The organism is Corynebacterium sp. 122RC1, from assembly GCF_024580955.1.
GTDB lineage: Bacteria > Actinomycetota > Actinomycetes > Mycobacteriales > Mycobacteriaceae > Corynebacterium > Corynebacterium kozikiae.
The window spans coordinates 1-55,602 of record NZ_JANIKD010000013.1 but is presented as its reverse complement, the minus strand read 5'-3'; the positions used below and the strand labels follow the sequence as shown (position 1 = coordinate 55,602).

The 55,602-nt window shown below is 60.7% G+C and carries 64 protein-coding genes and 2 pseudogenes (1 of these 66 only partly in view); 45 read left to right on the top strand and 21 right to left on the bottom strand.

What is annotated here, in order from left to right:
* From NQ050_RS07670 to NQ050_RS07630, 9 genes and pseudogenes are all read right to left on the bottom strand, one after another.
* On the bottom strand, positions 1–982 hold the 5' portion of the coding sequence (locus NQ050_RS07670; protein ID WP_257038700.1) for an ISL3 family transposase. The gene continues 341 nt to the left of window position 1, outside the view; 982 of the gene's 1,323 nt are visible here — the first part of the coding sequence; it begins with the start codon at positions 980–982; its stop codon lies beyond the left edge, outside the window.
* Between the two features lie 109 nt (positions 983–1,091).
* Positions 1,092–1,235: pseudogene (locus NQ050_RS07665) on the bottom strand (class I SAM-dependent methyltransferase); the annotation flags it as partial.
* Positions 1,236–1,285: 50 nt separating this feature from the next.
* Positions 1,286–3,205, bottom strand: coding sequence for a tetracycline resistance ribosomal protection protein Tet(W) (gene tet(W), locus NQ050_RS07660; RefSeq protein ID WP_033523205.1), 1,920 nt, complete (start codon positions 3,203–3,205; stop codon positions 1,286–1,288).
* 360 nt (positions 3,206–3,565) lie between these two features.
* Positions 3,566–4,096 (bottom strand): type I restriction-modification system subunit M N-terminal domain-containing protein, encoded by a 531-nt coding sequence (locus tag NQ050_RS07655; protein WP_257038698.1) that lies wholly within the window; start codon positions 4,094–4,096, stop codon positions 3,566–3,568.
* Complete coding sequence (locus NQ050_RS07650; RefSeq protein WP_257038697.1) at positions 4,093–5,658, bottom strand: class I SAM-dependent DNA methyltransferase; 1,566 nt, start codon at positions 5,656–5,658, stop codon at positions 4,093–4,095. Before NQ050_RS07650 ends, NQ050_RS07655 begins: the two co-directional genes overlap by 4 nt.
* A gap of 28 nt (positions 5,659–5,686) precedes the next feature.
* On the bottom strand, positions 5,687–5,935 hold the full coding sequence (locus NQ050_RS07645; protein WP_257038695.1) for a helix-turn-helix transcriptional regulator: 249 nt from the start codon (positions 5,933–5,935) through the stop codon (positions 5,687–5,689).
* Positions 5,928–7,754, bottom strand: a complete 1,827-nt coding sequence (locus tag NQ050_RS07640) for an AAA family ATPase (RefSeq protein WP_257038694.1) — start codon at positions 7,752–7,754, stop codon at positions 5,928–5,930. Before NQ050_RS07640 ends, NQ050_RS07645 begins: the two co-directional genes overlap by 8 nt.
* Positions 7,751–8,173: an ABC-three component system middle component 2 gene (locus tag NQ050_RS07635; protein WP_306428554.1), complete on the bottom strand. Its 423-nt coding sequence runs from the start codon at positions 8,171–8,173 to the stop codon at positions 7,751–7,753. Before NQ050_RS07635 ends, NQ050_RS07640 begins: the two co-directional genes overlap by 4 nt.
* Positions 8,170–9,204 (bottom strand): ABC-three component system protein, encoded by a 1,035-nt coding sequence (locus NQ050_RS07630; protein ID WP_257038692.1) that lies wholly within the window; start codon positions 9,202–9,204, stop codon positions 8,170–8,172. The genes NQ050_RS07635 and NQ050_RS07630 overlap by 4 nt, the downstream gene beginning before the upstream one ends.
* Positions 9,205–9,390: 186 nt before the next feature.
* On the opposite strand from NQ050_RS07630, the gene NQ050_RS07625 reads away from it, so the two are divergent.
* The 7 genes from NQ050_RS07625 to NQ050_RS07595 all read left to right on the top strand — a co-directional run bounded on the left by NQ050_RS07625 (position 9,391) and on the right by NQ050_RS07595 (position 14,948).
* Positions 9,391–9,537: a hypothetical protein gene (locus NQ050_RS07625; protein WP_257038691.1), complete on the top strand. Its 147-nt coding sequence runs from the start codon at positions 9,391–9,393 to the stop codon at positions 9,535–9,537.
* Positions 9,538–9,809: 272 nt separating this feature from the next.
* A complete protein-coding gene (locus NQ050_RS07620; RefSeq protein WP_257038690.1) occupies positions 9,810–10,418 on the top strand; it encodes a sigma-70 family RNA polymerase sigma factor in 609 nt (202 codons plus the stop codon).
* A 209-nt stretch (positions 10,419–10,627) separates the two neighbouring features.
* Positions 10,628–10,801, top strand: a complete 174-nt coding sequence (locus NQ050_RS07615; RefSeq protein WP_257038689.1) for a hypothetical protein — start codon at positions 10,628–10,630, stop codon at positions 10,799–10,801.
* Entirely contained in the window at positions 10,798–11,208 is a 411-nt protein-coding gene (locus tag NQ050_RS07610) for a hypothetical protein (protein WP_257038688.1), read from the top strand. The genes NQ050_RS07615 and NQ050_RS07610 overlap by 4 nt, the downstream gene beginning before the upstream one ends.
* Complete coding sequence (locus tag NQ050_RS07605; protein WP_053793948.1) at positions 11,201–12,334, top strand: DUF2800 domain-containing protein; 1,134 nt, start codon at positions 11,201–11,203, stop codon at positions 12,332–12,334. The genes NQ050_RS07610 and NQ050_RS07605 overlap by 8 nt, the downstream gene beginning before the upstream one ends.
* A 17-nt stretch (positions 12,335–12,351) precedes the next feature.
* Positions 12,352–12,903, top strand: a complete 552-nt coding sequence (locus NQ050_RS07600) for a DUF2815 family protein (RefSeq protein WP_053793947.1) — start codon at positions 12,352–12,354, stop codon at positions 12,901–12,903.
* 749 nt (positions 12,904–13,652) lie between these two features.
* Positions 13,653–14,948, top strand: a complete 1,296-nt coding sequence (locus NQ050_RS07595) for a DNA polymerase (RefSeq protein WP_257038686.1) — start codon at positions 13,653–13,655, stop codon at positions 14,946–14,948.
* 12 nt (positions 14,949–14,960) lie between these two features.
* On the opposite strand, the gene NQ050_RS07590 is transcribed toward NQ050_RS07595, so the two are convergent.
* The gene (locus NQ050_RS07590) at positions 14,961–15,890 is read right to left on the bottom strand and encodes an Abi family protein (RefSeq protein WP_053793945.1); all 930 of its coding nucleotides are present in this window, start codon (positions 15,888–15,890) and stop codon (positions 14,961–14,963) included.
* A gap of 286 nt (positions 15,891–16,176) precedes the next feature.
* Between NQ050_RS07590 and NQ050_RS07585 the strand changes: the two genes are divergently transcribed.
* From NQ050_RS07585 to NQ050_RS07560, 6 genes are all read left to right on the top strand, one after another.
* Positions 16,177–16,974, top strand: coding sequence for a phage antirepressor KilAC domain-containing protein (locus tag NQ050_RS07585; RefSeq protein WP_053793944.1), 798 nt, complete (start codon positions 16,177–16,179; stop codon positions 16,972–16,974).
* Positions 16,971–17,402: a DUF4406 domain-containing protein gene (locus tag NQ050_RS07580; RefSeq protein ID WP_053793943.1), complete on the top strand. Its 432-nt coding sequence runs from the start codon at positions 16,971–16,973 to the stop codon at positions 17,400–17,402. Before NQ050_RS07585 ends, NQ050_RS07580 begins: the two co-directional genes overlap by 4 nt.
* A complete protein-coding gene (locus NQ050_RS07575) occupies positions 17,399–19,663 on the top strand; it encodes a phage/plasmid primase, P4 family (protein WP_257038685.1) in 2,265 nt (754 codons plus the stop codon). Before NQ050_RS07580 ends, NQ050_RS07575 begins: the two co-directional genes overlap by 4 nt.
* A gap of 139 nt (positions 19,664–19,802) precedes the next feature.
* The gene (locus NQ050_RS07570) at positions 19,803–20,081 is read left to right on the top strand and encodes a VRR-NUC domain-containing protein (protein ID WP_053794063.1); all 279 of its coding nucleotides are present in this window, start codon (positions 19,803–19,805) and stop codon (positions 20,079–20,081) included.
* Positions 20,062–21,420 carry a DEAD/DEAH box helicase gene (locus NQ050_RS07565; RefSeq protein ID WP_053793941.1) on the top strand — a complete coding sequence of 453 codons (1,359 nt, stop codon included), beginning with the start codon at positions 20,062–20,064 and terminating at the stop codon, positions 21,418–21,420. The genes NQ050_RS07570 and NQ050_RS07565 overlap by 20 nt, the downstream gene beginning before the upstream one ends.
* Before the next feature lie 2 nt (positions 21,421–21,422).
* Positions 21,423–21,881 (top strand): hypothetical protein, encoded by a 459-nt coding sequence (locus NQ050_RS07560; protein ID WP_053793940.1) that lies wholly within the window; start codon positions 21,423–21,425, stop codon positions 21,879–21,881.
* 145 nt (positions 21,882–22,026) lie between these two features.
* Here the strand turns inward: NQ050_RS07560 and NQ050_RS07555 are convergent, their stop codons facing one another.
* On the bottom strand, positions 22,027–22,242 hold the full coding sequence (locus tag NQ050_RS07555) for a hypothetical protein (RefSeq protein ID WP_053793939.1): 216 nt from the start codon (positions 22,240–22,242) through the stop codon (positions 22,027–22,029).
* A 118-nt stretch (positions 22,243–22,360) separates the two neighbouring features.
* Between NQ050_RS07555 and NQ050_RS07550 the strand changes: the two genes are divergently transcribed.
* From NQ050_RS07550 to NQ050_RS07510, 9 genes are all read left to right on the top strand, one after another.
* Positions 22,361–22,738: an HNH endonuclease gene (locus tag NQ050_RS07550; protein ID WP_080999286.1), complete on the top strand. Its 378-nt coding sequence runs from the start codon at positions 22,361–22,363 to the stop codon at positions 22,736–22,738.
* A 242-nt stretch (positions 22,739–22,980) separates the two neighbouring features.
* On the top strand, positions 22,981–23,556 hold the full coding sequence (locus NQ050_RS07545) for a P27 family phage terminase small subunit (protein ID WP_053793938.1): 576 nt from the start codon (positions 22,981–22,983) through the stop codon (positions 23,554–23,556).
* Positions 23,557–23,651: 95 nt separating this feature from the next.
* A complete protein-coding gene (gene metK, locus NQ050_RS07540) occupies positions 23,652–24,836 on the top strand; it encodes a methionine adenosyltransferase (protein ID WP_053793937.1) in 1,185 nt (394 codons plus the stop codon).
* Positions 24,814–26,043 carry a site-specific DNA-methyltransferase gene (locus NQ050_RS07535; protein WP_257038683.1) on the top strand — a complete coding sequence of 410 codons (1,230 nt, stop codon included), beginning with the start codon at positions 24,814–24,816 and terminating at the stop codon, positions 26,041–26,043. Before metK ends, NQ050_RS07535 begins: the two co-directional genes overlap by 23 nt.
* 802 nt (positions 26,044–26,845) lie before the next feature.
* Positions 26,846–26,959, top strand: a complete 114-nt coding sequence (locus tag NQ050_RS07530; protein WP_257038682.1) for a DUF4314 domain-containing protein — start codon at positions 26,846–26,848, stop codon at positions 26,957–26,959.
* 58 nt (positions 26,960–27,017) lie between these two features.
* A complete protein-coding gene (locus NQ050_RS07525) occupies positions 27,018–27,386 on the top strand; it encodes a hypothetical protein (protein WP_306428553.1) in 369 nt (122 codons plus the stop codon).
* A 204-nt stretch (positions 27,387–27,590) separates the two neighbouring features.
* Entirely contained in the window at positions 27,591–27,974 is a 384-nt protein-coding gene (locus NQ050_RS07520) for a hypothetical protein (RefSeq protein WP_053793933.1), read from the top strand.
* A 193-nt stretch (positions 27,975–28,167) separates the two neighbouring features.
* A complete protein-coding gene (locus NQ050_RS07515; protein WP_053793932.1) occupies positions 28,168–28,482 on the top strand; it encodes a hypothetical protein in 315 nt (104 codons plus the stop codon).
* 71 nt (positions 28,483–28,553) lie between these two features.
* On the top strand, positions 28,554–30,164 hold the full coding sequence (locus NQ050_RS07510) for a terminase large subunit (RefSeq protein WP_257038681.1): 1,611 nt from the start codon (positions 28,554–28,556) through the stop codon (positions 30,162–30,164).
* Here the strand turns inward: NQ050_RS07510 and NQ050_RS07505 are convergent.
* Positions 30,134–30,514 (bottom strand): hypothetical protein, encoded by a 381-nt coding sequence (locus NQ050_RS07505; protein ID WP_053793930.1) that lies wholly within the window; start codon positions 30,512–30,514, stop codon positions 30,134–30,136. The genes NQ050_RS07510 and NQ050_RS07505 overlap by 31 nt on opposite strands.
* Positions 30,515–30,559: 45 nt before the next feature.
* Between NQ050_RS07505 and NQ050_RS07500 the strand changes: the two genes are divergently transcribed.
* From NQ050_RS07500 to NQ050_RS07480, 5 genes are read left to right on the top strand one after another with little or no spacing between them, the layout of a single operon-like run.
* Positions 30,560–31,855 (top strand): phage portal protein, encoded by a 1,296-nt coding sequence (locus NQ050_RS07500; protein WP_053793929.1) that lies wholly within the window; start codon positions 30,560–30,562, stop codon positions 31,853–31,855.
* Positions 31,852–32,634, top strand: a complete 783-nt coding sequence (locus NQ050_RS07495; RefSeq protein WP_053793928.1) for a head maturation protease, ClpP-related — start codon at positions 31,852–31,854, stop codon at positions 32,632–32,634. Before NQ050_RS07500 ends, NQ050_RS07495 begins: the two co-directional genes overlap by 4 nt.
* Before the next feature lie 31 nt (positions 32,635–32,665).
* Positions 32,666–33,889, top strand: coding sequence for a phage major capsid protein (locus tag NQ050_RS07490; protein ID WP_196332753.1), 1,224 nt, complete (start codon positions 32,666–32,668; stop codon positions 33,887–33,889).
* 27 nt (positions 33,890–33,916) lie between these two features.
* The gene (locus NQ050_RS07485) at positions 33,917–34,234 is read left to right on the top strand and encodes a head-tail connector protein (RefSeq protein WP_053793927.1); all 318 of its coding nucleotides are present in this window, start codon (positions 33,917–33,919) and stop codon (positions 34,232–34,234) included.
* Positions 34,222–34,575 (top strand): head-tail adaptor protein, encoded by a 354-nt coding sequence (locus NQ050_RS07480; protein WP_053793926.1) that lies wholly within the window; start codon positions 34,222–34,224, stop codon positions 34,573–34,575. Before NQ050_RS07485 ends, NQ050_RS07480 begins: the two co-directional genes overlap by 13 nt.
* 19 nt (positions 34,576–34,594) lie before the next feature.
* Here NQ050_RS07480 and NQ050_RS07475 read toward each other — a convergent pair whose 3' ends face one another.
* Together NQ050_RS07475 and NQ050_RS07470 are read right to left on the bottom strand one after the other, a co-directional pair.
* Positions 34,595–35,155, bottom strand: coding sequence for a cation diffusion facilitator family transporter (locus NQ050_RS07475; protein WP_206168099.1), 561 nt, complete (start codon positions 35,153–35,155; stop codon positions 34,595–34,597).
* Between the two features lie 131 nt (positions 35,156–35,286).
* Positions 35,287–35,664, bottom strand: coding sequence for a helix-turn-helix transcriptional regulator (locus tag NQ050_RS07470; protein ID WP_053793925.1), 378 nt, complete (start codon positions 35,662–35,664; stop codon positions 35,287–35,289).
* Between the two features lie 124 nt (positions 35,665–35,788).
* Between NQ050_RS07470 and NQ050_RS07465 the strand changes: the two genes are divergently transcribed.
* The 14 genes and pseudogenes from NQ050_RS07465 (at position 35,789) to NQ050_RS07400 (ending at position 50,197) form a co-directional block, all read left to right on the top strand.
* Positions 35,789–36,211, top strand: coding sequence for a hypothetical protein (locus NQ050_RS07465; RefSeq protein ID WP_053793924.1), 423 nt, complete (start codon positions 35,789–35,791; stop codon positions 36,209–36,211).
* Complete coding sequence (locus NQ050_RS07460) at positions 36,208–36,558, top strand: hypothetical protein (protein ID WP_053793923.1); 351 nt, start codon at positions 36,208–36,210, stop codon at positions 36,556–36,558. The genes NQ050_RS07465 and NQ050_RS07460 overlap by 4 nt, the downstream gene beginning before the upstream one ends.
* Positions 36,559–36,576: 18 nt before the next feature.
* The gene (locus NQ050_RS07455; protein ID WP_053793922.1) at positions 36,577–37,185 is read left to right on the top strand and encodes a major tail protein; all 609 of its coding nucleotides are present in this window, start codon (positions 36,577–36,579) and stop codon (positions 37,183–37,185) included.
* An 11-nt stretch (positions 37,186–37,196) separates the two neighbouring features.
* Complete coding sequence (locus NQ050_RS07450) at positions 37,197–37,598, top strand: hypothetical protein (RefSeq protein ID WP_053793921.1); 402 nt, start codon at positions 37,197–37,199, stop codon at positions 37,596–37,598.
* Between the two features lie 277 nt (positions 37,599–37,875).
* Positions 37,876–40,524: a tape measure protein gene (locus tag NQ050_RS07445; protein ID WP_053793920.1), complete on the top strand. Its 2,649-nt coding sequence runs from the start codon at positions 37,876–37,878 to the stop codon at positions 40,522–40,524.
* A gap of 8 nt (positions 40,525–40,532) precedes the next feature.
* Complete coding sequence (locus tag NQ050_RS07440) at positions 40,533–41,225, top strand: hypothetical protein (protein ID WP_053793919.1); 693 nt, start codon at positions 40,533–40,535, stop codon at positions 41,223–41,225.
* Complete coding sequence (locus NQ050_RS07435) at positions 41,222–44,296, top strand: phage tail spike protein (RefSeq protein ID WP_257038678.1); 3,075 nt, start codon at positions 41,222–41,224, stop codon at positions 44,294–44,296. Before NQ050_RS07440 ends, NQ050_RS07435 begins: the two co-directional genes overlap by 4 nt.
* Before the next feature lie 37 nt (positions 44,297–44,333).
* The gene (locus NQ050_RS07430; RefSeq protein WP_053793917.1) at positions 44,334–44,786 is read left to right on the top strand and encodes a hypothetical protein; all 453 of its coding nucleotides are present in this window, start codon (positions 44,334–44,336) and stop codon (positions 44,784–44,786) included.
* Entirely contained in the window at positions 44,779–45,021 is a 243-nt protein-coding gene (locus tag NQ050_RS07425) for a hypothetical protein (RefSeq protein WP_053793916.1), read from the top strand. Before NQ050_RS07430 ends, NQ050_RS07425 begins: the two co-directional genes overlap by 8 nt.
* A 23-nt stretch (positions 45,022–45,044) precedes the next feature.
* Positions 45,045–45,419, top strand: a pseudogene (locus tag NQ050_RS07420) (holin family protein); the annotation flags it as partial.
* 182 nt (positions 45,420–45,601) lie between these two features.
* Complete coding sequence (locus NQ050_RS07415) at positions 45,602–46,540, top strand: N-acetylmuramoyl-L-alanine amidase (RefSeq protein ID WP_053793915.1); 939 nt, start codon at positions 45,602–45,604, stop codon at positions 46,538–46,540.
* Positions 46,541–47,138: 598 nt separating this feature from the next.
* Positions 47,139–47,321, top strand: a complete 183-nt coding sequence (locus NQ050_RS07410; RefSeq protein ID WP_053793914.1) for a hypothetical protein — start codon at positions 47,139–47,141, stop codon at positions 47,319–47,321.
* A gap of 79 nt (positions 47,322–47,400) precedes the next feature.
* On the top strand, positions 47,401–48,639 hold the full coding sequence (locus NQ050_RS07405; RefSeq protein WP_080999253.1) for a recombinase family protein: 1,239 nt from the start codon (positions 47,401–47,403) through the stop codon (positions 48,637–48,639).
* A 4-nt stretch (positions 48,640–48,643) separates the two neighbouring features.
* Positions 48,644–50,197: a recombinase family protein gene (locus tag NQ050_RS07400; RefSeq protein WP_053793913.1), complete on the top strand. Its 1,554-nt coding sequence runs from the start codon at positions 48,644–48,646 to the stop codon at positions 50,195–50,197.
* A 288-nt stretch (positions 50,198–50,485) separates the two neighbouring features.
* Here the strand turns inward: NQ050_RS07400 and NQ050_RS07395 are convergent, their stop codons facing one another.
* Both NQ050_RS07395 and NQ050_RS07390 read right to left on the bottom strand, forming a co-directional pair.
* Positions 50,486–50,698 carry a helix-turn-helix transcriptional regulator gene (locus NQ050_RS07395; protein ID WP_257038676.1) on the bottom strand — a complete coding sequence of 71 codons (213 nt, stop codon included), beginning with the start codon at positions 50,696–50,698 and terminating at the stop codon, positions 50,486–50,488.
* Positions 50,695–51,147 carry a hypothetical protein gene (locus tag NQ050_RS07390; RefSeq protein ID WP_257038675.1) on the bottom strand — a complete coding sequence of 151 codons (453 nt, stop codon included), beginning with the start codon at positions 51,145–51,147 and terminating at the stop codon, positions 50,695–50,697. Before NQ050_RS07390 ends, NQ050_RS07395 begins: the two co-directional genes overlap by 4 nt.
* Before the next feature lie 143 nt (positions 51,148–51,290).
* Here NQ050_RS07390 and NQ050_RS11255 point away from each other — a divergent pair, with 143 nt between their 5' ends.
* Both NQ050_RS11255 and NQ050_RS07385 read left to right on the top strand, forming a co-directional pair.
* The gene (locus NQ050_RS11255) at positions 51,291–51,728 is read left to right on the top strand and encodes a DUF2254 family protein (RefSeq protein WP_368734690.1); all 438 of its coding nucleotides are present in this window, start codon (positions 51,291–51,293) and stop codon (positions 51,726–51,728) included.
* The gene (locus NQ050_RS07385) at positions 51,679–52,017 is read left to right on the top strand and encodes a hypothetical protein (RefSeq protein WP_257038674.1); all 339 of its coding nucleotides are present in this window, start codon (positions 51,679–51,681) and stop codon (positions 52,015–52,017) included. Before NQ050_RS11255 ends, NQ050_RS07385 begins: the two co-directional genes overlap by 50 nt.
* Before the next feature lie 100 nt (positions 52,018–52,117).
* Here NQ050_RS07385 and NQ050_RS07380 read toward each other — a convergent pair whose 3' ends face one another.
* Complete coding sequence (locus NQ050_RS07380; protein ID WP_257038673.1) at positions 52,118–53,038, bottom strand: Abi family protein; 921 nt, start codon at positions 53,036–53,038, stop codon at positions 52,118–52,120.
* Positions 53,039–53,469: 431 nt separating this feature from the next.
* Between NQ050_RS07380 and NQ050_RS07375 the strand changes: the two genes are divergently transcribed.
* Together NQ050_RS07375 and NQ050_RS07370 are read left to right on the top strand one after the other, a co-directional pair.
* Positions 53,470–53,700: a hypothetical protein gene (locus NQ050_RS07375; RefSeq protein WP_257038672.1), complete on the top strand. Its 231-nt coding sequence runs from the start codon at positions 53,470–53,472 to the stop codon at positions 53,698–53,700.
* Positions 53,701–53,848: 148 nt separating this feature from the next.
* A complete protein-coding gene (locus NQ050_RS07370; RefSeq protein ID WP_257038671.1) occupies positions 53,849–54,283 on the top strand; it encodes a hypothetical protein in 435 nt (144 codons plus the stop codon).
* Between the two features lie 290 nt (positions 54,284–54,573).
* On the opposite strand, the gene NQ050_RS11250 is transcribed toward NQ050_RS07370, so the two are convergent.
* The 4 genes from NQ050_RS11250 to NQ050_RS07355 form a co-directional block, all read right to left on the bottom strand.
* Positions 54,574–54,672 (bottom strand): hypothetical protein, encoded by a 99-nt coding sequence (locus tag NQ050_RS11250; protein WP_368734691.1) that lies wholly within the window; start codon positions 54,670–54,672, stop codon positions 54,574–54,576.
* Between the two features lie 54 nt (positions 54,673–54,726).
* Positions 54,727–54,879, bottom strand: coding sequence for a type II toxin-antitoxin system YafQ family toxin (locus NQ050_RS07365; protein WP_257038669.1), 153 nt, complete (start codon positions 54,877–54,879; stop codon positions 54,727–54,729).
* Positions 54,876–55,064: a type II toxin-antitoxin system RelB/DinJ family antitoxin gene (locus NQ050_RS07360; RefSeq protein WP_257038719.1), complete on the bottom strand. Its 189-nt coding sequence runs from the start codon at positions 55,062–55,064 to the stop codon at positions 54,876–54,878. The genes NQ050_RS07365 and NQ050_RS07360 overlap by 4 nt, the downstream gene beginning before the upstream one ends.
* 185 nt (positions 55,065–55,249) lie before the next feature.
* Positions 55,250–55,396: a hypothetical protein gene (locus tag NQ050_RS07355; RefSeq protein WP_257038668.1), complete on the bottom strand. Its 147-nt coding sequence runs from the start codon at positions 55,394–55,396 to the stop codon at positions 55,250–55,252.
* Positions 55,397–55,602: the final 206 nt, after the last annotated feature.

The window sequence follows — 55,602 nt, the reverse complement described above, 5'->3', positions numbered from 1 at the left end:
CCTCGATGTGCTGGTCGGTAGCGAAAAGGGCTTCTAAGCGCTGTTGCTGGGTCTGGGTGAGCAGGGTCGCGCCGGTGAGCAAGGTACGACGTGCCCCGTACAAGGGGTCACCACTGCGCCCGCGCCGGTGGTGAAGTTGTTGCTGGACTCGCCGCCTGCACTCATCCACAGCGTCTGCGGCCAGGCGTACCACGTGGAAAGGATCCATGACGGGCCTGGCGTGGGGAAGTTCTTCACTGGCAGCGGTTTTGAACCCGCTAAACCCGTCCATCGCGACAATCTTGATTCCTTGACGCCACCGGTCGGGCTGGCTGGCAAGCCATTGTTTGAACGACTGCTTGGAACGGCCAGGGACCATGTCCAGCAATCGCGCCGTGCCAGTCTTATCGTGGATGGGGGTCAGGTCGATGATGACCGTGACGTACCTGTCCTCGCCCCGGGTATGGCGCCATACGTGCTCATCGACCCCGATCACCCGCACCCCGTCAAAACGACGCTCATCATCAAGCAAGAGCCTCCTGCCTTCAGCAAGAACAGCCGTGTTAGCCGTATGCCAGGCCACCCCCAGGCTACGAGCGATATGCGTGACACTCAAACGCCCGATCACGATCGCTTCCAGCGCCCATCGCAGCGCTTTGCGCGACAAACACGAACGAGGAGCAGCTGCTGATGTGAGGTCTTGACGCCACACATGCCCACAGCCAGTGCACCGGTAACGGCGCACCCGGACTTCTAACGTGGTAGGCCTCCAGCCCAAGGGTTCGTGAGCGAGACGACGTACAACAGACCCACGTACCAGCCCCTGGCAGCCACACCGCCGGCACCACCGGTCCTGCCCAAGCACTCGGCAGGCCAGCACTGCCCGGTCTGGTTTCAGACGCTGTCCTACTGCTTGAAGACCGAGCTCGTCCAGACCACAGAACCTACTCAGATCCGGAGACGAAAACGCGCCAGAGGAACAAACCAAGGTAGTGTGGGCCATGTCGAGGTCTTTCGATTGGGTTTTGTTAGCACCCCCATCATCGGAAGACCTCGACCTCTACCCCCAACCGACACGCCGCACCCCACCCACACCCTCAAATACGAAGAGCCTCATTAGATTCGTCACCCATTGCATTATCCCAAAATTGTGCGTTCTCCTCCCAGATTTTTTTACTTTCCTCTGTTCCCATGTTCTCTCCCACTCCCCAAATTTGCTTTTTTGCTTCCATTAAATCTTCCTTACTATATTCCATTGTTACCCTCCATAACTTCTGATTGTTGCCGTCTTGACGATTATGTATCTTTACATTACCTTCTGAAACATATGGCGCACCTTGTCCAGGCGGCTGTTTGGACGGCGGGGCTGGATGACCGGCTGACCGACAGCGGCCTGATATCCTTTCAGTTCTGTAAGGCATACGCTCTGCCCGTTGGTGTAAAAGGCCAGATCAGTACGGTATGCCTGTATACAGCGGGCGGGAATCTCGCCAGTAAAGACAACTTCATCCTTTTTTACCTGGACCGTTTCGATGGTGGCACAGTATTTCGGTGCATCATGATAAGCCCTGGAAAGATATTCCCGGGGCGCATAGAGGGTGAAGGAGAGATAAGGTTCCAGCAGTTGCGTCCCTGATTCCTTCAATGCCTGTTCCAATACAATCGGGGCCAATGAGCGGAAGTCCGCCGGCGTGCTGACCGGACTGTAATAAAGCCCGTATTCAAAGCAAATCTTACAGTCCGTTACGTTCCAGCCGAACAAGCCCTGCTCCAGCCCGTAACGGATACCATCCCTGACAGCGTTTTGAAAACTCTGGTTCAAGTATCCCAGCGAAACCCGGCTCTCGTATTGTACACCGGAGCCAAGCGGGAGTGGTGTAACAGACAGTCCGATGGATGCCCAAAACGGGTTGGGCGGCACCTCGATATGGATGGTGTGGCTGGCTGCTTTGAGCGGCCGCTCCATATAAATGACGGTGGGTTCCTTTACCACTGTTTCAAGCTTGTATTTTTCCGACAGCAAAGCGGAAACAACCTCCAACTGCACCCGGCCCAAAAAAGAAAGAATGATCTCATGGGTGATGGAATCCACCTCGCAGCGCAAAAGCGGGTCAGTATCCGCAAGTTGCGTAAGAGCGTCCAGCAGCCGTTCTCTTTGCGCTGCCGTTTTCGGCGCAATCGACGTCCGCAGCATGGGGAGGGGGTCCTCACGCCACCTTTTACGAGGGAGCCGGGTTGGGTCCCCTAATACATCGTTTAACCTCACGCTGTCGCTGGGAAGGATAACAATTTCACCCGGATAAGCGGTGTCTGTCCGAACAATTTCCCCTTTGGATGGAATACGCATCTCTGTGATTTTCAGCTTTTCTCTCCCGGCCAGGGCCACCGTATCCCGCAGGCGCAGCGTTCCGCTGTATAGCCGTAGATAGACACGCCGCTGGCCGCAATCTGTATACTCCACCTTGAAAACGCTGCCGCATAGGGCGGCGCTCCCCTGTTCCCCAATCGGTTGGAACAGCCCTGTCACCGCATCCATCAACGGTTGAATGCCAAGGCCCTTTTTGGCGCTGCCATAATAGACCGGGAACAGGGAGGCGTCTTGAACCCGCCGCTGTTCCTCCCGCACAAGTTTTTCCCGGCTGATTGGTTCTCCTGCGATATACTTTTCCAATAATTTATCGTTATTTTCGATGACCGCATCCCATGCTTCTATGTCGGTATTTTCCTCCAGGACTATTTCCGGGGACAGCGACACCGTCTGCTTGATGATAATATCGGCGGAGAGCTTATCCCGAACAGACTGAACCACGCTCTGCAAATCAACGCCAGCCTGGTCGATCTTGTTGATAAAGATAACGGTGGGAATGTTCATTTTCCGCAGGGCATGGAACAGAATACGGGTCTGGGCCTGCACGCCATCTTTAGCGGAGATCACCAAGATGGCCCCATCTAAAACAGCCAAAGAGCGGTACACCTCCGCCAAAAAATCCATGTGGCCGGGCGTATCCACAATGTTGACTTTACATCTGTGCCACTGGAAGGAAGTGACTGCCGCTTGAATGGTAATCCCACGCTGCCGCTCCAAAAACATGGTGTCCGTCCTCGTTGTCCCTTTTTCGACGCTCCCCGGTTCTGAAATGGCTCCGCTAGCATATAGCAGGCTCTCCGTCAAGGTCGTCTTTCCAGCGTCTACATGGGCAAGAATTCCAATATTGATTATTTTCATGTGATTGTCCTCCCTTTACAGCCCCAAAGGGCATAAAAATCCCCAGCAGTAAAATACTTTTACCACTGGGGATTATAAGTTGCGGACATACACATATACAGCATACACCTGTTTGTGATTGCTGTTTTTGGGGATATGTCAAAATTGATAAGGCAAAAGTATTCTTAAATTGGGTACAAAAAACTAAGCCCCTACAAAAGGAGCTATCATAATCCTTTGTTCCCACTATTTGATTATAGTTTTATTTAAGAATACCTTGCCGCATATTTTTTACTCCTTTTCTGGATTAAATCATTGTATCACATCAGTTTTAGGAAAGCAAGTACCTAAAAGAAATTTTTCTTCCCCTTATATGGCATTTTACCACATATAGAACTCCTGGGCGGTATGCCCCGAATCATCGGCGAACTTCTTAATCAGGAACTCGTAGCCCTGGCCGAGCTCGTCCTCGGGCAGGTTTGCAAGGCTCAGTGTGCGTTTGGAGAAGTGCTCGATGAGGTCTGCCAGGGTGGCATCCGGCAGCAGTTCTTTGTTGGACCAGTCGCCGTCTCCGAACACGCCAGTGAGGGTTGTGGGGTTGGCTGCTTCGATGGCGCGCATGATGGTGCGCGCGGTCTCGCCAATGTTGGTGGTGGTTTCGCGCAGGTTCTGCCAGTGGGCCCCCTCGGGGATGGCGAAGCGGTGGTTCTCTGGCAGGTCGGCTAGGTCCTCATCGCCGAACAGGGCGAGCGCCTGGGCGCGTTCTTCGTCGTAGACGTCGCTGATGCGCTTCAAAAACACCAGCGGGAAGATGTACTGCTTGTAGTCACCGGCATCGATCAGGCCGCGCAGAAGTTCAGCCGCGCCCCACAGGTAGGACTCAAGCTGTTCTTGGGTGATTCGCTTACTCATCTCGCCTCCTCCGCGACCTCATCCACTGCCGCTGCAGCATCAAACCCCAGGCCCCACTTCGCGAGTTCTTCCTCAAGGCGTGCACGTGAGGCTTGCACTTGCTGCCACGTTTCCGTCAGCTGTTCGATGGCGTCTTCCAGGCTGGTGCCGGTTTCACTCTGTGGTTTGGCGACGTAGCGGGCGACGGTGAGGTTGTATTCCTGGGCGCGCACCTCGTCCAGGCTGGCCACGTGCGCAAAATGCTCCTGCACGCTGAACTCCTGGTAAGCCTGCACGATGCGGACGGCGTGCTCACGCTCCAAGGTGTTCTGGTTACGCCCCTTAGTGAACAGCTCCGAGCCGTCCACAAAAAGGATCTTGCCTGCTCGCTCAGGCTGTTTGCTGGTACGCAGCACCACAATCGCGGGAGCCAGCCCCGTGCCGTAGAACAGGTTGGGGGCCATCTCGATCACTGCCTCGATGAGGTCACGCTCGAGGAACTCGCGGCGAATCGTTGCCTCGTTATCCCCAGACTTACTATTCACATCACCACGGAACAGTGCGCCTTGTGGCACGACCACGGCTACCTTGCCCGTGCCGGGTTTGGCGGATGCCACCATGTGTTCGATCCATGCCCAGTCCGCATAGCCCGCAGGTGGGGTACCTCCGAGCAGGTTTCGGCCCCACGGGTCCGTCTCCCACGCATCGCGCCCCCAGTTTTTCAGCGAAAACGGTGGATTCGCGATCACGTTGTCGAACTGTTGCAGGCGCTCACCGGCGTGGAAAGCGGGAGCTCGCAGGGTGTCCTCACGCACGATGTTGAATTCCGGAACCCCGTGCAGTAGCAGGTTCATGCGAGCAATCGAAGCCGTCGTGAGTGTCTTTTCCTGCCCATACAGTTTGCCCCAGAGCAGGCGCGGATCATGCCCCTGTTCCTTGGCATGGGCGATGACCTCGATGAGCATGCCAGCCGTGCCACAGGCAGGATCATAAGTGGTCTGGCCCGGCTGGGGATCCAGGATTTCCACCATCATGCGCACCACTGAGCGCGGGGTGTAATACTCGCCCGCTTTCTTGCGGGAGAGGTCTGCAAACCGCTTGATCAGGTACTCGTAGGCCTGCCCGAACACGTCCGGTGCCACATTCGCATTTGACAGAGTCTTAGTGGAGAAGTGCTCGAGCAGATCCAGCAGGCGCTCATCGGGCAGTTTGGCTTTGTTAGTCCAGGCAGCGCTGCCGAAAATCCCACCGAGTTGGTGAGGATTATTCGCTTCGATCAAGCGGAACGCGGTCACGAGAGCTTGCCCCACGTCCTTCGTTGTCGAGCGAACGTTCTCCCACGAAGCCTGCTCAGGGATGACAAAGGAGTAGTTCTCTGGCAGTGCAGCGAAATCTTCGTCGCCGCCTGACTGCGCGAGCGCCAGTTCGTATTCTTCCTGGTGCACGTCATTGAGACGCTTGAAGAACATCAGCGGAAAGATGTAGGCCTTAAAGTCGGCCTGGTCGATCCCGCCGCGCAGCAAATCGGCAGCAGCAGCGAGGTACTGCTCCAATTCACTGAGGGTTAGTTGATTGTTGGTCACTAAATGTTCCTTGGATTGTTTCTTAGTTCTATTGGCTAATGTTCTCTTGGCTTGGACGTCGTTCTATAACAGCCACGTCGCCTAGCCCGCATTCGAGTGCTTCGCATATGCGCACGAGTACTGCGGTTGTGACGTTCTCGTCCCGGCCGAGTTTGGCGATCGTGGATGCCGAGATTTTCGCCTTTTCGCGGAGGTCCTGTTTGCGCATTCCTTTGTCGATCAGTGTTTTCCACAGGGGTTTGTAGCTGATCTTGAGCTTGGTGGATTGGCTACTCATGTGGGTGTTCTCCCGGCTCGTAGACCCCGTCGAGGTAGCCGTAGCGGCCCTGGTACGGGTCTTTGCTGAATCGGATGGCTGTCGTGTTGGGAAGTGCGTCGAGGTCCACCCCACTGAGAAGATTGAGGTTCTCACACAGGATGACCTGACGGTTGGTGGTCGTGCGGGCGATGTAGCCGAGCAGCTTCTGTCGCATGGAGTCCGGTGCAGTGAGCTGGCTGTCGTCAAAGTTTTTCAGAGGAGAATCAATGATGAGGAAGTGCGGCGCGTGGGGCGAGCGTTGATCAAGGTACTCATGGAAGGCGACCATCACCACGGTGTTGAGCAAGGCAGCGAAGCCTTTACCCTCCTTGGTGTCCTTCCGGTACCCGTCAATCGTCACGTCGAGGGTGGCCTCGTCGAATACCGCCGCGTCAGCAGAGGGAAAGCCGATTTCATGGAGGATCCGACGAATTGTGGTGTTCATTGAGTAGATGAAGTCCGCGTTGAAGAATTCAGCAGGCTTGTATGGTTCCCGCTTCTCATCCGCTTGCGGTCCCAGATCAGTCAGGGCCAGGATTGTTTCCTGGAGCTGCTCGAGACGCGCTTGTATACCCGCTACCTCCTTGAGCGCGCGAACCTCACGCGTCAGCTGTTCCTGGCGCGGCGTGATCGTGTGAGCGATTCTATTTTGAAGTTCGGCATGCTTGAGCACCAGGTCAGCGCGTTGTTGGGTCAGTTCCGACATCGTGTAGTCCAACTCGGCCAGGTTGGAACGTGCACCCGCGAGTTGCTCTTCTAGGCAAGTGCGCTGGACGTCGATTTGTTCCTGACTGGGATGGTTCATGCTCGCGTCTACTGGTTGCTTGCAGTAACCGCACATGTTGATGTTCAACGTGTCGGGATCAACGCTTGCCTCGGCGAGGAACTCGAGCCGTTGGAGGTCAGCTTCCAGGTGGCTGATGAGTTCTTGCCGCTGGTATTTGTCTACGGCGAAGGCAGCGACGTTTTCATCGATCTCTTTGATCTTGATAGTGATCGTCCGCCCGGTGGCGTTGAGCTCGATCTGGTCTCGACGAAGCTGGTCGAACTCGGCGTTGAGGGCGGCGAGTTCCGCTTCTATATCACGGCCCCGGTACTGCTCCTCTACTTCCCTGAGCTCCGTCTCCTTCTTGCGAGCTGCCTCAACTTGCCTGGTGATGAACTGCTTGACTGATCTCTGGCGGATACGGCGATCTTTGTCGGATTCTTGAGCCTCAATGTCATCGAAGTTTTCGTCTTGCGCGAGCACAAGCAGTGTCGACAGTTCCGCAGTGCGAGTGACGTAATCGTTGGCTCCGCCCCTTCGCAGGATTGTTGAGTCGAGCCGATCGATGTAGCTCTCAGGCACGTACAGCAGGTGGAAAAGGCTGCGCCATGTCAGCGACTGGCTCTCCCAGCTGGAATTCTTGATGACCTTGCGGCTGGGCTTGAAATCGAGTAGCGACACCAGGAACGAGTTCAGATCCGTCTCAGGATCCTTCTCGTCTCGCTTCACGCTGTAGACCTTGCCTTCAGTGCCAGGATGAGGACTGACAACGTAGTCCACTCCGATACTGCGTCGTAGGGTGATGATTTCTCCCTCAGTAGTAACGAGGTCGATTTCTGCGGTGCAGTAGTCCGAGTCGTCAGTGAAAGGGACGAGGTCCCCGCCCATGACAAAGTCGATAGTGCGGGCGACGCGGGTTTTCCCAGTGTTTGATGGTCCGGCAATGACGTTCAAGCCCTGTGTGAGCGTGATCGTGGAAGGGGCGCCGTGGTTTGGGTATGCGCGAATCTCGCTAATCCAAAGTCCGCTCATGCTTCCTCCTTCGCACCGATCAGGTGCAGCTTGTCGTTGCGTAGGGCCGCCAATGCTGCTGCGACATAGCGTTGGTAGTGCTGGGCGTAGCTAGACGACACGTGGCTCACCAGGTGGGCACCAGACTCGGAGATGGTGAAGCGCGGCACGTCACCAGCATGGTCTGCATAGGCGTAACCGTGTGCCACGAGCGTTTGGATTGCCTCGTGAGCTTTGCTTCGGCGCTGCGTGTAAATCGCATTAACGAAGGCCGTGGACCCGTGCAGGTCGGTTCTGCCGAGACCGAAGTGTCTGGCGTAGGTTGCTGCGAAATCGGCGTCAGCAAGCTCGGTCGCTGTCACCGCGGTTTCAAGCTTGTCTAAGGCGACTAGTAAGCGCATGCAGTTTTCGAACTGGGAGTTAAAGATTGTGCTGCTCATGATGACCACTCGATTCGGTCCTCGTTGACCAGCATGTGCGTCATGCCTTGCTTGTGGTTCGCAGCAAACAGGTCAGGGATGCTCGTTAGAACAGATCCCCCTACCTGGTAATGGCTAGCCTGCCCAAGCGTCTTCAGCATTCGCTCGTAGCCGTCAGGGAAAGCATCGGACATCCACGTGGTTTCGAGGAAGTCGTCAAGATCGTCCTTGATTCGTTCAAACTGTTCATCCCCGTCATCTGGGCGAATCTCCTGCAGGTTACGGTGACGTCCGACAGCGGACCAGTAATGGGTGCGCTGACGGACCAAAAACTTCACGTATTTGCCCGGAAGACTCTTTAGATGCTCGAAGGAGACGGGCTCCTTCCCAAGTTTTTCGGCGATCGCGTCAAGAGCGCGTTGCACGTAGACCTCTTCAGGAGCTAACTCCTCGGGGACGGGCGGAGCTGGAGAAATTTCGATGCTCGAGGTCCCGATCTTGAGCGAATTGCCGGAAATGCGGCCGGTAGATAACGGGTAGGTCTGTACGCCGGGGATGACGATTTTCTCGTCGCCGCCTTGGTCCCGCAGAAGGTCATTTCCCTCAGCGTTGGATCTGACGACTTCTTTGATGAGCACATACACGGCCTTCGGAACATCAATCGGTTTGTTGATCTGTAGGCCGTCCTTACGAAGCTTGAGTGCAAGATCCCTGATCGCATCGCCGGTAGAGGTATCTCTCCACAGGGCGATGATTCTCTGCTCACTGATGGCGGGCAAGATGCGTCTTGCGGTGTCCTCCGGTAGGGGCCGTTTTCCATTCCAGATCTTGTTGAGGTCTCGTCGGTCGATACCTCTCAGCCATCCAGCAGGGATGGTGTTCTTGCTGCACTCGCTTTCAGGTAGCCGACCTGGGAGGAGCTTTTCGTCGCAGGCCCGGTCAAAGAAGTCAAGAACGAATCCACGGTCGCCTTTGACGTCGAGAGATAAGGAGGGCCGGATAGTCCGCAATAACAGACCAAGAGCAAACTCTGACTGAGGAAGGCGAGCCATCTTGCCTCCTTTCGCCTTCTTTCGCCTCCTGTCAAAACAGGGGGCTTTCTTAGTGTTGAAAACAAGCCATCCACCGGCGTGGGCGCATCGACCACTGTGGTCCATGTTACCAGCCGGTGTAGGCGAACCGAGAGAAAAACTCGGCAAAAAGGACGAATCGAGCTGACTGGAAGGAGGTGAACCGAGATGACGAGTCAACGTCGAACCAGCAAGGCTGCTGCTTCTGCCGCATCGAAGGTCATGCGTGACCAGCGGTATTCCAAGGTAGCTAAGACCGCCGCTGCTTCTGCTCTGTCCCAGCGGGCTCCCAAGCCCAAGGGCGGAAAGAAGTAACCGGTTGGGGGTGTCTGGCCTGGTACCGGCTGGGCACCCCCTTCGCCTCCTATCGGGGCTTTCAACAACTAGTGGGACAGCTGCCCACATCCACACATCCATACAAACCGCGCGGAGATCCGCCCTTCTGGACGTCCAGGGCAGGTCAGTCGCTCAGGCACGAATGCCTGGGTGCTTGGCCTGCCCTGTTTTCGTCCCCGGGTTGATCTTCGCGCTCCACCAACGTCCAGGTGGGGCCGGGCCTCCGTCGCAGCAAGCGACAGGAGCCAAACATGGCAGGCAACGCCTCCACCCTGCACAACTACATCACCGTCAAACTCGCGTTCGAGGTCACGGTCGCCGCTGACGCACGGCGAGCAACCCGCGATACCAGCTTCCGTATCAGCCAGTCCGAGGCTGAGGACTGGATCGAGGGCGACTATCAAAGCCGCCGGGCACAGGCCGAGGATCCCGGCACGGTCGAGCGGCGGTCCTTGAGTGAGATTCTCGAAGAGCTCAACGCCTCTGAGCGCAGCACGTCGCGCCGTTGGCGCACCCACACCGCCTTCCTCTCGGTCGATGACAACGACCCCAGTGACGACGACATCGAGTCCGGCCAGGTCGGCCTGCGCGCCGCATCCGGGTACCGCGACGGCATCTTCACCTCCACCACGCCAGACGATGCCACAGACGCATGGGCGACCAGCTTTGTCGTACGCCAAGCACTATCGGCGTTGTCCGAGCGCGAGCGGCAGGTAGTCCTCGCCTCCCGCATCTACGGCCTCTCCCAGCGGGACATCGCAGCCGTGCTGGGCGTGTCCCAGCCGATGGTGAAAAAGATCCGTGACCGCGCCGAGAAAAAACTCCGCGATCTGCTTTCCGGCCCTGGGGTTATCAACTAGGGCTCGTTGCCGCCTTGAGGGTGGAAGGAGCATCAAGCCAATCCGGGCACCACCTTCCTTCCACCAAGTTTCTAAGGAGGAAGCTGATGACACACAAGACGGTGACAGTGAGTCTGTCGCGAGAACCTGACCCGGGCAAGGCCATCAACATCGGCCGGGTGGGTTTGCGAGAGCGGCTCTTGACCTGGTTGTTCGGTCCTATGCGGGACGTGACCGTTCTGGTCCCCGGCCGGGAGGTACGGGACGTGACGCTGCGCAGGGTCGATGAGGCCTCGTGCTGCGGGGCGGAATGTTCGGATGAGGAGCTGATGGCTCTGGCTGACGCGGTCCAGCGTCACCCGGCAGGCAGCAAGCTCCACCGCGTTGGTGGTGATGTGGCATGAACCCGCAGCACCGCAACGCCCTGATCGCGGGCATTAACCGCACCATGGAGGGCCTCTCCCAGATTGCCCAGGCGCTTGAATCAGATGGATGGGAAGGCGTCGAAGACGAGTACGCACTGGCTGGCCCACGTCCGGTTGCCGCCGCCCGTCTGGAGGAGCCCGCTTTCCAGGCAGAGCTCGAAGAACGACTCGCAGCTGAGGCTCAGCATGGTTCTGAGTCGGCTACTGCAGTGCGTGAGTACACGCTCGAGGAGGTGCGCTCGTTCTTGGCGGAGCTCTCTCAGCAGGGCTATACCGCCCAGGTGCGCCAGCTGATCCTTGACGCGGGTGCGAAGGCTCTCTCAGAGGTGGACCCGGCGAAGTTTGGCCAGATCATGGCTGGGGCTGAGGAGATCGCCCATGCCTGATAGCCACGCACTCTTGAGCGCTTCGAGTGCTCACCGGTGGTTGCACTGCCCGCCCTCCGCGCTCGCCGTCGATGGCGTGGCAGATACGCCGTCGGACGCTGCCTTGCAGGGTACGGCTGCGCATTCGCTGGCTGAGTACAAGCTGCTGCGGTTTTTGAAGCGCCGCGCGAAGCGGCCTACCTCTGAGTGGATTGATGAGGAGATGGAGGGCCACACCGACGACTACGTGCAGTTCGTGGCCGAGCACATTCAGTCTGCTCGGGAGCACTGCCCTGACCCGCAGGTGTATGTCGAGCAACGCCTCGACTACTCCCACCTCGCACCGGGCGGCTTCGGCACCGGGGACTGCGTGATCGTTGCCGAACCCACCCTCCGGGTCATCGATCTCAAATACGGGATGGGTGTCGAAGTCAGCCCTGTGGAGAATCCCCAGCTCATGCTCTATGGGTTGGGAGCCTTGGCAGCGTTCGATGCGCTCTACGACATCGAGGAAGTCGCGTTGAGCATCTTCCAGCCTCGCCGGGCCAACGTCGAAACCTGGACGATCAGCACCCCGGACCTGATCGCCTGGGGCGAGAACACGGTCAAACCCATCGCTGAGCTGGCTGCCCGCGGCGAAGGCGAATACACCGCCGGCCCGTGGTGCCAGTTCTGCCGTATCGCCCCCACCTGCCGGGCCAGGGCCGAAGCGAACCTCGCACTCGCCAAGCACGAGTTCGCACCACCCGCAGAACTCACTGTGGCTGAGGTTGCTGAGGTGCTGGCGAAGATCCCTGAGCTCAAAGCCTGGGCGACGGACGTCGAAGCCTGGGCGTTGGCTCAGGCCCAGGCCGGCACTCAGATCCCCGGGTTCAAGGTCGTCGCCGGGCGCTCCATCCGCAAATACACCGACGAAGCGGCAGTGGCGGAGGCCGCCAAGAAGGCTGGCTACAGCGACATCTGGGACAAGCGCCTGATCGGCATCACCGCCATGGAACGCCTCATGGGTAAGAGGGCCTTCACCGAGACGCTCGGGGACCTGGTCATCAAGCCCGAAGGCAAACCCACTCTCGTGCCCGAATCCGACAAGAGACCGCCACTCGCACGCGTGAGTGCTGCCACCGATTTCAACAACAACACCAACTGACCAAGGAGGTCACCATTATGAACACTCAGAATCCGACTCGCGTTGTTACCGGCGAAGTCCGCCTGTCCTACGCACACCTTTTCGAGCCCCAGTCCATCCAGGGCTCCAAGCCCAAGTACTCCGTGTCCCTGATCATCCCGAAGAGCGATCGGGAGACGATCGGCAAGATCGAACGGGCCATCGACGCCGCCATCGAGGCAGGCATCGGAAAGTTCGGTGGAAAGCGCCCAAACAAGGCCGCCCTCAAGCTCCCGCTGCGTGACGGGGACACCGAGCGTGACGACGAGGCTTATGCCGGGTGCTTCTTCATCAACGCCAACTCCACCCTGCCGCCCGAGGTCGTCGACCAGGACCTCAACCCGGTGCTCTCACCCGCGGAGGTGTACTCCGGCTGCTACGCCCGCGTCTCACTGAACTTCTACGCCTTCAACACCAACGGCAACCGCGGCATCGCCTGCGGGCTCGGCAACGTGCAGAAGCTCCGCGATGGCGAGCCGCTGGGCGGTGGCCGCACCTCGGCTGCGGATGACTTCGCAGCGTTCAGTGCTGGGGATGACTTCCTGGCCTAACCCCGACTCCGGCTTCGTGGCGGGGCACCTTGTGGTCTGAGCATTGCTCGACTCGGGGTGTCCCGCCACAACCACATCTATAGATAGGACACCCAATGCGCACGCTTTCCCTGGACCTTGAGACCTTCAGCCCCACCAACCTCGCCACCGCTGGTGTGTACAGGTACGCCGAAGACGAGGCCTTCCGCATCCTCTTGTTTGGTTACAGCATCGACGGGGCACCCACCCAGGTCATCGACCTGGCCCGGGGTGAGCCCATCCCGACCATGATCCTTCAGGCGCTCACCGACCCGACTGTTACGAAGTCGGCGTTCAACGCGGCCTTCGAGCGTGTCTGCCTTTCGGCCTTTCTGCGCCGCCACCACCCAGACCTACTGTCTGAGGGGTTTCTGGATCCACGTGGGTGGCGGTGCACCATGGTCTGGGCAGCTTCCCTAGGACTACCCATGAACCTGGACGGCGCAGCCAAAGCACTACGGCTACCGCTCGAGAAAGACCCCGCCGGGCAGAGGCTTATCCGCCGGTTTTCTATCCCCGGCAAGGATGGAGGCCGCATCCTGCCCTCTGATGACCCGGTCGGCTGGGAGCAGTACATCTCCTACAACCGCCGCGATGTCGACGTTGAAGTCCAACTTGCCGCGAGACTGGCCCGTAACCCGATGCCCGATGCGGAGTGGGAGACGTACTGGTTGGATCAGCGCATCAACGACACCGGAGTCCGTATTGATACGACTCTGGCTGCTAACGCGGTGGAGGTCGATACCCGTCACCGTGACACCTGCATCGAGCGCGCCCAGCAGCTCACCGGATTGGAGAACCCCAATAGCCCCATCCAGCTCAAAGACTGGCTCGCTGAGCACGACTGCGCCTTGGAGTCGCTGACCAAGGCCGAGGTGGAGGCCGCATTCGAGACTGCGACCGGGCAGGTCGCTGAGGTGCTGAGGCTTCGCCAGGACTTGTCGAAGTCCTCGGTGAAGAAGTACCAAGCCATGCTCGCCGTCGCAGGCCAAGATCAGCGGGCGCGCGGGCTCATCCAGTACATGGGTGCCGGCCGCACCGGCCGTTTCGCGGGCAGGTTGATTCAGGTGCAGAATCTGCCGCGCAACCACATGCCCGACCTCGCTTCTGCCCGGGGCCTCCTCGCCGCCGGTGATAGTGAGGCGTTGGAGGTGCTCTATGCCCCGCTACCAGACACCCTGAGCCAACTCATCCGCACCGCCTTCATCCCCAGCGTGGACCACCGGTTCATCGTCGCTGACTTCTCCGCGATCGAGGCCAGGGTGCTGGCGTGGCTCGCCGGTGAAGACGGCACCCTGCAGGCCTTCCGTGAGGGCAAAGACCTCTACTGCCAGACCGCGAGCCGCATGTTCGGTGTCCCGGTCGAGAAGCACGGGGCCAATGCGGAGCTGCGTCAGAAAGGGAAGATCGCGGTCCTGGCCTGCGGGTACGGCGGCTCGGTCGGAGCGCTCAAAGCCATGGGAGCCTTGCGCATGGGCCTGGACGAGGCAGAGCTCAAACCGTTGGTTGATGCGTGGCGGGACGCCAACCCGATGGTCGTGCAGTTCTGGCACGAGATCGAGCAAGCAGGCATCACCACAGTTGAGACCCGAACCCCAACTCAGGTCGGACGCATCCGGTTGTCTTACCGCTCTGGGTGCCTGTTCATTGCTCTGCCGTCGGGGCGGGAGCTGTGCTACCCGCGACCCAGGCTCGGTGAGAACCGCTTCGGTATGACCAGCATTCTCTTCGACGGGGTGGATGGCACCACCCGCAAGTGGGGCCCGATCGAAACCTACGGCGGCAAGCTCACCGAGAACCTCGTCCAAGCCACCGCCCGGGACCTCCTCACCCATGCCATGCACCACGTCGATGCGGCCGGGCATCGGATCGTGATGCATATTCACGACGAGATCGTCGTCGACGAACCCACCGATGGTGCGAGCGTCGAAGACATCGTCGCACTCATGACCAGGCTCCCCACCTGGGCAGACGGCCTACCGCTGGATGCTGACGGTTACGAGTGTGACTACTACATGAAAGATTAGGAGCGCTGCGGGTTAGTTAGCCCAGAGCTGCAGGGCGCGCCAGTTCTGGGGCGCTCCGATCCTTTCGAAGGGGATGATCTCGTTGTGGGGGAACGTCTCGAGTGTGTGAGCGAGACGCTCGCTACCTGGCAGGTCCAATTGGTGGTGCAGGAATCGAATGATGCTGATCTGCCCGAACAACCTGTACGTCAGCGCGTTGACAGGTTCCATCAACTCATGCCTGATGGGCTTGGGCTTGATGTCGAAACCCCGGTTAAACAGCCGGGCATGATGAGCAGAAAGGTTGCGCAACACATTGAGCGATTTCAGGGTGGATTCCAACTGTGGAGCTGTCATCGCACACAAGCCTGCGATCTCATCGCGCACCCGTCGAGGACTGAATCGGTACAGGTAGGACAGCATGCCCCAGTCCATGATCTCAACTGCAACCCACACGGGCAGTTGCCCACCGTACTGGGCGCGGTGATGAGCAACGAAGTCCTCGCGTGAGTTCCTCACGGCCTCCATATATTTGGCAAGCCACACGGCGTGCTGTGTTTTGCGCGGATTTTTCCGATCCGGGGTACGGGCCACTGCGTTGAGCTGTTCAATATCCAGATGCACCAGCGGGTCAATGCTACCTAGGTGATAACCCAGTAGAGACCGCAGGGCGAGTTCTATCGGAGCCAGGCTTGTGAATACGGCGCTGCGCAGTCTGGCGTCGAATTCGTACAAATCAACGCAGAGATCTAGGGATGTGCCCGGCTGGAAGCGATCGGTGGGCTTGCCGGAGACAAAATCGATGATGCGCGCTGAGTGCCAGTAACCCGAAAGCCTGTAATAGTTACGCGTCGCAAGCGCATCAACCGCCTGATCCAGATCCTCGATCACCATGCCGCGTGAACGCAAGAGCGCTACCTGCTCAGCGTAACTCCTGAAAGGCTTAATCGGGCTATCGGTCACGACCCCTCCGTGCGAAAAAGGACCGGCCCTGGACTCCCACCGAAGCGGGCAGCGGAACCGGTCTTGTTACCCACAAGGATAGCAGATCTCGTTCTGACACGGAACCCGCCTGGCAACTCGCACAGCATCCGCCCTGGAAGCGCGCCGACATACACGTCTTTGCCGATCCGCGTCACCGTTCTTTCGACTGGGGTTATCACCTGACGCTTCTCGCCGCCTAGGGCCTGAGAGGACGAGCGCGCTGCACGGTGCATCGCCTGGACGCCTCTCAGGAAGGCGGCTCGACATGAGCACCAATCTGAACTCGTACACCCACCCGGACTTCGGCAACCTGCGCACCATCGTCGACGGCGAGACCATCTACATCTGCGCGAAGGATGCCGCCATCGCGCTCGGATACAAGGATCCGGTTAACGCCATCAAGCAGCACTGCAAGGGGGTGGCGATTCACCACCCCCTTGAAACCCCAGGAGGTCTGCAAGAAGTCCGATTCATCAGCGAAGGCGACCTCTACCGACTGATCTTCTCCTCCCACCTTCCAGCCGCCCAGAAGTTTGAGTCCTGGGTGATGGACGAGGTTTTGCCCTCGATCCGCAAACACGGCCTGTACATCACCGACCGAGTGATCGAGGAGATCCGCACGAATCCGAAGGCTCTGCTTGCCATGCTGCAGTCCTACGTGGAGGAGAAGGAACGCAACGAAGCCCTAGCGGCAGAGAACCTCCAGCAAGCCCAGTTGCTGCTCGAGGCACGTCCAAAGGTCACCTACTACGACATGGTGCTGCAGTCCGAGAGCCTGCTGACCACCACTGAGATCGCGAAGGACTACGGGCTCACGGCCCGCAAGCTCAACAAGCTGCTCCATGAGCTGGGTGTGCAGTTTAAGCAGTCTGGCCGCTGGTTCCTCTACGCCGCCCACGCCGAGGCTGGCTACGCCCACTCAAAGACCTTCGTCTACGACGAGGAAACCGGCAAGACCAGCACCCACCTGTACTGGACCCAGAAGGGCCGCCTCTTCATCTACGACCTGCTCAAGCACGAGCGGGGTCTGCTCCCTCTGATCGAGCGCGGGGTGGCCCAGTGAACCCCACCGACTCGACGATCCCACGCCTAAACGCCTCGGGGTGCGCGGACCCGACCGTCTTTGAGGTGCTCAAACGTGAGCAGCGGCAGCGGTTCGGATACCGGCCCCTGGCCTACATCTGCAGCCCGTTCGCCGGGGACACCGAGGCCAACATTCGCTTGGCCCGCCGCATGTGCGCTGCCGCAGTGGCGCGCCGTCGCATCCCCATCGCGCCACACCTGCTCTTCCCACAGTTCATGGATGACACCAAGCCCGCCGAACGGGAACTCGCCATGTTCTTCAACCGCATCGTGCTGTCCAAGTGCGAGGAGGTGTGGGTGTACGCCCCGCGCATCAGCCCCGGCATGCGCACCGAGGCCTGCTGGGCCCGCCACCTCGACATCCCCATCCGCTTTCTCGATTCCGACTTCCGGGAGATCCAGCCATGACCACCTTCACCCTGTTCACCGCCACCACCAGCGGCCTGGCCTCGAACACCCACTACCCGAACAAGGCCACCATCACCGACGCCGCCGACCTGCAGGCGGCAGCACGGTTCGACCATGTTGCCGCCGAATACCAAGGCAATCAGCGCTCCACCCACGGGTTTGTCACCTCGGACTGCCTGGTGATGGACATCGACAACGACCACAGTGAGAACCCCGACGAGTGGGTGAGCCCGCAGCACCTGGCAGACCTGCTGGCGGATGTGGAGTTCATGACAGCCACGTCCCGCAACCACAACACCTCCAAGCATGGAACACCTGCTAGGCCCCGCTTCCACGTCTACCTGCCCATCAGTCCGGTTACCGACCCAGCGACCTACGCGGGGTTGAAAAAGTCCCTGGCTGATCGGTTCACCTTCTTCGACACTGGGGCGTTGGATGCGGCCCGATTCCTCTACGGACACCCCGCCCCGCAGGTGGAAGCCTTCACCGGCACCTTGCTGGTCGACGAGTGGCTCACCCGCCAAGCCGAGCAAGATGCGTTCGCCGCATTCGATGCTGCAACACTCGCTATCGGGGAGGGCAGCCGCAACGCCACCCTGTCCCGTTTCGCCGGCCGGGTGCTCATCCGCTACGGGGATACCGAGCAGGCCCGCACCCTCTTTGACCGCAAGGCCGCGCTGTGCGACCCGCCCCTGCCCACCGCGGAGCTGGAAGCGATCTGGCGGTCAGCGCTGAGGTTTGCTGGCCGGGTCGCGAAAGACCCCTCCTACGTCAAGCCCGCCGTCTACCAGGCGCTGACCTCACTCAAACCCGATGACTACACCGACGTGGGGCAAGCCGAAGCGTTAGCTACCGAGTACGCCGACAAGATCCGCTACTCCCTGTCCACCCACTGGCTGGTCTACGAGGGCGGGGTGTGGGTGGAAAACGACCTACTCGCCCAGGCTGTCGCCCAAGAGCTCACCACCCGCCAGCTCGACGAAGCACAAAACATGCTCGACCAGGCCCACACACTCATGGCTGACACCGGAGCCGCAGACACCATTGCTGCCGCCTCGTCGAAGACGAAAGGTGTCGCCTCACTCAGTGACGCCCAGCAGGTGGCGTATCAGCGGCTGCTGAAGGCCAGCGAGTATCACAAGTTCGTGCTCGGGCGGCGCCAGTCCCGCAATATCGCAGCCACCCTCAAAGAAGCCCAGCCGCTGCTTGAGGTGCGGGCCTCAGATCTGGACTGTGACCCGTACCTGCTGTGCACCCCGGGCGGCACCTACCAGCTCACCGAGGGCCTGGCCTCCAGGCGGGATAACCACCCGGCAGACCTCATCACCTTGCAGACCGCCACCAGCCCAGACACCCAGGGCGTGGACCTGTGGCGCCAAGCCCTCAAGGTTACCTTCCAAGGCGATGAGGACCTGATCGGCTATGTGCAGCGGGTGTGTGGCCTGGCAGCGATCGGCAAAGTCATGCTCGAGGCCCTCATCATCGCCTACGGGGATGGCCGCAACGGCAAATCCACGTTCTGGAACACCATCGCCCGCGTGCTTGGCACCTACTCCGGATCCATCAGTGCTGACACGCTCACTGTTGGGGTGCGACGCAACGTCAAACCAGAACTGGCCGAGGCCCGCGGCAAGCGCCTGCTCATCGCAGCAGAGACCGAGGAAGGCGTGAGGCTGTCAACCTCGAACGTCAAACAGCTGGCCTCCACCGACAAGATCGCCGCGGAGAAGAAGTTCAAAGACCCCTTCTCCTTCACCCCCTCCCACTCTCTCGTCCTGTACACCAATCACCTGCCCCGGGTGGGAGCAATGGATGCAGGCATCTGGCGCAGGCTGATCGTCATCCCGTTTACGGCCACCATCAGCGGGGATGCGGACGTGAAGAACTATGTCGACTACCTCTACGAGCATGCTGGCGGGGCGATCCTGGCCTGGGTGATGGAAGGCGCACGCCTCATCCACGAAGAGGACTACCACCTCGCTGCCCCGGCCGCGGTGGTGGAAGCCTCTGAGGCCTACCGGGAAGACAACGACTGGTTCTCACACTTCCTGGCCGATCAGTGCGTGGTCGAGAACGGTGCGGAAGCGAAAGCCGGTGAGCTCTACCAGGCCTACCGGGCCTGGTCGCTGTCCACAGCAGGGTGGGCGCGCCCCATGGTGGACTTCAACGCCGCCTGCGAGATGGCCGGGTTCGCCCGAAAGAAGACCCGGGCCGCGATCAAGGTCTATGGGCTGCGTCTGAAAGACGAGTTCGAGGAGTAAGTGCAGGGCGAGTGTGCAGAGGGGTGCAGACCATTTACCTATTTACCGCATGTGGGAAAAATGCATGTTGAATCTATATGTAAAAGGTAGTGTCTGCACCTGCACCCCTCTGCACATGGCCCTCGAAATGGAGGTTGCCATGGATGAGAAAACTGTTGAAAACACGCTGAAAAGAGCCATCGAAGCCGACGGTGGCATCTGCTGGAAGCTCGTCAGCCCCGGAGTGGATGGGGTCCCAGACCGGCTGTGCCTGAGGGCTGGACGGGTCGTGTTCGTGGAAGTCAAAGCCCCCGGCAAGAAACCCAGGCCACTACAGCAGCGTCGCATGAACCAGCTTCGGGCACAGGGCTTCACCTGCCTGGTCGTGGATGGGCCAGAGGGCATCCAGGAGGTGCGCCGTGCACTATCAGCCGCATAACTACCAGCACCAGGCCACGCGGTTTATTGAGGAGCACCCCCAGGCCGCAATCCTGCTCGGCATGGGGCTCGGCAAGACGATCATCACCCTGACCGCCATCTGGGGTCTCCTACTCGACACCTTCCAAGCCCGCAGGGTTCTGGTGGTTGCGCCACTGCGGGTGGCGCGGGATACCTGGCCAGCTGAAGTGCACAAGTGGGATCACCTGGAGGGGCTGACCGTTGCGGTCGCTGTCGGCACCCGCCAACAGCGGCTCGATGCGCTGGCTGCGCAGGCTATGGTGACGGTGATCAACCGGGAGAACATCGGCTGGCTGGTGAAAACCCTCGGTGGCCAGTGGCCGTTCGACATGGTCGTCATCGACGAACTCTCCAGCTTCAAGAACCACAAGGCAACCCGCTTCAAAGCCCTGAGCTCCGTCCGACCGCACATCCACCGGATCGTAGGACTTACCGGCACCCCAGCCGCCAACGGACTCGAAGATCTGTGGACCCAGTTCAAGCTGCTGGATGGCGGTGAGCGCCTTGGCCGCTACATCACCCGCTACCGGGAACGCTGGTTCACCCCAGACCGCCGCAACGGCATGCAGATCTTCTCCTACAAGCCCCGCCCCGGTGCCGAGGCCGAGATCTACGAAGCAATCAGCGACATCACCCTCTCAATGCGCACCACGGACTACCTGAACCTGCCCGAGCTCACCATCACCACCCACGAGGTTGAGCTGAGCTCCTCTGAGCGCAAGGTCTACGACCAGCTCGTGCGCGACATGGTCATCGACCTGGACGGGGCTGTGGTGGATGCCGCGAACGCCGCGGCTCTGTCTGGCAAGCTGCTGCAGCTGGCCACGGGGGCGGTCTACGACGAAACCGGCGAGACCGTCGTGGTGCATGGCCGAAAGCTTGACGCGTTAGAAGACCTCATCGAAGCAGCCAACGGGCAGAGCCTGCTGGTGGCCTACTGGCACAAACACGACGCCACCCGCATCCAAGCCCGCTTCCCACAGGCCCGGCTACTGCAGACCGCCGAGGACTTCCACGCCTGGAACGCCGGTGAGGTTCCGTTGGCACTGATCCACCCCGCCAGCGCGGGGCACGGCCTGAACCTCCAGACAGGTGGCCACCTCCTCATCTGGTTCAGCCTCACCTGGTCGCTGGAGCTCTACCAGCAGACCAACGCCAGGCTTCACCGGCAAGGCCAGACCCAGCCGGTCACCATCACCCACCTGGCCGCCAAGAACACCATCGACGAGCAAGTCCTCACCGCCCTTGCAGCCAAAGACACCACCCAAGCCCGCCTGATCGACGCAGTCGCAGCGACCCTGAACCCGGAAAGGAACTAACCATGCACGTGATGAGCAAATACCTGGACACCTACAAGGCCACCCTGGCAGCACTCGAAGACTACGCCTCGATGCAACACATCCTTGAGACCACCGACCAAGCCATCAAAGACACCTACGATCGGCTCACCACCGTGGGTTCGCAGCGCCTGGACGGGATGCCGCACGCACCCAACCCGCATGCGGGCGAGGATCGGATCGCCTCCACCTTGGATCGGGTGGATGCCTACCGGGAGCGCTACGCCCAGGCCCGGGAGTACATGGACTGGTTCCTACCCGCCTGGGGCGTGCTCAGCGAGGACGACCGGTTCGTCCTGGACACATTCTTCTTCGCCGCCGACGACATCTCGCAGGAGGACCGGGCACGGGCAGTAGCCGATCACTTCTACGTTGAACGGGAGACAGCGTTCCGGCGAAGGACAAAGGCGGTCCACCGGCTAGCAACGGCACTCTACGGGTAGGAGGTGATGCACCCAAGCGTTAGCGGGTATCCGAAACATGCCATGGTCTTCCCGTTTTCCCTCTGGCATCCTGTAATCAGTCGATAGTTGGGTCAAGGCCCCCACACCACACAGTGGCTTGTGCGGGGGCCTTGTCCGTGGCGCTTTACGCCTCAACCTCGAAGGCGTCGAGGAAATCGGTGATGGACTCCAGGTCCCAACCCCACTCGCCGCCGGCAACGAGACCGCGCGTCTGGGCTTCGACCAGCCAGTAGGAACTAAAGCGGGGATCAGTGGATGTGCGGGTGCGTGACTTGGTGAGCCTCAAGCCATGGTGTTGAGCACGGCGGCGAGCACGGGCTTCACGTCGGGTATCGGTCATGACGGTCCTCCACAGGTAGGCAGGCGACAGTAGTGAGGACGAATCGTCATTCGTCCCTCGCCACGCACTGATCGGCCGTCACCGATGCACGAATACTACAACCGCAAGGAGGATGGCCGTGCCGTTCAAGCCGAAGACTCCGTGCCGGCATCCCGGTTGTCCTGAGCTCACTCACGAGCGGTTCTGTCCCCGCCACGCCAAGGCTGAGGACGAGCGCTACCGGCGCTTCCAGCGTGACCCTGCAATCAACCGCCGCTACGGACACACCTGGCGCAAGATTCGTGCCCGCTACCTGGACGCCCACCCACTGTGCGAGGACTGCTTGGACGCAGGACGGACCACGCCAGCGGTGGAGGTTCACCACGTTGTGCCCCTCGGTCATGGTGGCAGCCATGATGCGTCGAACCTGCGGGCCTTGTGCAAGCCCTGCCACTCCCGCCAGTCAGCGCTGGATGGGGATCGGTGGCGGCGTGGCCCGAGGGTCTACAGCTACTGACTCCAGCGAGAGCGCACCCAAGCGTCAAACCGGCCTGTAAGCCCCACAGGCTGGCCGAGTCCTGCGGTGCCACTTTCGAGTGAAAACCGCGAGTTCGCCCCACAGCGGGGCACGCAGGCCCCCTAGGGGGCGTGAAATCTCTAGCCCGAGGCCCCTGAGGGAGCGGGCCTGGGGTGCCGCGCAGAAAAAGTCCGAATCAAACCCCCGATTGACCCAGCCCCGCGGAAAGGAGGCGAAAATCCGTGGCCAAAGACGGCACCAACCGTGGCGGCAGACGCGTGCGAGCAGGCGCGAAACCTGACCCACTCAAGGACAAGCTCGAGGCCGGTAAGCCCGCCTCCCGTCTCCTGGAACCCACAGACCTTGACCCCTTCGGCCTTGACGGCGCGGACGTGGGCGATGGTGCGGTGCTTGAGGGTGAGACCATGCCGGAGCCGTCGGCCTACCTGTCCGCCACCCAGCGTGATGGACAGCCGCTGCTGGCCGGTGAACTCTACCGGGAGACCTGGGCGTGGCTGGACGCCCGAGGGGTCGCCTCCTTCGTTAGCCCCAGGTTGATTGAGGCTTACGCGCAGGCGTTTGCCCGCTACATCCAGTGCGAGGAAGCGATCACCAAGTTCGGCCTGCTGGGTAAGCACCCCACCACGGGTGCGGCGATCGCCTCCCCGTTCGTGGCCATGAGCCAGAGCTTTAGCAAGCAGGCGAATGTGTACTGGTACGAGATCTACGAGATCGTGCGCGCCACCTCCACCCGCGAATACGCCGGCAGCTCGCCGGGTGATGACCTGATGGAACGCCTGCTGCAATCCCGCACCTAACCCACCACCACAAGCCCCTTGTTTCGCCCCACACCCGGTTCTCGGGTGGTGGGGCTTTGTTCATGCCCACCCCCTCTGAGTGAAGGAGTACCCCTATGGATATCCGTACCTGCGAGTCAACCTGTGTTGGCCACCCGGACAAGCTGTGCGACCTGATCGCCGACACCATCCTCGACGACCTCCTCTTCGACGACCCCAGCGCGCGCTGCGCAGTAGAGGTCATGGCCACCAAGGGCCGCATCATCGTTGCCGGTGAAATCACCTCCAGTGCGCGCGTGCGTGTACGTGAGAGTGTGCGCCGCGCCCTGATCCGCGCAGGCTACGCACCCTTTGGGTGGCGGGTGAATGTACATACACATTCCCAGTCCCCGGATATCGCCGCCGGCGTGAACACCTCCCTGGAGGCACGCGACGGTGAGGAGTCCGCCTACGTTGCCCTGGGGGCGGGTGATCAGGGAACCGTCTACGGCTACGCCACGCGTGAGACCACGCAGCGCCTGCCGCTGCCACTGGTTGTGGCCCACGATATTTGCCGCCGACTGGACAAGGCCCGTACTGAGGGCACCATCCGGGGTATCGGCTGCGACGGCAAGGCACAGGTTTCGCTTCGCTACGAGGACGGACAGGCCGTGGGCGTGGAAGCGGTGGTGGTCTCCATCCAACACGCCAAGGACACCAACCTGGAGGCACTGCGCCGCACAGTGCGCACCCAGGTCATCGCCCCAGCCCTGGCCAGCCACGACCTGCACATCGATGAGGACACTCTCGTGTTGGTCAACCCCGCCGGGCCCTTCACCCTGGGTGGCCCTGCAGCAGATACGGGGCTGAGTGGCCGCAAGCTTGCAGTCGACACCTACGGGGGCCTAGCACCCCATGGTGGTGGGGCGTTTAGTGGGAAGGACGCGACCAAGGTGGACCGCTCGGCCGCCTACATGGCGCGCCTGATCGCTCTGGCCATTATCGATGCTCGCCTGGCCGACGAGGCCGTCGTGGGGATCAGCTACGCGATCGGCAAGGCTGACCCGGTGGCGGTCACGGTGGACACCGGCGGCAGCGGCCGGGTGCCCGATGAGGTAATCGCGGATGCGGTGCGGGCGGTGTTTGACCTGCGCCCTGAAGCGATCATCGAGCTGCTTCGGCTTCGCCGCCCCGTCTTTGCTGAGCACTCCACCTACGGGCACTTCACCACCTCCTCGTGGTGGAACTCCCCGTACTCCTATGGATACAAGCTCAAGGAGGAGGTCAAGACCCGTGGATATGCGCCGGCTTACCCTTTCTGAGCTCACTCCTGCCGACTACAACCCCCGCAAAGACCTGAGGCCCGGAGACTCCGAGTACGAAAAGCTCAAGCGGTCGCTTGCCGAGTTCGGGTATGTGGAGCCGGTGATCTGGAACAAGACCACCGGACGAGTCGTGGGCGGCCACCAGCGCCTGAAGGTCCTCGCAGACCTTGGTTTCGAGCAGGTGGACTGCGTGGTGGTCGAGCTCGACGAGACCCGAGAGAAAGCTCTCAACATTGCGCTGAACAAGATCAGCGGCGACTGGGATGAGTCCAAGCTCGCCCTGCTGATCGCCGATTTGGACGCCAGCGATTTCGACGCCGAGCTCACCGGGTTTAACGAGGCAGAGATCCAAGCGATGATCGGCTCCCTGGATGAGGGCCAGGCCCACGACGATGGGTTTGACCTCGACGCAGCACTCGAGCAGGCTGCTTTCGTAGAAGCTGGGGATGTGTGGACTGTGGGTCGGCACCGGCTCATGTGCGCCGACGCCACCCAGAGCGCGAACCTCGAAGCCCTCATGGGAGGCAAGTCCGCGAACCTGCTGCTCACAGACCCGCCCTACAACGTCGATTTCCAAAGCTCGAAGGGCTTGTCGATCAAGAACGACAAGATGGACGCAGACGCCTTCTACCAGTTCCTCCTCGACTCCTTCACCGCGGCCGCAGGGGTGCTGGCACCAGGGGCGTCGGCTTACGTGTTCCACGCGGACACCGAGGGGCTGGCGTTTCGCCGCGCCTTCATCGATGCGGGCTTCAAGCTCTCAGGCTGCTGCATCTGGGTCAAAGACTCCCTGGTCCTGGGACGCTCCCCATACCAGTGGCAGCATGAGCCGTGCTTGTTCGGGTGGAAGAGCGGCGGCAAGCACGCCTGGTATGCCGATCGCAAGCAGACCACCATCTGGCAGTTCGCCAAGCCCAAACGCTCCAAGAACCACCCCACCTCTAAGCCGGTGGATCTGATGGCCTACCCGATGGGCAACTCCACCCAGCCAAACGCCATCGTGCTCGACCCATTCGCCGGATCTGGTTCCACTTTGATCGCTGCGGAGCAGACCGAGCGGGTTGCGTATTGCATGGAGCTCGACCCCAAGTACGCGTCGGTGATCCTTCGCCGCTACGTGGAGCACACCGGGGATGCCGCCGGGGTGTGGTGTGAGCGTGGCAGTTTCCTGGACCTGGTCAAACAGGTTGAGCACGCATCCTAGAGATCATCATCTCTGTGTGCTCTCAAGGCGGGTTTTTGCTTGATATGTAGGGCAAAGGTGAGCGTGTATAGACACGACAAACCCACACATTGGAGGACACCATGGATTACACGCTCACCCTGCCAGCCAGCATCCGCCGCACCGAGGTCGCAAAGCTCATCGCCCAGGCCACGGGGACTGAGGCTCGCTATTTGAAGGCACCGAGCATGGCCTACCAGATCGGCGAGTACCTGCTCACCCGTGATGCGCGCCTTGAAGGCCCCGAACTCACCGAACAGCTCCGTCAGGTGCTCGCCGGCCGCGGCATCACGATCACCGACCCTGCAGAGGAGGTGGGACTGGCGATCATGGTGCCAGCCGTAAGCCTTGGTGAGCGGGGCCGGGACAACCTCACAGCCCTCATGCGCGCCTACGGGCCACTGATCGCCAGAGCACTGAGCCTGCCGGCACCTGCCGGCGTGGAATACATCCGGCATGAGGATGCGGGCCTGGTGGCGCGCTTCGCCTGGTTTACCACCCTGCCGGATGCCGAGGTCGTATCCGCCTGTCAGGACTTCATTGCCGCACTGGTTGCGATGGCCAAGACTGCCCGGCGGGTGCGCGGGCGTGCCCCGCAAGATGACAATGACCGCTACGCCATGCGAACCTTCCTGAACCGGCTGGGCTTGACCGGGGATGAGCACAAGACCACAAGGCGGGTACTCACCCGACACCTGAGCGGCAACGGGGCCTGGGTGTTCGCCCGGGCTGCCGGATCCGGCTGCTGGGTGACAGTGACACGGAGGCGGGGCTGCGAGCTGGGATGGAAGGCGAAGTCATCGTGGTCGACTCCCTGGGCACGATCCACGTCGCCTGGGATGACGGCACCAGCCTGGGGCTCATCCCCGGAGTGGATCGCTACCAGGTGCTGGGCTGATACGCGCAGAGATGAGCATCTCTATTTTTCCCCGGAATACCAGGTAAAACGACTGGATATGTGGGCGGGGGTATGGCTGTATGTACATGCAAGAAAACACCAGCCAACCTGCGAAGGAAGCCCCGCAATGAACACCGAGATGCTTGCCGAGATGACCCGCCCGACCACCGAGAAGGCCCTGAAGAAGGCCACCCGCTTCCAGGGCAACATGATGCCGGTCGGTGAGTGGATCATTGCCACCCGCTGGGCCTGGAACTTCGAGCGCGAGGCGATGGGCTACCAGGCTTTCTGCTACCGCTACACCACCGCCGAGCGCGGCGAGACGGCCTCGATCCGCCTGGCGATCAGCTCGACTGAGGACCACGAGGATTTCACCAGCCAGGCTGAGGCCGGGGCCTGGGCGATGGGCATGATCCTCGCCGACTAAACCCGCCGCACCAGCACCTAGGAGACCGGCCCCCTGAGTGGGGCCGCACCTCGTACACGGGGGTGAGAACCAGGCGCACTCATAGAGATGATGATCTCTAGAAAACCTTGGATTATCAGGCAAAACTGGCTGGATAGTGTGCCGCTTCTATGGCTGTATGTACATGACAAAAACACCAGCAGCCACACCGGAAGGACAACGACAATGGCACGCACAACCACCCGCAAGACCACCAAGGCCGCGATCCGGGAGACCGACCTGACCGCCCTGCTCACCCAGATCGCCACCACCGAGCTGGTCGGGGTCGACACCCTGGAAACCCAAGGATCCGACAGCCTGGACTTCGTCGAGGTCAGCGTCTGGAGCCTCAAGGACGCCCTGACTGCCGCATTCATTGCCGGCCAGCAGGCAGCCGCCAGCGGGCAGACCGAGATCGCCTGGGAGGGCGGCGAGGTCGAGATCATCGAGTTCACCTCCGAGGGCAAGCACGCCACCGGGATCCGCCTGGCTAACGAGTGGGAGGCCAAGGCCTGGATCCGCGCCCACGAGAGTGAGGGCTGCTACGCCTTCCGCCCCGCCAAGCGCTAACCAGCCCAGGCTCCCCGGCCCCGCCACGGCGGGGCCACGCCTCGTACATGAGGTAAAACGAGGCCAGGCCATAGAGATGATGATCTCTAGAAAAACCGCGGAATATCAGGCAAAACGGCTGGATATGTCCGGGTGGGTATGGCTGTATGTACATGACCAAACAACCACCAAGAAACAACGAAGGAGCCAGGTCATGAACACCCTGAACACCACCGCCAAGGCCAACACCGCCGAACTGATCCGTCACGCAACGAAGCTGGGCTACACGGTCCACCGGATCAACACCGCCGACACCCACCGGCCAATCGAGGTCATCCCCACCGACCCGACCTCCTACATTCCCACCCTCTACTACACGGACGGCCAGTGGACGATCCAGACCACCAGCTTTGGGGCGCTGACCCCGATGCAGACCACCGAGCTGGTCATCGCCCTGAACAACGCTCAAACCATGATCCAAGCTCTCCAGGTAGCCCTGGCCGAACCCCTGGCCAACCGCAACGCCTAACCCGCACGCCTCGCGCCCCACGAGCCAACGCTCCTGGGGCGCTTGCTTGTACCCCGGAAGGGAGAACCACCATGACCAGCACCAGCACGGACGCTTACACACCGACCCGGTTCATGGATGAGGGCTCCCACTACGACAAGCGCAAAGCCGACTACGCGGTCGCCTTCATCCAAGCCTTGAAGCACACCAAGGGCCGCTGGGCAGGCAAGCCCTTTGAGCTGCTTGGCTGGCAGGAGCAGATTGTGCGGGACCTGTTCGGCACGGTAAAGCCTGACGGGTACCGGCAGTTCACTACCGCATATGTGGAAATCCCCAAGAAGCAAGGAAAAAGCGAGCTTGCTGCAGCTATCGCGCTGCTGCTGACCTGCGCGGATGGTGAGGAGCGTGCCGAGGTGTATGGGTGTGCGGCAGACCGCCAGCAAGCGAGCATCGTCTTCGAGGTTGCTGCCGACATGGTGCGGCTGTGTCCACCGCTGGCCAGACGGGTGAAAATCCTGGCCTCCCAGAAGCGCATCGTCTACACCCCAACGAACAGCTTCTACCAGGTGCTCTCTGCTGAGGCTTATTCCAAGCACGGCTTCAACATCTCCGGGGTCGTCTTCGATGAGCTGCACACCCAACCCAACCGGGCCCTGTTCGACGTCATGACCAAAGGATCCGGTGATGCCCGCACCCAGCCGCTGTACTTCCTGATCACCACAGCAGGAACCAACACCGCGTCGGTGTGTTTCGAGCAGCACCAGAAAGCCCGCGACATCCTGGACGGCAAAAAGAATGATCCAACGTTCTACCCGGTGATCTACGGGGCCGAGCCCGAGGATGACTGGCTGGACGAAGATGTGTGGCGTAAAGCCAACCCCAGCCTGGACATCACCGTCCCCATCGACAAAGTGCGGGCGGCCGCCCACTCAGCCCAGTTGAATCCGGCTGAGGAGAATGCCTTCCGCCAGCTGCGCCTCAACCAGTGGGTGAAACAGTCGATCCGGTGGATGCCCATGCACCTGTGGGACAAAGGCAACGCCCCTATCGACCTGGCCTCGCTTGACGGCAGGGTGTGTTACGCCGGCCTGGACCTGGCCTCCACGACCGACATCACCGCCCTCGTCCTCGTCTTCCCACCCCGGGACGAAGCGGAGCCGTATGTGGTAGTGCCACGCTTCTGGATCCCCGAAGACAACATCGAGCTTAGGGTGGGCCGTGACCACGTGCCCTACGACCAGTGGGAACGCGAAGGCCTGCTGCACACCACCGAAGGCAACGTCGTCCACTACGCAGCCATCGAAGCCTTTATCGAGGAACTCGGCACCCGCTACGACATTCGGGAGATCGCCTACGACCGTTGGGGCGCAGTGCAGATGAGCCAGAACCTCGATGCTCTGGGCTTCACCGTGGTGCCCTTCGGGCAAGGCTTCAAAGACATGAGCCCACCGAGCAAGGAGCTGATGAAGCTCGCCCTGGAAGGACGGATCCAGCATGGTGGGAACAAGGTGCTCGCGTGGATGGTCGACAACATTCACATCCGCACCGACCCTGCCGGCAACATCAAACCCGACAAGCAAAAGTCCACCGAGAAAATCGACGGCGTCGTCGCCCTCATCATGGCTCTAGACCGGGCCATTCGTAACAGCAACGCCGCGCCCGCGCACTCGGTCTACGACGAGCGAGGTTTGCTCGTGCTGTGAACCTCACCGGGTGCCAGGGCGTATGGAACGAGGCGATTGTCCACCGGAATCGGCACGTCGTGGATGGGAGTGGAGATGGTGGCGTCTCCGAAGTCATCTTCCTTCACTCGGACCCGGGTGGAGTTGACTTCAACGATGCGGACCCGTACCCAGAGTCCCGGTGTGACTTCCAGGGCATAAAGATCTGCCAGATAGGATAAGCCTTGGGCCTCGAGCTGGTTTTCGCACTCGTCCCAATCACCAGCAGCGCTCACTCGTCCGAGCAAGTCGATCGCTGTGCATGAGCCGTCCTCGTGGATGTCAATCCAGCCGAGAAGTTCACCATCCTCACGTCGGTGTTCAACCTTCATCGCGTTCCCTCTTATAGTTTCTGTTTTCGCCGAAAAGGTGTCGATATGTCAATTAAAGACTGGTTTACCCGACGTGCCCCGACCAACACGCAGCTCTCGTCTGGCTACTCGTTCCTGTTCGGCCCCACATCGGCTGGCCGTGCGGTCAATGAGCGTACCGCCATGCAGATGACCGCCGTCTACTCCTGTGTGCGGATTCTGGCTGAGGCCATCGCCGGCCTACCGTTGCACGTCTACCAAACCCGCACGGATGGCGGGAAGGAGAAGGCGGTTAGCCATCCGCTCTACCGCCTGTTGCACGATGAGCCGAACCCGGAGATGACAAGCTTCGTGTTCCGGGAAACCCTCATGACCCACCTGCTGTTGTGGGGTAACGCCTTTGCGCAGGTGATCCGCAACGGACGCGGCGAAGTCATCGGCCTGTACCCGCTGATGCCCAACCGGATGAGCGTGGGCCGGGATACTGCGGGCCGGCTCTACTACGAGTACCAGCGCACGAGCGAGGAACCACCGAGGGCCGAATACGAGCGCGTCGTACTCCCACCCTCTGAGGTGTTGCACATTCCGGGGTTGGGGTTTGACGGCCTCGTTGGGTATTCCCCGATTGCGATGGCGAAAAACGCGATCGGCATGGCCCAAGCCTGCGAAGACTACGGAGCATCCTTCTTCGCTAACGGTGCCGCACCCGGCGGGGTACTCGAACATCCCGGCACGATCAAAGACCCGAGCCGTGTGCGGGAATCCTGGACCGCCACGTTCGGTGGAGCGCGCAACGGTAACAAGATCGCGGTGTTAGAGGAGGGCATGAAGTACACGCCCATCTCGGTCAGCCCTGAGCAGGCTCAGTTTTTGCAGACCCGCAAGTTCCAGATGGGTGAGATCGCCCGGATCTTCCGCATCCCGCCGCACATGATCGGCGATCTCGACAAGTCCAGCTTCTCGAACATCGAGCAGCAGTCCCTCGAGTTCGTCAAATACACCCTCGACCCGTGGGTGATCCGTTGGGAACAAGCCCTCACCAAAACCCTGCTGGATCCTCGCGATACCGGCGTGTTCGTGAAGTTCAACCTCGAGGGCCTGCTGCGCGGTGACTACGCGTCGCGTATGCAGGGATATGCGGTAGCCCGGCAGAACGGGTGGATGAGCGCCAACGACATCCGCGAGCTGGAAAACCTCGACCGCATCAAACCCGAGGATGGCGGGGACTTGTACCTGGTCAACGGCAACATGCTGCCGCTGTCCCTGGCCGGGGCGTATGCCACCACACAACCCACACCTACGACTGAGGAGGACACCAATGACCCAGCCCAAAGCATCCGTCAGAGAGGAGGCAGACTATGACGGTTAACCGTTTTTGGAACTGGGAGCAGCCCCCAGCCGATCCGCCCGGTGTAGAGGAGTCCTCGCACCGGGTTTTGCGTATTGGCGGCGTCATCGCGGCCGACTCCTGGTTCGACGATGATGTCACGCCCGGCATTTTCCGCTCCGAGCTGGAAGCAGGAGCAGGCCCGATCCAGGTGTGGATCAACTCCCCGGGTGGGGATTGCGTGGCGGCGGCCGAGATCTACACGATGCTCATGGACTACCCGTATCCGGTCACCGTGATCATCGACGCCCTAGCTGCATCGGCCGCGTCCGTGATTGCGATGGCTGGTAGCGAGGTGCTGATCTCCCCGGTGGGGATGATGATGATCCACAACCCCGCCACCCTGGCCACCGGAGACGCCGCCGAACTCACCCGCGCGGTGGAGATGCTGGGTGCGGTCAAGGAATCCATCATCAACGCCTACGAGCTACGCACCGGCATGCAGAGGGCCAAGCTTGCCCGGCTGATGGATGAGGAAACCTGGATGGACGCAAAAGCCGCCATCAATCTCGGTTTCGCTGACGGCCTCTACCAACCCAGCGAACCCACGCAGGCGTTCACGCCACCCGGCCCCGCCGAGCCTGCCGCTGTTGACCCCGTACCCGACAACCTGGGTGCGGGGTTCACCTTTAGCGCCGCAGCAACCACCGCCGCGTTGGTGAACAAGATCAACCACCACCAACCCGCTGTACCTGAACGTCTGGGTCGGCGGATTACCGACCTGTACGCCGCCCTGGCCAACCAACCCCACTAATTCCGTCTTGAAAGGAACACTGATCATGACCATGACCACCACTGACCTCTACGCCCGTCGCGCTGCAGCGTGGGAGGCTGCGAAGGCTTTCCTCGATGAGCGCCGCGATGCTGAAACCGGATGCCTCACCGCCGAGGACGATGCTCAGTACGCCCGTATGGAGGCAGAGATCGAGGACCTCACCCGGGAGATTGCCCGCAATGAGCGCGCCGAAGCACTCGATAACCAGCTCGCCCGCGCAACCCGCCCGCCGCTGACCGCCCGGCCTGGCATGAACACTGCCGTTTTCCACACCGACGAGGGCGAACCGGCGGGTCGTGCTTCTGCCACCTACAAGCGGGCGTTTTGGGACGCGATGCGCCTGAACCACTCACCGGCAGAGGTGCGAAACGCCCTGTCCGTCGGCACGGACACGGAGGGCGGCTATCTCGTGCCTGATGAGTTCGAACGCACCCTGGTCGACACCCTGGCCGATCAGAACATCATGCGCACCCTGGCCAAGGTCATCACCACCACCAGCGGGGACCGCAAGATCCCGGTGGTCGCCACCCACGGCAGCGCGGCGTGGCTGGATGAGGGCAAGCCCTACACCGAGTCCGATGACACCTTCAACCAGGTCACCCTCTCTGCGTTCAAGCTCGGCACCTTCCTCAAGGTCAGCGAAGAGCTGCTCAACGACTCCGCATTCGACATCGAGGCCTATCTCGCCTCCGAGTTTGCTCGCCGTATGGGTGCCGCCGAAGAGGAAGCCTTCATCAACGGTGACGGCTCGGGTAAGCCCACCGGTGTCTTCCACGCCACCTCCGGTGCGCAGTCCACGGTGACCACGGCGAAGGCAACCGACATTACGGCGGATGATCTCATCGACCTGCATTACGCGTTGCGGGCCCCGTACCGCAAGAACGCGGTGTGGCTGATGAACGACGCCACCGTCAAGACCGTGCGCAAGCTCAAGGACACCACCGGCCAGTACCTGTGGCAGCCAGCCCTGACCGCAGGAGAGCCGGACACTATCCTTGGCCGCCCGGTACACACATCCACGTTCGTTCCCGAAATCAAGGCCGGGGCGCGCACCGTCGCCTTCGGTGACCTGTCCTATTACTGGATCGCCGACCGGGTGGGACGCTCCTTCAAGCGGCTCAACGAGTTGTTTGCCACCACCGGGCAGGTTGGGTTCCTGGCCTCCCAGCGCCTCGACGGCAAGCTGATTGTCCCCGAGGCCGTGCAGGTCCTCACCCAGAAGGCCAGCGCCTAAACCCGACTAGCGATAAGGAGGTGGCGGATGTCCACAGCAGAACTCACCGCACTGGTGAAAGCGAATCTGCAGGTTGACTTCGAGGCCGATGATGAGCTGATCGCACACTTGGTGGACGCCGCCACCTCCTACGCCGCGTCTTTTCAGCACTTGCCGGACGGCTTCTACGCCACCCACGCGATGAGCCCGGCCACCACCCAGGGCGTGGTCATGCTGGCAACCCACATGTATGAGGCACGCGATGGTGCAACCGGAGGGTTTTGGGCAGACAAAACCGACGCCGCCCGCGCCGCCTGGGAAGCGATCCACCGGTTGTTGGTGATGGACCGGGAATGGAAGGTGTGATCCTCATGGGTCTTGGTCAGATGCGGCATGCCATCGACATCGTCGCCCTGAGCCACACGAGGGATAGAGCCGGGTTCGACATCGTGGCCGAGAACGTTGTGGCCACAGTGCGAGCAGAGGTGGAGCACCGCCACGCCAGCTCAGCGTGGGTTAACCGTGCGGCCTACACGAAAGCCACCGCGATCTTCCGCATCCGCACCCACCCCGCAATCACTGTGGATGAGTCGATGGTGATCGCCGCGGCCGATGGGCGCTGGGTCATCGACACTGTCGAACAGGTCGGCCGCTACACCGTGATCGAAGCACACCAACATTCACCCGAAGGTGAACAACGTGACTGATTGACCTGCGGGGCGCTGATTATTGACTAAGTCCTGAGGTGCAGGCGCAGGCTTTGCCGCGTAAGGCTTCGATTCCTTCTCGGAGTGCAAGTAGGGCGATGAATAGACCGATTACGGGGTCAAGCCACCACCAGCCCCACAGTGCGTTGCTTACCAGCCCCAATAGGAGTGCTAAGGACATGACTGCACATAGCAGCACTTGTTTGGAATCGGCTACTACGGAGGCGGATCCGAGTTCCTGCCCCGTTCGTCGTTGTATGAGGGACACGGTGGGCATGATGATGACGGAGAGGATTGCGATCACGATCCCCGCTAAGGAAGGAGCTGCTTTATGTCCTTCAATCATGGTGAGTATTGATTCGGTACCGACGTAGGCGGCCAAGATAAAGAAGGCTCCGGCTATGAGACCTAGTGCTTTGCGCTCGTATGCCTCGGGATTTGCGTGACGGAACTGCCAAATAATGACCAGTCCGGACAGGACTTCGACGGCGGAGTCAAGGCCGAACCCGACCAAGGCGATCGAGCCTGCTACTAAACCGGAAGCAATCGAGATCACTCCTTCGGCGACGTTGTAGAGCACTAGACCTTGGGCAAGGGTTTTAGCACGCCTGTTCAGTATTGTTCGCCTTTGCGGGCTGAGAGCCGGCCCGTTCGAATCCTTTGTGTTAGTGGTGCATTCTCTGCAGCAATCGGTTGTTGTGTCGGTAACGTTCACTGTTCCTCCTTGGTTGTGTTGCGTAGGGCCTCGATACCGTGACGTGGACACAAAGTCACCGCCTGGCCTGTTGCAGATAACAGGTCTTGTGCTGCAACTAGAAGGGCCATCGTCTTCTGGGGGTGGGTGAGTGAATACATGGAGGAGCGACCCACCGCACGCCGCTGAATAACCCCGCAATCCAGCAGACACGCCAAGTGTCCTGACACGGTGGTTTGCGCCAACCCCAGATGAGCAGTGAGTTGCTTGACGTTGTGCTCACCGTTGAAGAGATGTTGAACGATACGCATTCGCGAGATATCTGAAAATCCATGGAAAAGGCACGCCGCACGGGTGGCTGACTCCTTGTCAGCCAGTGTCTCTTCATCAATCATCGTCGTTCCACCGCCTGAAATATCGCTTCTCATGGTTATAAACGTGATGTACCGATATTAGCAGGTTTGGCGGTTTAAGCAAAGGCTTACGGTCGGCGCCGTATTCACAAGAAGGAGTTAGGTAATGGCTAGGGCAACCGTGAAACTTCCCACCGCTGTGCTCGATGAGCTCACGGCGGCAGGAGCACACCTCGATGAGCATGCCGAAGCAGCCCTGAAAGCCGCCGGCAGTGTGGTTGAGCCGGTCATGCGCGCCAACCTCACAGCATCCATCACCGGTAGGTACTCCACCGGCCAGCTTGTCGCAGCCCTGGGCCTAACCCCGGTGAAGACGGATCGGGCGGGAAACCACAACGTGAAAGTCGGCTTCGATGAGCCCCGCCAAGACGGGAGCTCAAACGCGAAGATCGCGACCATCCTCGAATACGGCTCCACCCGCCAGGTAGCCCGTCCGTTTCTTACCCGCACCCGCCGCACCACCCGCGCCCCAGCCCTGGAGGCCATGAAACGAGTGTTGACAGAGCGCCTCCCGAAAGGCAGCACATGAGCGAGAGCATCCCGCTGCTGGAACACCTCACCACCACCTGCGAGAAGCTCGGCTTGCCGGTGCGGGTGGGCCTGTTTACCGAAACCCCGCTGCCGGAAGCGTTCGTGGTGCTCACCCCACTAGTCGACACCCTGGCCCTGTACGGGGATAACACCCCAGGGGCCCAGATCGAAGAAGCACGCCTGTCCTTGTATGCGCGGGGCAACTACCTGCCGCTTCGCGACCAGCTCACCGCCGCGCTACTGGCTGGTGGTGTCACGATCACGGCCCGTTCCTATATCGGGTTCGAGGACGAGACCAGCTACCACCACTACGCCATCGACACCCAAACCCACCACACGCTCTAACGAAAGGAAACCCCCATCATGGCAACCATCGGACTCGACTCCCTCTACTACGCCACCATCACGGAAAACCCCTCTACCGGTGAGGAAACCTACGGCACGCCTAAGCAGCTGGCCAAGGCCATCAGCGCGGAGGTGTCCATCGAAGTCGCAGAAGCAATCCTGTATGCCGATGACGGACCTGCAGAGGTCGTCAAAGAGTTCAAATCCGGCACCCTGACCCTGGGTGTGGATGACATCAGTGCCGAGGTTGCCGCCGACCTGGTCGGCGCCATCATCGATAAGAACAAGGTGCTGGTCTCCACATCCGAAGATGGCGGGGCGCCGGTTGCGATCGGGTTCCGTGCCCGCAAGGCGAATGGCACCTACCGGTACTTCTGGCTCTATAAGGTCCGCTTTGCCGTTCCCACCGGGTCGCTTACCACCAAGGGCGATTCGATTGAGTTTTCCACCCCGGAGATCGAGGGAACGATCCTGCGCCGCACCAAGCCCGACCCCTCAGGCAAGCACCCGTGGAAGGTGGAAACCACCGAAGGCGAGGCCGCAAAGACCATCACGGACGCCTGGTTTAGCACCGTGTATGAGCCGGCCTACACCACAACCACCACGACCACTGGCTCTGGCAACTAAGGAGAACACGCATGGCAACCAAGAAGAAGAACCCCACCAGCGTGCTGCCCGAAGGCCCGGGACACTCCGCGTTCATCCGCCTGGGCGGACGAGACCTAGAGCTGGTGCTCACCACCCGCGCCACCCGCGAGATCGCCTCCCGCTATGGTGGGCTCGAGCAGCTTGGCGACAAGCTGGAATCCTCCAATGATCTGGGTGATCAGATCGGTGAAATCTGCTGGCTGATCGCCCTGCTGGCCAACCAATCCGTCCTCATCCACAACCTGTATGCCAACGGGGATGAGTGGCCGCAGATCACCGCTGAGGAGGTTGAGCTGCTCACCGTGCCCGGGGAGCTCGCCGACTACAAGGACGCGATCACCGCAGCCTTGGAGGCAGGCATGCGCCGTGAGGTTGCCTCCCCAAAAGCCTGAGTAGCACACCCACAGGTAGTAGCTGGGCCGAGACCCTCACGAGACTGACCTATCTGGCCCACCGCTACCTGCACCTGGACCGCTGGCAGACAGCACTGCTCCCACTAGGCGTGCTACTGGACCTGGTCGAATGCCACTGGCAACACGAACAACCCAGCCGCACCAGCGCTGAGCCCACCATCGACGACATCATCCCGCCAGGCATCTAAGCCCCGCACCCAACCTTGCCCGGGTGCGGGGCTTAGTCCTATGCGCTACCCAGACAAGGAGACCACCTATGGCTGACTCAACGTTTGGTCTCAAGATTGGCCTGGAGGGTGAGCGGGAGTTCAAGAAAGCGATCGCGGACATCAACCGTGAGATGCGGGTGCTTGGCTCAGAGATGAAGGTGGTGGCCTCCCAGTTCGGGAAAAACGCCACCGACGCTGACGCCCTGACCGCCCGCAACCAGGTGCTGGGCAAAGAGATCGAGGCCCAACGCTCCAAAATCCAGGCTCTCAAGGCCGCACTGGATAACGCGTCGGCCTCCTTCGGCCAGTCCGATAGTAGGACGCAGAATTGGCGGATCCAGCTCAATAATGCCACCGCCACGCTCAACGACATGGAGCGCGAACTCTCCGAGAACACTACTAAGATCGACCAGCTCACCACCGCTGCGGGCACCTCGGAGGGTGAGCTCAAGGATGCGGCCAGTGGTGCGGACAAGCTCTCCCGAGAGGTCAATGAACTTAGCGGCGAGCTCGACGACACCTCCGGTAAGACCCGCATCTTCGGTGATGTCCTCAAAGCCAATCTTGCTGCTGAGGCGATCATCGGCGGGGTCAAGGCTATTGGCGGGGCGATCGCGGGGATTGGTCGTGGGTTTGCCCAGGCCATGAAGGACGGTGTTGCCTACAACGCCTCGATGGAGCAGTACACCACGAGCTTTACCACCATGCTGGGCGACCAGGCCAAGGCCCAGCAGCTGGTCAACGACCTGAAGGTCACGGCCGCGAAGACTCCGTTTGGGATGGAGGATCTAGCCAAAAACACCCAAACGTTGATGGCGTTCGGCATCAGCGCGGATGAGGCAAAGCTGCGGCTTGGCCAGCTGGGTGACATCTCTCAGGGGGATGCCCAAAAGCTCGAATCTTTGACCCTCGCCTTCGCACAGGTGTCTTCTGCCGGGAAGCTCTCCGGCCAGGATCTGCTGCAGATGATCAACGCCGGGTTCAACCCCCTGCAGGAAATGAGCAAGAAGACCGGCAAGAGTGTCGGTGAGCTTAAAGAGGAGATGGAAAAAGGCGCGATCAGCGCCGACATGGTCGCTGACGCCTTCGCCTCGGCGACAGCGGAGGGCGGCCAGTTCTATGGGGCGATGGAAGCCCAGTCCAAGACCTTCTCCGGGCAGGTCTCGACCTTGCAGGACGGGGTCGCGGGTCTCAAGGGCGCGCTGGCTGGTGGCCTGTCATCCATGCTTGCCTCGACCGCACTGCCGGCGGTGAACTCCTGGGTAGACGCTTTGACTGCTGGGTTTGAATCCGGTGGTGTAACAGGCCTACTCCAGGCTCTGAGCACGGTGGTGGAGCAGGCGGCCCAGTTCCTGGCGACCGAGGTTCCCAAGATCGGGGTGGAGCTACTCAAAACCTTGGACACTATCGTCCAATCCCTCTCCACCATGGGGCCTGGTATCGCCACCTTGGCCTCCACCGTTGTCACCACCGTGATCGGCGGAATCTTGAACCTGCTTCCGGGCCTGCTTGATGTGGGGGTGCAGATCCTCACCGCCCTCATCGACGGTATCGGCCAGGGCCTACCTGGTCTGCTGGTCGGCATGGCCGAGGTCCTTGCCGCGATGGTGCAGGTGCTGGCAGACAACCTGCCGATGATCCTTGCCGCAGCCCTGCAGCTGATCACGGGCCTGGCCCAGGGGTTGATCCAAGCCCTGCCGGTACTCATTGAGGCACTACCGCAGATTATTCAGGCACTGGTGGACTTCATCATCGCCGCGATCCCCATGATCATCGACGCCGGCATCCAGCTGCTGACCAGCATTGTGACGGCGCTACCGACGATCATTGAGGCCATCGTGACGGCCCTGCCGCAGATCATCACCAGCATCGTGACAGGACTGCTCACCGCGATTCCGCAGCTCATCGACGCCGGTATCCAGCTGCTGACCGCCCTGATTGGGGCGCTGCCGCAGACCATTCAGACCCTGGTGGCCGCGATGCCAACCATCATCGCCGCCGTCATCAGCGCGCTGCTGGCAGCACTGCCACAGCTCGTCGACGCTGGTATCCGCCTGCTGACCTCGCTGATCACGGCGTTGCCGCAGATTATCGGCACGATCGTGGGTGCGCTTCCGCAGATTATCTCTGCAATCGTGGGCGGCCTGGCCTCCGGCTACGGGCAGCTCGCGGACGTGGGAATGAACCTGGTGCGCGGCCTATGGAACGGTATCCAGTCGCTTGCCGGCTGGTTGTGGAACAAGGTCGCCTCCTGGTGTGCCTCGATCTGGGATGGAATCACCGACTACTTCGGGATCCACTCACCCTCACGGCAGATGGCCTGGGTGGGTGACATGCTCACCCGAGGCCTTGCCGGAGGGATTACTGCTACCGGGGCGCGTGCGGTGGATGCAGCCCAGGCCATGGCAGGAGACGTCACCGACACCCTTGCTGGCCTTGCCAGCGGGGTAAGCATCCCTGTTGCCATAACACCAGGTGGAACCCCTACATCAGCGTCTATCAGTGGGCTTGCCGCTTCTGGCTCTATGGGTGGCGTGGATGTGGCTGCCGTTGCCACCCAGGCTGCCAGGGCGGTCATCGACCGGCTCGATATCCAGGTGCGCCTGTCCGACGGAACTTTGGTGGGCCGCCTGGCCCCCCTGATGGATCGGGCGATCGCAGGCCGCGCACGCGCCACCAGCCTGCTCCCCGCATAAAGGAGGACATGGTGCGCTCGTTTATCCTCGGCACCTTCAACTCACTGGCTACCGGGTGCCGCATCACCAACCCACCGGTACTCACCCCGACAGCCAGGGTGGTCGATGAGGTGGAGATCATCGGCGGGGAAGGTCGGTTGATGCGCCCGCGTGGCTGGAGCCTTCGCACCCTCACCATCGGCCTGCTCGCCCCCACGCTTGAGGTCATCGACCAGCTTGCCGGGGTGTGTGCCACGCCGGGGGTGGAGTTGCGGCTTAGTCACCTGCCTGGCCGCTTCTTCCTCACCGCCTCCAGCGCAGTCAGTGAAGTGACCCGGTTTGGTAGCCGCTTTCAGGCCACCCTCGAGATCGCCTGCCGGCCTTTCACCTACCTGGAGTCGGGCCTTACCCCCATCACCTTGCCAGCAGGCGGCAGCGTGCAGGTGAGCAACCCGAGCCTCATCCCAGCCCGCCCCACCATCACCCTCACGGGCTCCGGGCAAGCCACCTTCCGCATCGGGGCTACGCCATACACCGTGCGGTTGCCGGGCTCAGGAGAGCTGGTCATCGACTGCGCAGCACGCACCTGCACCGTCTCCGGGCAGATCGCCCTCGACGCCCTGACCGCCACTGATTTTCCTGTCCTGCCTGCCGGCACCACGACCGTCAGTGTCCCTGCTGGTGTGTCTGGCCGGCTCCTACCTCGTTGGAGGCACCCATGATCACCCTGCACGACTCCAGCCTGCAGCAGGGCACCACCTTCACCACCAGCGGCCGCATGGTGCTCGACCCCCACCTGGCCAGCGCGCAGGTGAGCGAAGAGATCAACGGGGCCTTCACGCTGACCTTGGCCTGGCCGCTAGGCGCGCTGGGCATGGTGGCCGAGGGCGACATTGTGGCAACCCCGGTTCCTGGCATAGGCCGTCAGGGTTTCCGCATCACCACCCTGGAAGCCACCAGCGACCAGCTGATCACCGCCACCTGCACCCACATCACCAGCGACCTCGCATCGAACGTGATCGTGGATAGGGCTGCCGTGAACCGCACCGCCAGCGAGGCCCTGGCCTACCTGCTCTCGTCCCTGTCAGCCCCACACCCTTTCACCGCGGGCCCTGCTACGAGTATGGGGTATCGCACGACAGCTCGGTGGGTGCGTAAAACCGGCCTGGAAGCCCTCGTCGATGACGAGGTCGGACTGCTCTCGCGATGGGGTGGGGAGATCATCCGTGACAACACCCGCATCACCTGGGTGAGCGCGCGCGGGAGGGACCGCGGGGCGAGCGTGTGGGAAGGTAAAAACCTCACGGGCTTGACCGTCACTCGCGACACCACCAGCCTTGCCACCCGCATCCTGCCGGTCGGCTTTGACGGGCTGACCTTGCCGGAAGTCTTCGTCGACTCACCCCGCATCACTGACTATCCGCACCCGTATATCCGTGTGATGTCTTTCGAGCAGATCAAGGCTGCCAAGGATCCGGCCAACCCCGGTGAGGGCGAGCTGCCCCGCGATGAGGCACTCGCCGCGCTGCGTGACGCAGCCCGGGCGCTGTTTGACGTCGAGCATGTCGACCAGCCGGCCCTGGTCATTGAAGCCGAGATGGCTCCCGACCAGGTGGGCTTGGAACAAGTCCTGATCGGGGATCGGGTGACGGTGCATGCCGACGCTTATGGTCTGCAGGCCAGCGCCCGTATCACCGGCTACACCTTCAACCCACTAACTGGAACATATGAGTCGCTGACCCTGGCCACCCACCCCAGTGTGGTGGCGGCGAGAACGTTGACCGGCCAGATCAAGGCCTTGACCGCGCATGCGGCTACCCGGGCAGAAGACACTGCCATGGCGTTGATCTCGGCTAACGGGTCTAACACTGTCTACTACCAGGCAGATGAGCCGGCCGGTGCCCGCCTGGGGGACACCTGGTTCCAGGACGTGGGCGATGGGGCGGTGGCGATCTGGGTGTACCAAACCACCACTACCGGTGAGCCTGGCTGGGTGCAGGTCGCCGGAGACATCACCGCCGCAGCAATCAGCGCCGAACTCGCACACACCCGCACCGAGATCGCCCAGATCAGCACTGACCTGGGTGGGCGGATCACCCAGATGAACAGTGAGTTCGATGCCGAGGTGGCGTCGGTACGCACCGACATGCAGGCAGGTTTCGACCAGGCAGTACAGCAAGCCCAGGCCTTGGAAGAGGACATTAACTCTGCGATCAGCCAGGTGCGCGCTGACTTTCAGGCCGGGGACGCCGCAAACGGGCAGGCTGTCCACGACTTGTCGGCCCGGGTTGACGACGCTATCGCCAAGGCCAGGGCTGACTTCGGTGACAAGGACAAGGAGCTCACCGATCGCATCAACCAGATGGACACCGACTTCGATGCCGCCTACCAGGCCCTCGAAGGAGAGGTGGACGGCAAGGTTGGTGCCGGTGGGGTGATTGCCGCGATCAACGCCTCCCCAGAAGTCGAGCTGATCGCCGGCAAACGCCTGCACGTCACCGGGCAAGCACTCATTGATACGGCCGTGATCAAGACATCCATGATCGCTGACGCCGCCATCACCAACGCCAAGATAGGCGCGGTGGACGCTGCGAAAATCACCACCGGCTACCTCGATGCTGCCCGCATCAAGGCCGCCTCCATCAGCTCCGACAAGCTCAGTATTGCGGCCGGGTTCATCACCACCGCGATGATCGCGGACGCCGCGATCACGAGCGCGAAAATCGCGAGTCTGGATGCTGCGAAGATCACCAGTGGCTATATCAGTGCTGCCCGGATTGCTGCTTCCTCCATCACGAGTGACAAGCTCAGTATTGCGGCCGGGTTCATCACCACCGCGATGATCGCGGACGCTGCGATCACGAGCGCGAAGGTGGCCTCGTTGGATGCCGGCAAGATTACCACCGGCACCCTGAGTGCTGCGCGGATCGGTGCAGGCAGCATCACCAGCGACAAGCTCACGATCGCCGCCGGGTTCATCAAGACCGCCATGATCGCAGACGCTGCGATCACCAGCGCGAAGATCGGCTCGCTGGATGCCGGCAAGATCACCACCGGCACCCTGAGCGCTGCACGTATCGGGTCACGGTCGATCACCGCGGACAAGCTCGCCTCCAACGCGATCCAAGTGGGTCTGGCGGGCTGGTCGAACACGATCCGGATTACCCCGTACTCAATCTCCTGGTATGACGGGTCAACCCTGGAGGGGCAGATCACCAGCCAGGGCATGGCGTTTTGGTACGGCACCCGCAAGATCGGGCGGATCGGCGAGCAGTACAAGAAGGACTACCCAGACGTTCGAGGCATTACGAACGCGCTGGAGCACACCGGGGACTTCGTGGACTGGGCGTATAAAGCCTCGTCGACAGCAACAGTGTTCACCACAATGCTCACCTTGGATCCCAAGGGGAAGTTCTGGGGCCAGTCCGGCATCCACCTGGGCAGCAGCCTGCGCACCCACGGGTGGGCGTTCTACACCGCCGGCAACCGCTCCATCACCCTCCAAGACGTCACGCTGAACGGTCTGGGCACATTCCCGGGGTGGTCTTCGAGTAACAACCTGGCCAAGATCGCCTTCCACACCTACGACGTCATGGTGGTCACCAACGGCTCCTACTACAACATGACCCGCCTATTCGACCGGGTCAAAGACCTCATGAGCCGGGTCAACGCCCTGATCAGCCTGCTCAACCAGGGCTGGATCAAAACCATCCGCGACGCTGGTGGCGGGCGGGTGACCTGGGAGTACTACTCGAACACCGGCTGGCAAACCATGTCCACGTCCCTCACCTAACCACCCCACCCCACCCCTTGAAGATTTGGAGGCACCTATGTCGATCATCATCACCAACCAGTACCTGACCAGCATCTGCGAACTCCTGGCGTCGCTGCCGCTTGCTGGTGCCGCATCCAGAGCCCGCTCCAAAGTCCTGGCCATGACCACCCTGGCCGCCCAGGACCTCGCCGAGAGCGAGTTGGAGCTCGCCCGCGAGCACGCCCTGTGCGATACGACCGGCACACCCGAGGTCGACGGCGACGGCCATATTCGTTTCGCCACCCCTGAGCAGGCGGCCGCCTTCATCCAGGCACGCGGCGTGCTGCTCGCCGAGAGAGCGGAACTGTCTGGCCCGTCGTACACCACCATGGCGCGCACCTTGTATGAGGCACTCACCGAACTCACCCGACCATTCTCGGGTGATGAGGCTGCGGCCTACGACCACCTGTGTGACGCCCTGGAAGCACACCTAGCCGCCACCAAGGAGGAGGTGAGCGGGGATGAGTGACACCACCGACACCGTCGAGGCCACCACCGAAACTATCGAGTCCGCCGGTGAGAGCTCGAATGGGCTGACCGGCGGAGCGCATTCGGTGCTGCTCGAACCCGACCACGACACCACACCCATCCCAGCGGCAGACCCGTCACCGGTCAGTGTGCCGTTGCCGCAGGCCAGCACAGGCTCGGTGGATGTGGCCTGGGAAGTCCTCGATGTCCTCACCGGCCCCGACGGCCTGCTCTAACACCACACAGATAGGAGAGGCCCATGCGTACTGCCTGGACTGTTTCACACACACTTTTCACCACGATTGGAGGCATTGTGGGCTGGTTTCTAGGAGGGGCCGACGGTTTCCTGCTCGCCCTGGTCACCCTGGTGGCCATCGACTATGCAACCGGCGTGATCGCCGCCTTCGCCACTGGGGAGCTCTCCAGCTCGGTGGGGTTTAGAGGGATCGCCCGCAAGGTCATGATCTTCGCCCTGGTGGGCCTGGCCAACATCCTCGACGTTCACGTCCTGGGTGAAGGCGGAGTCCTGCGGACAGCCACGATCTTCTTCTACCTGGCCAACGAGGGCCTCTCCATCGTGGAAAACGCTGCCCGTATTGGGCTGCCTGTCCCAGACAAGCTCCGCGACGCGCTTGCCACCATCACCCAGCACCCGGCCCGGGGCCGGCATGCCTATACCGGCCCGCCCGTCAATGACCCGGCCGGTGATCCGCCACCGACCCCACCCGGGGACAGTGATTCCCCCGAGTCCACTCAGCCGCCGCGCAGTTCTGCCGGCGGCTTTCTTGCACCCGAAAACACCCCAAAGGAGACACCATGAGCTACCAGCAGTCTTTCACCCCAGCACACCCGTCGAACTACACCAAGGGTCGTGGCGGTAAGCGCATCACCACCATCGTCATCCACCACTGGGACGACCCCGCGCGCAACCCGCAACTGTCCGGCGTGATCGCCACCTTCCAAAACCCCGGCCGAGGAGCATCAGCTCACTTCGTGGTCGAAGCAGGCCGCGTGGTGCAGATGGTGGACCTGGCCAACACCGCCTGGCATGCCGGCAACTGGCCTATCAACCAGTGCTCCATCGGCATCGAGTGCAACCCGCGCTGCTCGGATGGAGACAAGGCGACCATTGGTGAGCTGATCCGAAACCTGCAGGCCACCTACGGGCCGCTGCGGATCATCGGTCACAAGGACGCTTCATCCACCGCTTGTCCTGGCCGCTACTATCCGCCCGCCAGCGTGCTTGGCCCCTACATCACCGGTGGTGGCAGCCCGACTGCTCCCGCACCCAGTGTGGGTGGGGACATTGAGTCCCTCGCTCAGGCGGTCATCCGCGGAGAGTACGGAAACGGTGAGGACCGCAAGGTCCGCCTGGGCAGCCAGTATTCGGCAGTTCAGGCCAGGGTCAACGAGATCCTTGCCGGCCGCGCCTCAAAGCCCGCACCTTCCGCACCCGCCAGCCCGGCACCGGCACCGGCACCTGACATTGAGGCACTAGCGGATGCGGTCATCCGAGGCGACTACGGCAACGGCGAGGACCGTAAGGCCCGCCTGGGACACCTGTATGAGGCGGTCCAGGCCAGGGTCAACGCCAAGCTCTCTGGCAGCGCCCCCGCTCCTGCGCCGGGCCCGAACCTGGAGGCCCTGGCGGACGCGGTGATTCGTGGCGAGTACGGCAACGGGGCTGAGCGCCGCAACCGGCTCGGCCACCTCTACGACGCTGTTCAGGCGATCGTCAACCGCAAGCTCTCCTGACCACCAGTCCCTTTCTGGCATTGCGCCCCTGCCCACCAACACCGGTGGGTGGGGGCGCTTTTGCCGTTTCCAGGGGGTTATCACCACCAACCTGCCACCGCCTAGAGCGTGGCAGCCCCCGCTGCCCCTAGAGGCAACGCATCCGTGTCCGGTTTACGTGCCGGCCAAGGACGCATGGGTGAAAGGACGGTGAGAGGACCATGGAGCCACGCGTGCAGCGAAAGATCATCACGCTTCGGGAAGGTGGAGCCAGCTTCGGGCAGATCGCAGCAATAACTGGGGTGGGGCGAGAGACGATCAAGTCGTGGTGCAGGCGCAACAACATCACCCCACACCCCAGACGCACACCCACCAGTGGGGTCTGCGAGCACTGCGGGAAAGCCATCGACCAGCCCCGGCGTGGGCAGAGATTTTGCAGCCGAGCCTGCCGCATGTCCTGGTGGCACACCCACCCGATGATGCTTGAGCGACGCGCCATCACCACCCACACCTGTGCCGGCTGCGGGGCGACCTTCGAGGCGTATGGCAACAAGCACCGCAAGTACTGCACGCACGCCTGCTACATCCGCACCCGTTTCGGAACCCGGGGCGGTCGCCCATGACCAGCCACGCCACCAGCGCATACTGGCAGGCAGAAACCCAGACGGCAGCAGACCTGGACTTCCTAGATTCCCTTGCCGCCCGAGGGCTGCTCACCGCCAGTCAGGTACGCGCCATTCACCGCCAGCTCGCCGCCTCCTGGGAGAAGACCAGGGTGGGGTTTACCCGCGCCAGGACTTGATAAACCCGGCGTGTAGAGCGTTCATGTCACACACGAGAACACCACCGGCGAGACCCGCACGGGCAGAAAGGAGCAGCAGATGAGCCCAGATTTTAAGACCATCACACCACGACGCACACCCACCAGCCGCATCCGCGTGGCCGCCTACTGCCGGGTCTCAACCATGTCGGAGACCCAAGCAGGATCCCTCGCCGCTCAGGTCTCGGCCTACTCCAAGCTCATCCACGCTAACCCTGCCTGGCAGTTCGCCGGGATCTACACCGACCAAGGAATCTCCGGCACCACCAGCAACAGGCCCGGGTTTGCCGACATGATGGACCACGCCAGAGCCGGCGACTTCCAGATCCTGCTGGTCAAGTCCATCTCCCGCCTGGCACGCAACACCGTCGACCTGCTTTCATGCGTGCGCGAGCTCGCCACGCTCGGGGTGGCGGTACGGTTCGAGAGAGAAAACATTGACACCTCCAGCGCGGAAGGCGAGCTCATGCTCACCCTGCTGGCCTCCTTCACACAGGAAGAATCCCGCTCCCTGTCACAGAACGTGAAGTGGGCGATCCGCAACCGGTACAAGACCGGTGTCACCAACTCCCACCGCATCTACGGATACACCTGGGTAGGCGGAAGCCTGCACATCAACGACGATGAGGCCCAGGTTGTGCGCCGCGTCTTTGACGAGTACCTGGCCGGGGTGAGCCCCGAGGCTATTGCCGACCGACTCAACGCCGAGGGGCTGCGCGCACGAGGAGGAGGAAACTTCCTCGGCTCGGTGATCCGCACCTGGCTGGAAAACCCCCGCTACGTGGGCAACGAAATGCTGCAAGCCACCTACACCGACGGTCCTGGAGGAAAGCTCGTCGTCAACGACGGGGCACTACCCAAGTACTGGGTTGAGGGAGCAAACCCTCCCATCATCGACGAGGCCACCTGGAGGCGAGTCCAAGACGAGCTCGCCCGCAGACGCCAATCCGGCGGCAGAGCCCTGACCCCTAGTGGTGGGACGTGCGCGCTGACCCACAGGGTGGTGTGCAGCCAGTGTGGGCGACGTTTCCACCGGCGCACCAAAACCCGTAAGCACATCTCCTACAAGTACTGGTGGTGCGAAACCGCCACGAGGGGGCAAGGTAACCCTTGCCGGGCACCGCAGATCAGGGAAGCCCAGCTCAAGAGCGCTATCACCACCCATCTGGGATTAGGTGAGTGGGATGACCAGCAAGTCATCGAGCGCCTCGAGCAGGTCACCGTCTATCCCAGCGGGAAAGTCACCGTGACGAAACGAGGTGCGCACACCGCTGAGCCCGTGATGGCAGGAAAGGAGTAACCCCATGGCCACCGTCACCACCATCCCGGCACGGCCCGCCAAGACGCTCACTCCTACGACGGTGCGGGCCCGGCGTAAGGTCGCGGCCTACGCGCGAGTGTCCACGGACCTGGAAGAACAACAATCCTCCTACCAGGCACAAATCGACTACTACACCAACTACATCCAAGGCCGGGCCGATTGGGAGTTCGTTGGGATGTATGCCGATGAGGGGATTTCAGGAACATCAACGAAGCACCGGCAAGGCTTCCAAACCATGATCACCGACGCTTTGGCCGGCCGTATCGATCTGATCGTGACCAAGAGCGTGTCCCGGTTTGCCCGCAACACCGTCGACTCGCTCACCAGCGTGCGGGCCCTCAAAGAAGCCGGCGTGGAGGTCTACTTCGAGAAAGAAAACATCTGGACCCTGGACTCCAAAGGCGAACTACTCATCACCATCATGAGTAGCCTCGCCCAGGAAGAATCCCGCTCCATCTCCGAGAACGTCACCTGGGGACACCGCAGGCGTTTCGCGGAAGGAAAAGTCATGGTGCCCTACGCCTCCCTGCTGGGCTACAAGAAAGGCGACGACGGGGGCCTAGCTGTTGATGAAGACCAAGCCAGGATCGTGCGACGCATCTACCGTGAATACCTGGCAGGGCACTCACCCAAAACCATCGCCGCACACCTCACCGAAGATGGTATCCCCACACCCTTGGGGAAGAAGACCTGGAACGTGTCCACCATCAACTCGATCCTGCGCAACGAAAAATACAAAGGCGACGCCCTGCTGCAGAAAACCTTCACCGTGGACTTCCTAACCAAAACCACCAAACGCAACGAAGGAGAAATACCCCAGTACTACGTGACCGGTAACCACGAGGCCATCATTGCCCCGGCCGTGTGGGACCAAGTCCAGAGTGAGCTGGCCAGGCGCTCTGGCAGGTCACGCTCCTTTAGCCACCCGTTCGCCTCGAAAATCGAGTGCGGGTGCTGTGGGGGATGGTACGGGCCGAAAACCTGGCATGCTGGCAGCCGCTACGAGCGGCGCATCTGGCGGTGCAACCGCAAATACGATCCCGCCGGCGACCAGCAATGCGCGACCAAGCACGTAACCGAGAACGAGCTGATCGCCGCGTTCGAGCAGGCCACCAGCCAGTTCGCACCACCACCCAGCCCCGAGGTACTCGAAGCTGCCCTCGACCAGCTCGGTGACCCTCACGCGCTCGAGGCCAAGCTCGCCCAGGCAATCACCGCACGCGACGCAGTGGTGGACGCGATCAACGCACTCATCCGCTCTGCAGCCAACACCGACTTCAACCCTGACGCCTTCGAGGCTGACCATGCACGGCTCGAAGCCGACTACCAGCACCACCTCAGCACCGTCGAGGCTATCGAAGGGCATCTACGCGAGCTCGAAGCCAAGCGTGCGGCCATTACCGCGTTCCACCAGTACCGTAGTGAGAACGCCGCAATCAGCTACACGCCTGAAGCCTGGCGAGCCCTCGTCGACCACGCCACCATCCACTCCGACGGCACAATCACCATCACGTTCAACGACGGCACAACCCTCTAGACAGGCCGTTCCCTTGCCCCAGGTACATGTGACCTGGGGCTTCGTCGTTCTCGCTAATGTCTTGCACCCACCTGCACCCAGAGATGCACCCACCGGGCCTCGCAATGCACCCACCTGGGCTCGGAGTACACCCACCCCAGCCTTTGTATCCATCGTGACCACCTTTGGTCTCTTAAAGCCTAACTGCCGATCCGGCTTCCAATTCCGCATCTCATGGAATATTTCTGCTAGATAGGCCCGAACGCGGCCCCATCTGCAAGGATTCCTCCACGAGATGCGCACAGCGCGTCAGTTCGGCACCCCCACCTCGTCGTCAGGCGTGAAAATCTCCTCGATGCTCCGGCCGAACGTGCGCGCGATTGAGAACGCGAGCGGGAGGGACGGGTCGAAGCGCCCTTTTTCTATGGAGATAATCGTTTGTCGGGAAACACCCAGAACCTCGGCGAGCTTTTCTTGCGAATAGCCTGCCTCTTTCCGCAAGGTAACAAGGTTGTTCTTCATCGCTCGCCTCGCACCTCCCACAGATAGAAACCAACAAGCGAAATCATCATCGCCACGCACACGCACACGAGCACCGCCGCAACAATGGGCGGGCCAAAAATAACAAATCCAGTGACTACAAGCCCCAGGCCACCCATCACAAGGAAGAAACTGTGCGCGGCAGCGCGAGTCAACCAGGTAGCTTCAACCGAGTTCTCCGGATCCCGCACAGCGCCCGTGAGCGACGACCGATCGACCACAATCACCCAGGTGAGCACGCAAAAAATTGGGAACACACATAGGCCATAGATGAGCGCGGTTTGCCACCACTGCGAGTAATCCTCGCGAAATTGCGCAACAACGATTCCAAAAATCGCGGCGAGCACAAGGCCACCTACCACGGCGACGGGTGCAGCCGGGCGACGCTGGACCCCAAAAGCGAGATATCCAAACGCGGGCTTCTTATCCATCGTGTCCAATCCTTTCGATCGAAAATATAAAACTCACTTTACTGTCAAGGCTTATTTACGTCAAGTGCGCTTTACATACGTGCCCTCGTTCATCATCGTGGTGAGCTAGCGCAGCCCGGTGGCTAAAGTGGGTCGTCGGGCAGTTGACACGCAGCACACTCCTCAGCACTCGGACACAAAGGACACCCCGCATACACCTCCTCGACCGATTCCGGTCGCTTCGCGATTCGTTCCTCATGTTTCCCGGGCTCTTTATCCTGGGCGGGATCGTGCTCGCGCAGCTCCTTATTTGGGTAGACAGGTCAATTGACACCCAGCCCCATTCGAGCGATTCGATCCTCTTCACGGTGGGAGTGGACGGCGCGCGCGACATCCTTTCGACGCTGGCGTCCGTCCTGTCCGTGGCAACGATGGCATTTTCGATCGCCATCTCGGTGATGAGCACGGCGAGCAGACAGGTATTTATCCAGTTCATGCTTGTAGGCCATGCACATTTCTGTGCGGTAAACCACTACCTACGCCTGAAGCCTTGTGGGCAACATGCGCCTGGAAGTGCTCGGCAATGTCGGCGGCCACCTTAGCTACGTGGTCAGGGGCCTTGATGAGCATCTCAACGCTGGATGCCTGTTTGAAGAGTTTCACGCAGTCCGTTTCGGTGAACTCGTTTTCCCGCATCAGCTACTCAAACGCGATATCGATAGCGTGCTTATCGAGGTGAATTTCAGACAGGCGCGGCTCAAAGTTCAGCTGCAGCATTGCACCGTAGCGCTGGGTGGCGGCACTCATGCCCCTGGGTGTGCTGCTCGACACGATCGCGTGCCACCACCTGAACGAACATCCAAAGCGGGCGCACACCCCGGCGACGATTGATGAGGTCATCCCCGTAAGAATTTAGGGCTTGGCTCGAACACTTTTCTGCATACGTCCAACGTGCGACACGGGTTCGACAGAACTCACGGGTGAGGAATTTCTAGCACTGCCACACTGGTGCGTTGTCCCAGTTCCGAGGCATTCCCATCATCGCAGGGGTAATACCTGGAATATGAGTGGGAAACTCACTCAGGACCACCTGGAGAGTGCGCTGCTTAGATGATGCTCCCATCCGTGCAAGCAGATAAGCCAATATAGTCAGCGCTGCGAACGGTTTACCGGGATTGCGCAAGCAAGCGGAAAACTGCGCGCTGTTTTCTTTGTACTTCGTAATTGGTCTGACTGTCACGACTTTGTTCCACAGTCGTGCGTGGTGGGCGCTGATGTTGCGAAGGAGGTTCATAGTGCGAAGCCATGATTCAAACTCGTCGGCACGGCATCCGAACCGGTCTGCAATTACGCAGCGTTGGTCGAACGGAGCCAGTGAAAATAAAGTGACGAGCCCGCCGAAGTCTAATGCCTCCGTGAGTACCCAGACCGGCATGTGGTCGTCATAGTTGCGCCGGTGATGAATAACGAATTCTTCTTTTGAACGCTTCAGCGCATCGTTGAGTTTCTTGGTGAACTCTGCAGCACGACGTGCCATTTTTCCAGATGGCCAGAGCTGCTCGAGGCGCTCATGTAAGAGCGGGTCAACACGCCCGAGCTCGTGACCGACTCGGATTCGCACCGCTAACTCGAGCTCGCGGACTGCCAGCCAGACTGCCGACCGGAGGTTTTCATCAAACTGGTACAGCTGGACGACATTGTGCATCGACGAGCCGGGGAGGAAGCGCTCGCTGCGCTCGATGGAATCGGCAGTTCCACTTGTTCGATATCGAAATGGGTAGGCGAATCCAGACAGCCGGTAGTAGCCAGTGTGCTCTATTAGATCTCGGAAGTCTGGGGCGTCAGTCAACCCGCGCTGGACCAGGATGTCTATCTGCTCGTCCAAGCTTACCCACGGCTTGACCATCGACATCCCCCCTAGATACATGATGACCGGCCCTGACCCCATCCGCAGACGAGGCGAGCCGGTACTAGTGAGATTAGGTTAGCACGAACCTGCTCTGAGAACCAAGAACTCAGAGCCGCTCAGCCTCAGAGTGCTGCCGTACCCCAGTTTCTCACTTGCTCATGCTCCTACATTCGCTGTGTTGGGGCTTTGCCGTCTCTACACCACCTTGCAGGCACTGTGTCTAATGCAACTTTTGGCCTGAAAATCGGCCTGGAGGGTGAGCACGAGTTCAAGCACGCCATCACTGAGATCAACCATGAGATGCGCGCGCTTGGTACAAAGATGAAGGAGATGACTTCCCAGTCCGGCAAGTGCGCCACCGACGCCGATGCTTTCACAGCCCGCACCAAGTGTTCGGCCGGGAGATCGAAGCCCAGAAGAACAAAATCTAGGCTTTGAAGGCTGCGCTCGATAATGGCGATACCTCCGATGGTGAATCCGACTCCCGCACCCAGAATTGGCGGATTCAACTGAATAGCGCCACGGCGAGGCTTTACGACATTGAGCGCGTACTCGGTGAAAACACCACCAAGTTCCAGCAACTCTCCACCGCTGCCGGATCGAGCGAGATCAAACTCAAAGACGCAGCCCAAGGTGCTGACAAAATTGGCCGTGATGTTGAATAGCTCGGCTCAGAGATGGACGGCACTAGCGGTAAGAGGTCCAGACCCGCATCTGCGGGGATGTGCTCAAGCCAACCCAGAACTCAGACCCAATGGTTACTGTTGGTTTTATTAGATGACGCCGATGACAACTCCTCGGTAAGGTGACCTTATGCTTGAGCAGTACGAACAGTTCCTTTCCCGCAGGTTGTACAAGTTTCAGAACGAAACGGTTCCAGCTATGCTCGCAAGTTTTGATGATCCTGAGGTCGTTTTGGACGGAGATCGTCCGTTTCCACGCCAACTGGTTGAGGAGATTCTAGAGAGCGAGCGCAGCTACGAAGACAAGGTTGTCGCAGTTCTTGTTGCCATCGGATCCTGGTGTATTGCCTCGAGTGGAGCTCAATGGTCAGCAGGGCCAATTGAGGATGGTATCTATTCAGAGCGTGTAGGTATTGGGCTTAAGGTAGAAGATGGGCGGGCATTTTCACCCCTAGTTGGGCACGCGGAAGAGATCGTCACACAGTGGCCTGGTTCTACTGAAACCCTTGATGTAACTGAAGCTATTTCCGATTTCTCAAAACGCCAATATCGTAAACAAATGTAGACACTTATAGCCTGTATTTAACGACAGCTACGCTTTTCAAGAGTGGTTGTTCCGTTGATATGCCATCTCGGATTCAGTGAACTCTGGCGCTGCCGTCGAGTTTCCTGGGCGGAGTTTTTGCAACGGACAATCTGCACCCACCCCAGGCTTTGTATCCATCGTGACCACCTTTGGTCCAATGTCATCGGCTCCAATAGTGCCCCGGATTTGATACGGCCGAGGGCTGGGCTGGGCGAGTATGCCTTTGGGGGTTATTATTTTGGGTCCGCTCTCAAATGTTTTCATGTGGCTTAGGCCCGGAACAACTCGTCGTGCGATCCGGTGCGCTGGAAATAAGCGGTCTGGTCAGCAACTCGCCAAATGACCAACCAATCCCCCGCGTTCGCCACGTGGCATTCATTGCTTCAGGCCCATTCACCCGACAATTTGTGCATCCGATGTCTTCATTTGAGAATCTCTTGCGATTCCAAGCTGTTATCAAGAACAAGATCAATCAAAGCCTCAAGCTCAGCCAGATCCCAATGTCTTTTGGTCGCCTTCTTCTTAAGATCCCGACTAAAAGCAGACGTAAATTTTGCTGTAAGACGATTGGTCATGTCAAAGCAGCTTTGAGGAGATCTGCACCAGAAGCATAACTTTCACCGCTTCCGGTGGAGATCATTTCTTCGGTTTCTCGGATCGCTTCTAGGCTTTCAACATTGGGACGGCGATAGTCAAACGAAAGCGGAATCGCATTGGTATTCACAATCTCCGTGAAAAAGGCACGAACAACCGCGGACAGATCGAGCCCTTACTCTTCCACCACCTTGGCGGCCTCGTCCTTAAGATCACTATCGATCCGCACCGTCAAACTACTTTTCACCACAACCCCTCCATCATCACCATTTGCACCAACAGCTTAAGGTATATGCACGAACAACAACACCACATCATGTGAAACATTGAGCATCGACCGTATTGTGTTGCTTATTCTGCTTGCAGTGCAATGGCCGTGTCATAAAGGCCAACCTGGCGCAGGTCTGCGCGGCGCTTCTGTTCCGCATGCGAGGCGTAGTCAACGTAGGACAGCGAGGCGTCCTCATAGCGGCAGAAGGCGAAGACCGCCTGGTTCATGTGGATGGAGTTGAAAACACCAGATTCACCAGTATTCTCTCAACCTCATGCGTGTGAGCTGTTGCGTTGGTCGATAGCTTAAAGTCGATAGGCCGCCGCGTTGGTCGATAGGACCTCGGATTTGGGAAAACCGCGTCCTATCGACTTTGGGCTATCGACCAACGCGCAAAAGACCCCAAAAGGCCCCCAAAGGCCCAGCCCACGCC

Coding starts and splice junctions, on each gene's coding strand:
- NQ050_RS07530 (WP_257038682.1), top strand. CDS start 26,846: ATGGAAGGCGAAGTCATCGTGGTCGACTCCCTGGGCACGATCCACGTC.
- NQ050_RS07405 (WP_080999253.1), top strand. CDS start 47,401: ATGAGCCCAGATTTTAAGACCATCACACCACGACGCACACCCACCAGC.
- NQ050_RS07655 (WP_257038698.1), bottom strand. CDS start 4,096: ATGAGTAAGCGAATCACCCAAGAACAGCTTGAGTCCTACCTGTGGGGC.
- NQ050_RS07510 (WP_257038681.1), top strand. CDS start 28,554: ATGACCAGCACCAGCACGGACGCTTACACACCGACCCGGTTCATGGAT.
- NQ050_RS07415 (WP_053793915.1), top strand. CDS start 45,602: ATGAGCTACCAGCAGTCTTTCACCCCAGCACACCCGTCGAACTACACC.
- NQ050_RS07390 (WP_257038675.1), bottom strand. CDS start 51,147: ATGGATAAGAAGCCCGCGTTTGGATATCTCGCTTTTGGGGTCCAGCGT.
- NQ050_RS07495 (WP_053793928.1), top strand. CDS start 31,852: ATGACGGTTAACCGTTTTTGGAACTGGGAGCAGCCCCCAGCCGATCCG.
- NQ050_RS07630 (WP_257038692.1), bottom strand. CDS start 9,204: ATGGCTCGCCTTCCTCAGTCAGAGTTTGCTCTTGGTCTGTTATTGCGG.
- NQ050_RS07445 (WP_053793920.1), top strand. CDS start 37,876: ATGGCTGACTCAACGTTTGGTCTCAAGATTGGCCTGGAGGGTGAGCGG.
- NQ050_RS07355 (WP_257038668.1), bottom strand. CDS start 55,396: ATGAACCAGGCGGTCTTCGCCTTCTGCCGCTATGAGGACGCCTCGCTG.
- NQ050_RS07505 (WP_053793930.1), bottom strand. CDS start 30,514: ATGAAGGTTGAACACCGACGTGAGGATGGTGAACTTCTCGGCTGGATT.
- NQ050_RS07610 (WP_257038688.1), top strand. CDS start 10,798: ATGAACCCGCAGCACCGCAACGCCCTGATCGCGGGCATTAACCGCACC.
- metK (WP_053793937.1), top strand. CDS start 23,652: ATGGATATCCGTACCTGCGAGTCAACCTGTGTTGGCCACCCGGACAAG.
- NQ050_RS07520 (WP_053793933.1), top strand. CDS start 27,591: ATGGCACGCACAACCACCCGCAAGACCACCAAGGCCGCGATCCGGGAG.
- NQ050_RS07490 (WP_196332753.1), top strand. CDS start 32,666: ATGACCACCACTGACCTCTACGCCCGTCGCGCTGCAGCGTGGGAGGCT.
- NQ050_RS07400 (WP_053793913.1), top strand. CDS start 48,644: ATGGCCACCGTCACCACCATCCCGGCACGGCCCGCCAAGACGCTCACT.
- NQ050_RS07455 (WP_053793922.1), top strand. CDS start 36,577: ATGGCAACCATCGGACTCGACTCCCTCTACTACGCCACCATCACGGAA.
- NQ050_RS07460 (WP_053793923.1), top strand. CDS start 36,208: ATGAGCGAGAGCATCCCGCTGCTGGAACACCTCACCACCACCTGCGAG.
- NQ050_RS07450 (WP_053793921.1), top strand. CDS start 37,197: ATGGCAACCAAGAAGAAGAACCCCACCAGCGTGCTGCCCGAAGGCCCG.
- NQ050_RS07605 (WP_053793948.1), top strand. CDS start 11,201: ATGCCTGATAGCCACGCACTCTTGAGCGCTTCGAGTGCTCACCGGTGG.
- NQ050_RS07435 (WP_257038678.1), top strand. CDS start 41,222: ATGATCACCCTGCACGACTCCAGCCTGCAGCAGGGCACCACCTTCACC.
- NQ050_RS07620 (WP_257038690.1), top strand. CDS start 9,810: ATGGCAGGCAACGCCTCCACCCTGCACAACTACATCACCGTCAAACTC.
- NQ050_RS07470 (WP_053793925.1), bottom strand. CDS start 35,664: ATGATTGATGAAGAGACACTGGCTGACAAGGAGTCAGCCACCCGTGCG.
- NQ050_RS07430 (WP_053793917.1), top strand. CDS start 44,334: ATGTCGATCATCATCACCAACCAGTACCTGACCAGCATCTGCGAACTC.
- NQ050_RS07535 (WP_257038683.1), top strand. CDS start 24,814: ATGCGCCGGCTTACCCTTTCTGAGCTCACTCCTGCCGACTACAACCCC.
- NQ050_RS07575 (WP_257038685.1), top strand. CDS start 17,399: ATGACCACCTTCACCCTGTTCACCGCCACCACCAGCGGCCTGGCCTCG.
- NQ050_RS07465 (WP_053793924.1), top strand. CDS start 35,789: ATGGCTAGGGCAACCGTGAAACTTCCCACCGCTGTGCTCGATGAGCTC.
- NQ050_RS07625 (WP_257038691.1), top strand. CDS start 9,391: ATGACGAGTCAACGTCGAACCAGCAAGGCTGCTGCTTCTGCCGCATCG.
- NQ050_RS07485 (WP_053793927.1), top strand. CDS start 33,917: ATGTCCACAGCAGAACTCACCGCACTGGTGAAAGCGAATCTGCAGGTT.
- NQ050_RS07560 (WP_053793940.1), top strand. CDS start 21,423: ATGCACGTGATGAGCAAATACCTGGACACCTACAAGGCCACCCTGGCA.
- NQ050_RS07515 (WP_053793932.1), top strand. CDS start 28,168: ATGAACACCCTGAACACCACCGCCAAGGCCAACACCGCCGAACTGATC.
- NQ050_RS07395 (WP_257038676.1), bottom strand. CDS start 50,698: ATGAAGAACAACCTTGTTACCTTGCGGAAAGAGGCAGGCTATTCGCAA.
- NQ050_RS07440 (WP_053793919.1), top strand. CDS start 40,533: ATGGTGCGCTCGTTTATCCTCGGCACCTTCAACTCACTGGCTACCGGG.
- NQ050_RS07635 (WP_306428554.1), bottom strand. CDS start 8,173: ATGAGCAGCACAATCTTTAACTCCCAGTTCGAAAACTGCATGCGCTTA.
- NQ050_RS07425 (WP_053793916.1), top strand. CDS start 44,779: ATGAGTGACACCACCGACACCGTCGAGGCCACCACCGAAACTATCGAG.
- NQ050_RS07380 (WP_257038673.1), bottom strand. CDS start 53,038: ATGTCGATGGTCAAGCCGTGGGTAAGCTTGGACGAGCAGATAGACATC.
- NQ050_RS07480 (WP_053793926.1), top strand. CDS start 34,222: ATGGAAGGTGTGATCCTCATGGGTCTTGGTCAGATGCGGCATGCCATC.
- NQ050_RS07370 (WP_257038671.1), top strand. CDS start 53,849: ATGCTTGAGCAGTACGAACAGTTCCTTTCCCGCAGGTTGTACAAGTTT.
- NQ050_RS07585 (WP_053793944.1), top strand. CDS start 16,177: ATGAGCACCAATCTGAACTCGTACACCCACCCGGACTTCGGCAACCTG.
- NQ050_RS07555 (WP_053793939.1), bottom strand. CDS start 22,242: ATGACCGATACCCGACGTGAAGCCCGTGCTCGCCGCCGTGCTCAACAC.
- NQ050_RS07410 (WP_053793914.1), top strand. CDS start 47,139: ATGACCAGCCACGCCACCAGCGCATACTGGCAGGCAGAAACCCAGACG.
- NQ050_RS07645 (WP_257038695.1), bottom strand. CDS start 5,935: ATGAGTAGCCAATCCACCAAGCTCAAGATCAGCTACAAACCCCTGTGG.
- NQ050_RS07365 (WP_257038669.1), bottom strand. CDS start 54,879: ATGACCAATCGTCTTACAGCAAAATTTACGTCTGCTTTTAGTCGGGAT.
- NQ050_RS07570 (WP_053794063.1), top strand. CDS start 19,803: ATGGATGAGAAAACTGTTGAAAACACGCTGAAAAGAGCCATCGAAGCC.
- NQ050_RS07525 (WP_306428553.1), top strand. CDS start 27,018: ATGTGGGCGGGGGTATGGCTGTATGTACATGCAAGAAAACACCAGCCA.
- NQ050_RS07640 (WP_257038694.1), bottom strand. CDS start 7,754: ATGAGCGGACTTTGGATTAGCGAGATTCGCGCATACCCAAACCACGGC.
- NQ050_RS07500 (WP_053793929.1), top strand. CDS start 30,560: ATGTCAATTAAAGACTGGTTTACCCGACGTGCCCCGACCAACACGCAG.
- NQ050_RS07600 (WP_053793947.1), top strand. CDS start 12,352: ATGAACACTCAGAATCCGACTCGCGTTGTTACCGGCGAAGTCCGCCTG.